Genomic DNA, 57671 nt, shown 5'->3' with positions numbered 1-57671 from the left:
AACCGTCAGGAGGAGCGAAGAATGACTTCACTACTGGTACGCCCCACCGCCCCGGACGCACAAGGCACCGTGATTGACGTTACCCCCGCCTCCGCTGGCTGGACGCATGTCGGCTTTCGGGTGCATAAACTCGCCAAGGGGCAGCGCCTGGAAGCCAGCAGCGATGATCAGGAAGTCTGCCTGGTGCTGCTCACAGGGCGCGCCAATGTGGCCTGCGGTGAGCACCGCTTTGATGATATCGGCAAGCGCATGGATATCTTTGAACAGATTCCACCCTACGCGGTGTACCTACCCAATGGGGTTAGCTACTCGGTGGAAGCGACCACCGACCTTGAGTTGGCCGTATGTGCGGCCCCAGGGCATGGCAATCATGCGCCACGTTTGATTGCACCGGACAACATCAAGCAGAGCACCCGTGGCCAGGGCACGAACACCCGCCATGTGCACGACATTTTGCCGGAGACGGAGCCCGCCGATAGCCTGCTGGTGGTGGAAGTCTTCACCCCCGCGGGTAACTGGTCGAGCTACCCGCCCCATAAACACGATGTGGATAACTTGCCCCACGAGTCGCAATTGGAAGAGACCTACTACCACCGCATCAATCCCGCTCAGGGCTTTGCCTTTCAGCGCGTCTACACCGATGACCGCAACCTTGATGACACCATGGCGGTAGAAAACGGCTGCTGTGTACTGGTACCCAAGGGCTATCACCCTGTTGGTGCTGCCCATGGCTACTCACTTTATTACTTAAACGTGATGGCCGGCCCCAAACGGGTATGGAAATTCCACAACGACCCCGACCACGAGTGGCTAATGAAAACTTGATGGGACGATGCTTCGCCCGCTAACATTTATCTAATGCTATGCTAACGAGCCCCGCTGATGCGGGGCTTTTTATGGTTCAACTTTTAAGCGTATTCAGAGGCCTACATGCTCCCCGACTATTCCCTAATTGCCTGGCTGCTGATCGTATTTTCCGTGTACCTGACCGGCGTTTCCAAAGGCGGCTTTGCGGGTGGTTTCGGCACGCTGTCGGTGCCGCTGATGGCGCTGGCCATCAGCCCGGCTCAGGCAGCGGGCCTTTTATTACCGCTGTTACTGGTGATGGATGTGTTTGCGGTGAAGGCGTGGTGGGGCAGGCAGGCGGTAGCCGAGGTATGGCGTTTTGTGCCGGGGCTGTTCATCGGCGTGGCAGTAGGGACGCTGCTTTTCGACAGCCTGAGCGAACAGGGCTTGCGCCTGACCCTCGGCGTGATCACCTTGATGTTTGCCGCTTACATGCTACTCAAGCCCGTCGCCAAAAAGCCCATTTCCTCCCGATGGGCATTACCGGCGGCGAGCATCTGCGGGTTTACCAGCTTCATGGCTCACGCAGGTGCACCACCGCTCAACGTGTACCTGCTGCCGCGCAAGCTGTCCAAAGAGACCTTTATCGCCACCTGCGCCGTCACCTTTGCCGTGGTCAACGTGATCAAGCTGGCCCCGTACATGTGGCTTGGTGAGATTAACGTGACCAGTGCCTGGGCCTCGCTGGTACTGGTGCCCATTGCCTGGATCGGCGTGCGCAACGGCCTGTGGCTGCAAAGTCGCGTCAACGAAGCACTGTTTTACCGCCTGGTGATTCTGGCCATGTTTTTAGTCGGCTTTAATCTGATCTATCAGGCGGTTTAGCCGTCTAGCCGCTGACGTGCTTGCCTTCCCCTCTATAGCTGGCTGTCAGACGCCGATAGCTCCTCCCGCCAGGCGTGGCGAGGCGCGAAACCGACCAGCCGGCGTGCCTTGTCGATATTGTAGAACGTCTCGAACTCGCCCATCTCGCGGCGAACCGGCACCCCTTTGTAGAAGCGCTCAATGACCTGGGCGCTGGTCAGGCCCACCGACAGGTCGTCATTGGCGACGTTGAACACCTGGTAGCCCAGACCGTCCGTCTTCAGGCAGCAGTCGACCATCTGACCGAGATCGCGGGCATCGATGTAGGCGAAGATGTTGCGCCGACGCAGCGCCGGATCCTCAAGATACGCCGGAAAGTGCTGGCGGTATTCGTGGGGTTCAATGACGTTGTTGATCCGCAGACCGTAGATATCGATGCCCGAACGTGCCTGAAAAGAGCGCGCCGTCACTTCATTGACCACCTTGCTCATGGCATAACTGTCCTGGGGCACGGTGGGGTGCTCTTCATCAATGGGCAGATAGGCCGGTTGTTGCTCGCCGTCGGCAAAACAGATGCCGTAAGTGGTCTCGCTGGACGCGAAGATCACCTTGGGAATGCCCAGTTTGGTGGCCGCGTCCAACACGTTGTAGGTGCTTAACGTATTGATACGGTAGGTCTCGTTGTCCGGACGATGGAGAATCGCCGGAATGGCGGCGAAGTGAACAATCGCGTCGTAACGCGGCACGCCGGTGCCCGGCTCCAGCTCGTCGACCCCAGCGTAGGCGTGGCAGGCGTTGAACACCTGGCCTGCATCGGTGAGGTCGGTTCTCAGGGTGGTGATGCCGGGGACATCCGATATCACCCAATCCAGATTGGTGACGCGATGGCCCTGGTCGCGCAGGTAAGCCGTTGCGTAGCGGCCTGCCTTGCCGCTGCCGCCGGTGAACAGAAGACGCATAGACATACTCCGTTGAAGGTGTTGAACCTGGCAGTCTAGCCCAATAGACCTGGCTTGCAGCCGGGAAGGTGAAAACGCCTCAACGTCTCAGCCACGCCGCCGCAAACGCATCGGCCGGTTTGGGCCGTCCAAACAGAAAGCCCTGGGCGTCGAGGCATCCCATCTCGGCCAGCAGCGCGGCCTGCTCTTGATGTTCGACGCCTTCCGCGAGGGTTTTCATGTCCAGGGCATCGGCCATGGCAATAATGGTTTGCACAATGGCACGGTCATGCTGGTTGTCGAGCATCTCGCGCACGAACGAGATATCGATTTTCAGCGCGTCGGCGGCAAAGTGCCGAAGATAGGCAAGGGATGAGTACCCGGTGCCGAAATCATCGATGTACAAGGCGTATCCGGCGGCCCGCATCGCCTGGGTGATCTCGACCGCCTGGTCGGGGTCACGCATGAAATCGCTCTCGGTTAACTCCAGCGCCAACGCGGAGGCGGGCACGCCTTGGGTCAACTCGGCAATATGCTGCGCTAGTTGCGGATCGGCAAACTGCTGGGCGGCGATATTGATGGACAGCCGTCCCGGCAGGGCGATCCCCCGGGTTTGCCATTCGCGCAGTTGCCGGGCAGCTTCGCCCAGTACCCAGTCGCCCAGCGCGCGAATCAATCCCCGTTCCTCGGCCAGGGGGATAAACTCGCCGGGGCTGACCCACCCCCATTCGGCATCGTGCCAGCGGCATAGCGCCTCAGCACCGGTCAACTGTCCGGTTTCGAGGTTGACCTGGGGCTGAAAATACAGCGCCAGACGGTTATCCACCAGCGCCTGATGCAGCCGCTCGGCCATCTTCTGACGGCGGCGCTGATGATGCATCATGTCGTGGCTAAACGGACAGATGATGCCGTCACGCTTGGCGAAGTGCAGCGCGATACTCGCCGCCTTGAAAAGCTCAGCCGCCACCGTGGCATCGGCAGGGTAGCGGGCAAAGCCCATGCTGACCTGCAGATTGAAGGCGTTATGCTCCAGGTGAATCGTCTTGCCCACCGCACCGCGCAGGTCATCCAGCTTAGCCGACAACTCAGCCTCGCTGGGATTGGCCAGCAATATCGCAAATTCGTCGCCGGACAGACGTGCCAGAAAGCCGCCGTCGGGAATGACGCCCTCCAGGCGCCCGGCGATCGTCGACAGCAGTTGATCCCCCACCTGGTGGCCATGGGTGTCGTTGATCTCTTTAAAGCGACGAATATCGAGCAGGATCAAGCTCAGCGACTGAAGGCGGCGGGCAGCGTCGCGCAACATCTTGGCGTGAATATCCATGAAGCGCACCCGGTTGGAAAGCCCGGTGGTGCCGTCCACATACGCCAGCTGATACATGCGACGCTGGTCGCGACGCCGCTCCAGTTCCGCCGCGGCCCCGGTGGACAGGATACGCAACACCGAGGTTGCAAAGGCGTTGGTACTCAGCGGCTCGCGGTAGAACACCATCATCACGCCGATCGCGTCGCCCTCGGCGTTATCCAGGCGTCGACCTATCCAGGCCTGGGCCTGGATCGCCTTTCCGGGGATCGGGGCGTAGTGGCCGCAATGGGACACCGCTTCGCGTTGAGTGATGACCTGCTCGCAGGGTGAGCCGTTCAACAAGAAGCTCTGGTTGAGCAAGGCCTCCCCGTCGGCGATGACGCTCACCGTGCTGATGGTGGCTGAGGTGTTCTCGTTGGCGTCGTAGAGAGGACGGTCGAGCAGTGCGATAAAGCCGCTATCGGCGTCCAGCAATTCGACCAGGGTGCCGATCAACTGCTGGAAGTAATCATCGCCGACGTGCGACGTGACCGTCGATGCTACCTGCATGACCGCCTGCTGAACCCGCTGGGCTTCCTGGCTCTCGGTCACATCGGTGATAAACCCTTCCAGGCAGAGCACCTCGCCCGCGTCATCAAACACCGCCTGGCCCTGCTCCCACATCCAGCGTAGTTGACCGTCACGATGGCGCAGCCGATAGGTCACCTGGTAAGGGCGCTTGTTATCGATGGCCGCCTGGGTCTCCTCAAGGACGCTTTCGGCATCTTCGGCATGTATCAGCTCGGCAAAGCTGGTTCGGTGGTTATCCACCAGCTCATCGGGATGATACCCGGTAAGCTGATAGGCTCCCTGGCTGACCAGCTCCATGGTCCAATGGTCATCGTTGAGGCAGCGATAGGCCATGCCCGGCAGATGATTGAGCAGCGTATCCAGGCGGCGTTCGCTTTCCCGCGCCACCACCTCGCTGGCCTTGAGAGCCGCCTCGGCCTGCTGGCGCCCTAGCTCGGCGCCGGCCTGGGCCGCCACGATGCTTAGCACTTCCCTGGCGAGACCATTCAGCGACATCGGCGAGTTTTTCAGCACCGCCAACAAGCCAATGGGCGTGCCGTCGCTTGAATACAACGGCAGGCCCATGTAGCTTTCAGCCCCCAGTTCGGCGAGCATATGGTCGTCGGGAAAGCGCTGCTGAACATTGCAGGCATACAGGCAAGGTTCACGACCGACCACGCCCTCGCAGGGGGTGCCGGCCAGCGGATAGGTTACGTTGGGCAGAAAGCGATCGTTGGACCAGACCGCCAGGGTTTCTGCGAGGTTGGTCGGCAAGTCGTCGTGGACGGCATTACCCGCATTGACGCGAGCCACCAGGACGTGATCCACCCCCAGCAGCTTGGCCAGACGCTCCACCAGCGTAGGATAAAAATGCGGGGTACCGGCTTGCCCCATTCCTTCCGCCAACTGCCGAAACGTATCGGCTGCTTTGATGCCCGTCTGCATGGCTTGTCTCGCTGTCCTTTTAACTCAGCTTATCTGGAAGTGCCCCGGCGGTGAAGCACCTACCCATAAACGCTTAGTCGACATCTACAGCTCCACCAAGGGTATTAGCCCCACCTCTAGCAATATAAGATGAAAAAAAGCAACCGGGCTATTAAGCTGGAGGAAGAAAAGGAGCCGACATGACGGGCATTATCATTAGCGATGACACACAGCAATTGGCCACACCGACACTCCCGGACTTTCTGCAGAGCGATTTGACCCAGTGTGCCTCGCTGCCGTCACTGCCGACGGTGGCCATTCGCGTGCTGGAAGTCGCGGGGTACCCGGACGCCACCCTGAATGATTATGCCCATGCCATCGAGCGAGACCCGGCGCTGACGCTGAGGCTTATTTCGCTTGCCAACAGCGCCTTTTATGCGCGCCATCACACCGAAACGCATTCATGCCTGGAAGCCACCTCACGGCTTGGCCTGGATGCTACGCTGGCCGCCGTGATGAGCTTCAGCCTTTGGCGCGACCGTCAGGCGGACGACCAGATTCAACGTATCTGGGGGCGCTCCATCGTCGCCGCGCTGGCAGCACGCTATCTCGCCGAACAGCTCTGCCCCGACCAGTCGAACTTCGTGTTCACCGCAGCGCTGCTGCAGGATATCGGCATGCTGGCCCTTATGGCGGTTTACCCCCGTGATGCCCAGGAGCTCTACACCACCATGCCGCTTTCCCACTCGCAAATCAGCGATGGCGAACACACGCGCTTTGGCTGCGACCATCCATCGGTAGGCGGCTGGCTCGCCGCGAGATGGGGAGTACCGGCCTCCCTGGCCCAGGCCATCAGCGACAGCCACGGCGAGATCAGCACTCGGGACGGTATTCCCCGGTTTTGCCTACGCCTGTCCGGGCTGATTGCCGACGCCTGGCTGTCCTCCACCCCCAGCCAGTTGCTTGCCGTGCTGATCAGCAAGCTGGAACCGGTGGACATCGCCTCTTCGATCTCGCTCAGCGAGCTGCTGAACAGCGTGGAGAGCCAACTGCCGCCACTGGCCGATCTGTTTGACCTTACCATGCCGTTTGCGCACGATCATGAGGCGTTGGTCACCCAGGCACAACACCTGCTTTTCCAGCAGACGCTGTCGCTCAACGCCCGCCTGGACGCCCAGCAGCAGGAAATCGAGAGCCTGCGCCAACGCCAGACCGAGCTCGAAGAGCGCAGCCGTCGGGATCCCCTCACCGGGCTCGCCAACCGCGCCTGGCTCGAAGAGCAGCTCCACCTGCACTTTGCGCTTTGTCGGGAAGAGGAACGCACCATGTCGGTGGTGTTCATCGACCTTGACCACTTCAAAAAACTCAACGACCGCTTCGGTCACCAAACCGGCGACCGGGTGCTTGAGCGCTTCGGTCATGTGTTGGGATCGCTGGCTCGTGAAGGGGATCTCGCCGGCCGTTACGGCGGCGAAGAGTTCCTGATCATTCTGCCCGGCGAGACCGCCAAAGGCGCACAGCGGTTCGCCCAGCGTATCGCCAAGCGCCTGGCGGAAACGCCCATGGAAATGATCGACGGGCGGGAGCTCTTCGTATCGGTGTCGATCGGCATCGCCTGCCTGAGCGACGGCGGGTTTAGTAATGGCCGCGAACTCATCGATGCCGCCGACCAGAGCATGTATTTCATCAAGCGCACTGGCCGCGGTGGCATCTCACTGTACGGGCATTAGGCACTGCCTGAACCCGCAGTGACCATGGACGCCGCCTCCCAAGGCTATCGGTTCATCGCGTAAGGTAAATACAGCGCAATGTTGGGGAACAGGTGCATCAAGGCCACCGCCACCAGCATCAGCAGAAAGAACGGCAGCGTTGCTTTAGTGATGGTCAGGATATCCTTCCCGGTGAGACCTTGTATCACGAAGAGATTAAAGCCCACGGGCGGCGTGATTTGCGACATCTCGACCACAATCACCAGGTAGATGCCAAACCAGATCAGGTCGAAGCCGGCGGCGGACACCAGCGGCATGATAATCGAGGTGACCAGCAGAATCAGCGAAATCCCGTCCAGAAAACAGCCCATCACCAGCAATAGCGCCGTCAACGCGATCAGCAGCATCGTCGGCGACAGGCCCATTTCCCCAATCGCTTGCGCCAGCTTCATCGGGACCTGGGTAAAGCCCATGGCCGAGGTAAGAAATGACGCCCCGGCAATGATGAAGGCGATCATGCACGCCGTGCGCACCGCCGCGAACAGCGAGCTGTGAAATATTTCGCGGTTGAAGTGGCCATTACACCGCGCAATGATCATCGACAGCACCACCCCGACCGCCGCCGCCTCGGTGGGCGACGCCAAGCCGCCGTAGATCGACACGATAATCCCGCCAATCAACAACAGGATGGGGATCAGCGACCAGGTATTACGCAGCTTTTCGGCAAAGCTCATTCCCGACTCGTCATTACCGGTCAGCCCGGCACGGTTGCCCTTGAGCAGCGACCAAAGCACCAGATAGCCCATGAACATCGAAAGAATCATCAGGCCAGGGCCAATGCCTGCCATAAACAGCCGCGAGATGGATTGCTCGGTCACGACGCCATAGACGATCAGCACGATGGAGGGAGGAATCAACAACCCCAGTGTCGAGGCACTCGCCAGAGTGCCAATCGCCATCTGCGGGTCGTAACCCCGGCGTTCCAGCTCCGGTAAGGTCATCTTGCCCACCGTGGCACAGGTGGCCGCCGACGAGCCACACACCGCCGCGAACATGCCACTGCCGATGATATTGGTGTGTAGCAAACGCCCAGGGAACCGGTTTAACCAGGGCGAAAGCCCACGAAACATGTTATCGGCCAGCCCCGAGCGGAACAGGATCTCGCCCATCCAGATGAACATCGGCAGCGCGGTGAGATCCCAACCGTAACTCGCCCCCCAAAAATCAGACGCCAGCACCGGGCCTGGTTCAAACGAACTGAACATGGAGAGCGTTATCCAGGCGGTGCCAATCAACGCAAAGGCAATCCAAACGCCGCTGCCCAACAGCACCAGCAGGGTCAGGATGGTGACGACACTAAGTAGCAGCACAGGGCATCTCCCACAAGGTTCAGGGGTCGTTGTTTTCTTCGCTGGCCATGACTTCGCGAAAACGTGATGGGTCCTTGAATGCCAGGCGCAGCGCCATCACCAGCGCCTCGCCCAGCGCCAAACACAGCAAGGCAACGCCGGTCACCAACACGGCTTGGGGAATCCACAGCGGAATCGACAAAAAGCCTGAGGAAACATCGTTATAGGCGATGCTTTCGCGGATCAACGCAATCAACCCGTAGCAGAGCAGCAGGCTAAGCGTCAGCGCCACCATCAAGCCAAACACCTCGAACCAGACTCGGAGCGTCGAGGGAAGCCGGGTAATCAGCAAGGTTACCCGGATATGGGCGTGGTGGACGAAGGTATACGCCAAGCCTAGAAAGGTGGCACCAACCAGCAGATAAGATGCCATTTCAGAGACGCCGGTGATGCTGATGTTTAGTCGCGCGCTACCGACCATGACCAGTAGCGCATCGACCAACCGAGAAAACACCTGGGTCGAGACCAGCGCGCAAATCGCGATCATGCAAAGCGCAGCGCCCCAGGCACCCAGGCGATAAAGCTTATCGAATTTGAACGTCATCGGTTTGGCCTCTTGCGCGCAAAGCGGCGCAGTATCTGCGCCGCTCAACACAGGTCATCAATCCTCAAGTTGATCACGGTATGACTGCAGCGCTTCCTTGGCTTGATCGTCAGCCCGGGATTCCCAATCGGCAAACAGTTCATCACCCGCTTGTTGCAGCGCCTCCCCCACATCCTCGTTGGGTTCGGAAACGGTGATGCCGTTTTCTTTGAGTATCGCCAGGCTTTCCTGGTTATCTTCACGGCTCATTTCCCAGCCGCGCTCTTCGGCTTTCTCGGCCGCTTCCATCAAGGCATCCTGGGTGTCGTCGTCCAACTGGTCAAAGCTGCGCTGATTGATAAAGACGATATTCTTGGGCAGCCAGAGGTTGGCATCGGTGTAATGCGAGACGTAATCCCAGGCAGCCATCGAATTGCCCGTAGAACTCGAGGTGATCATGGCATCCACGCGGCCGGTGCTGAACGCCGTGGGGATATCGGACTCTTCCGTCTCCGTCGGGCTTCCCCCCAGGTTTTCAATAAACCGCTGGGTATTGATATTGGGCGCCCGCACGCGCAAGCCGTCAAACTGATCCGGGTCAGTCAGTTCTTCAGCGGTGTAAATACCCTGAGCCGGCCAGGGAACGGCGTAAAGCGGGATCAGGCCTTCTTCCTCAAAGAGGTCACTGATGATTGGCTTGGTGGCTTCCCAAAGCGCATAGGCCTCTTCATAGCCTCCGGCCACACCAGGTAGGGTATCCACCTCAAAAATCGGGTTTTCATTGGAGAGTACCGAGAGGAATATCTCCCCCGCGGCAATGGTGCCACGGCGTACCGACGGCTTGATCTCGCCGTGAGACACAAGAGCACCACCGCTTTGCACGTTGATGGTCAGGTCTCCATCCGTTGCCTCGGCAACGTCTTCGGCAAACTGCTTGGTATTCTGGGTATGAAAACTGGCATCGCCATATGGCGTGGCCATGGTCCAATCGGCGGCCTGGGCGGTGGCAGCGACGCTGCACGCTGTCGCCAGAAGCAGTGGCGTGGCAATACGGATACGCATGATAGAAGCCCTCTTGTCAGTATGGTGGTGTCGTGCCGTGTGGTGGCGAGCTTGACGTAGGCGGTGCTTTTTCATCACCTTTAAGCCTATAGCGTAGTGTCGTTGATAATCTTACCTTGCTTAAGCGTCAACCCTTTTTCCACGGCACAACAGCACGATACCCTTGGCGACGCCAAAAACGGCTGGCAGTGACGGCTACCCGTCCATATAGTGAATAAAGATTGGCTGGCACAACGATTCGTCGCTCGACTGGCGCTTGGATAACAAACAGGAGGCCCCATGACCCTTCCGCTGCTCAACTGCGATATGGGCGAGAGCTTTGGCAACTGGTCGATTGGCCTGGACGACGAAGTGATGCCCTTTGTTGACTGCGCCAACATAGCCTGCGGCTACCATGCCTCCGACCCGCACGTCATGCGCCGAACGGTCAGGCTGGCGGCCAAGCACAAGGTGCGCATCGGCGCGCACCCGGGCTACCCGGATTTGATGGGGTTTGGCCGACGCTCCATGGCCTGTTCGCCCGGCGAAGTCGAGGATATGGTGCTCTATCAAATGGGCGCCCTGGCGGGCATCTGCCAGGCAGAGGGCACCCAGCTCAGCTACGTCAAACCCCACGGCGCCATGTACAACGATATGGCCGCCAACCCGGCGCTGCTCGAGGGGGTCATGCGCGCGGTGCGCGCCTTCGATGCCCGCCTGCCGCTGATGGTCATGGCCACTGCCGCTCCCGAACCGCACCGCGAGCTGGCCGACAAGCTGGGCCTGACCCTCTGGTTTGAAACCTTTGCCGACCGGGCCTATGAAGCCAACGGCCATCTGGCGTCGCGGCGACTGCCCGACGCCGTCCATCACGACCAGGCGACCATCGTTGACCAGGCGGTCATGCTGGCTAAAGGCGAGTCACTCACCGCTTTGGATGGCACTGCCCTGTCGCTGCCTTGCGACACGCTTTGCGTTCACGGCGACAACCCCGAATCGGTGGCCGCCGTACGCGCCATTCGCGAAGCATTCAACGCGCTGGAGTCAGCGTGAAGCTGCGTATCGAAACCGCCGGGATGGAAGCCTTGATGGTGCGTTTGTTCGACACCATCGATGTCGCCAACATGGCCTGGGTCTTGGCGGCAGACCAGGCACTTCGCGAGGCCTTTGGCGACGCGCTGATTGACCTGGTGCCGTCCTATACCACCCTGCTGCTGCACTATGATGCCCGCAAGTTGAGCCATGTCGAAGCCCAGGCGCGGATCCACCATGCCCTGACAGACCTCACCCCCGCCGATACCCGGCAAGGCCAGCGCCATGAGATTCCCGTGTGGTACGACGAGAGTGTCGGGCCCGACCTGCCGCGCGTGGCCAAGCGCGCCGGCCTCAGTATTGCCGAGCTTATCGACCGGCACTGCCGGGACGAATACGGCGTGTTTGCCCTGGGATTTGCGCCGGGGTACGGGTTCATGGGGCTGGTCGATGACGCCATCGCCACGCCGCGCCTGACAACCCCGAGACGCCACGTCGCCGCCGGTAGCGTGGGCATCGCGGATCGCCAGACGGCGATTTACCCACTGCCCTCACCCGGTGGCTGGAACCTGCTGGGACGCACGGCGGTGCCGCTGTTTGAGCACGCCAAACGCGGGGAACCGCTATTGCGTCCAGGCGACAGCGTACGCTTCCGGTCTATCTCCCGCGCCGACTTTGAGGCCCAGGGTGGCGATACCACGCCGATGGAGGAACGCTCGTGAGCCAGGCAGGATTAGTGGTAAAAAAGGCAGGGCCGCTGGCATTGGTTCAAGACGCAGGACGCTTTGGCGTGGGTCATCTGGGTGTCACCCAGGGCGGCGCTGCCGACTGGATCGCGTTTTACTGGGCCAACTGGCTACTGAGCAACCCGCTGAACAGCGCGACGCTGGAAATCGTCATGGGCGGTGGTCTGACGCTCGTCGCCCACGGCGACGTTCGGCTGGCCCTCACCGGTGCCGACCTCGCGGCGACGGTGGACGGTCAACCGTTGGCGCCGAACGCCAGCTTTACCCTGCGTTCAGGGCAGCAGCTGGTGTTTCAGCAGCCGCGTCACGGTTTGCGTGCCTATCTGGCGTTTCCCGGCGGGCTCAACGCCCCCGAGGTGCTGGGCAGCCGCGCCTGTACCGCTCGCGAACAGCTGGGCGGCCTCGAGGAGGACGGCCAGCCACTTAAAGCAGGGCAATATTTAACCTGGCAGGGCAACGACCGCTCCTCACGCACGCTGCCTGAGGGGGCTGGGCCAGTAATGCCGACGTCCGGCTGTCGCCTGCCCATGGTCCTTGGATCCCAGGCGTCGAGTTTTTCCGGCCGCAGCCTTTATCAGGCGTTCAACACGCCCTGGCAGGTCGATAACCGCGCCGACCGCATGGGGGTGCGGTTAACCGGCCCGGTGCTCAGCGGCACGCTGAGCGGCATCATTTCGGAAGGCATACCGCTGGGGGCGGTGCAGGTACCCCCGGACGGTCAGCCCATTGTGTTGATGAACGACCGCCAGACCATCGGCGGCTACCCTCGCCTGGGGGCGTTGACGCCGTCCGCCTGTGCGGCGCTGGCCCAGTGCCTGCCCGGTACCGAGGTGTGGCTGACGCCGGTCAGCGTCAGCCACGCCCAGGCCGACTATCGTCGGCAACATGCCAAGTGGGCGACCGCTTAGGCAGCGCTGACCGCGTTGAGGGGCATGGCAGGACCAAAGTGCTCGTAGTGGCGATGCGAATCTGCCACGCCCAGCTGCTTCAGCGACTGCTCGACGGCTTCCATCATGCCATGGGGACCAACGAAGTAGCAGTGCGCACCTTCGGGTAAATAGTCGGCCAGCAGTGCCTGGTTAAGACGCCCTTGATGGTCGCCGGCGTCGCTTTGCTCAAACACGGTCACCAGCGTGAACTGTAACGGATAGGCTTTTTCAAGCGCACGTAGTTCATCGGCAAAGGCCCAGTGCTCGGGGGTTTGTGCCGCGTGCAGATACACCACCCGGCGGCCCTGGCCAAGCGCCTGCTTGGCCATCGGCAGCAGCGGGGTCTGACCCACGCCGCCGCTGATCAACATCAGCGGGGCTTCGCCGGGTACCAGCGTCATCTCGCCCGCCGGGGGGAGTAGCTCGACCACCCCGCCATTGGCCAACTGGTCGTGGAAATAACGACTGACGCGACCGTCGTTCTCGCGCTTGATCGACACCCGGTAAGCGCGGCCATTGGGCGTTGCCGACAGGCTGTAGTGACGATGCACCGGCTCGCCGTCGATGGTCACCTTGACGCCGATGTACTGACCAGGGGCATGCGCCGCCACGGGGCCACCGTCTTCGGGCTCGAGGATGAACGAGCGAATCACCGCGCTTTCCTGCTGACTCGCCGCCACGTGGAAGCGCCGGGTACCGCGCCAGCCGCCCTCGCGCTGCTCAAATTCCTGGTAGCGGTTTTCTTCCAGGTCGATCAGCAGGTCGGCCAGTTCCTGATACAGCGCGCCCCAGGCGTCGGCAATCTCCGGCGTCAGCGCATCACCCAACACCTCGCCAATCGCCATCATCAGGCACTCGCCCACAATCGGATACTGCTCGGGCAGGATACCCAGCGACACGTGCTTGTTGACGACCGTTTCCAGCGTTTCGCGCGCTTTGACCGGATCCTGACGAATCCCCACGTAGGCCAACACCGCCCCCGCCAGCGCCCGCGGCTGGGCGCCGTTTTGCTGGTGAACCTGATTGAAAAGCGGCTTCACGCTGGGGTAGCGCTCGAACATCAGCGGGTAAAAACGCTGGGTAATAGTGTTCAGGTGTTCCGCCACGACGGGGGCGGTGGCGGCGATTAACGCTTCTTGGTCTTGAGTCAGCATGGTGAGCCTCACGGATTGGGTGGTGCGTGCATGGTTTTATTAAAGTAGTATCCATAATACATCTTTAAGTGTGCTCGCCAATCCCCAGCGACAATCTGCCACATCGCCACACTCGACCCGGCGGGGGGGGGCTTGTATAAGCTTCGCCCTGGCACCGATTCACCGTACAATGACGCCTGCCCGATGCTTCTCTTTGACCCTCCCCGGACGGCTTATGCACCTGACCAGTTTTACCGATTACTCCATTCGCGTGCTGCTGTATCTGGCGGTGAAAGGCGAGGCGCGCGCGACGATCGACGAAATCGCCTCGACTTATAACGTCTCGCGCCATCACGTAATGAAGATCGTCCAGGAGCTCAATCAAAAAGGCTATCTCACCGCCCTGCGCGGCAAGCACGGCGGCCTGTGGCTGAAGCGCGACCCGGCCACCATCCGGCTGGGCGCGCTGGTGCGCGACACCGAGCCCGAATTTGGCCTGGTGGAGTGCTTCCGCGATAAAAACGCCTGCGTCATCACCCCCGCCTGCCGCCTGCCGCCGGTGCTCAACGAGGCCCTGGAGGCGTTTTTTGCGGTGCTGGATCGCTACACCCTGGCGGACTTGCTGGACGAGCGACTACCTCAGCTACGCCAGCTGCTGCGCATCCCAGCGCTGGACGTAACCACTTAGCCGACGGGCCATACCTGAACGGCAAAACGTGACAATAAAATATAGCGACAAAAAAAGGGCGCTGCCTAATGGCAGCGCCCTTGTCTATCACGGGATCACTTAGACGATGAGGTCGAAGCGATCCGCGTTCATCACTTTCGTCCAGGCAGCAACGAAGTCGTTCACGAACTTCTCGGCGTTGTCGTCCTGAGCGTAGACTTCCGCGTAGGAGCGCAGCAGCGAGTTCGAACCGAACACCAGATCGACCCGCGAGGCTGTCCACTTCACGGCGTCCGTCCGGCGGTCACGGATTTCGTAAGCGTTGTTGCCCGCAGGCTTCCAGGCGTTACCCATGTCGGTCAGGTTAACGAAGAAGTCGTTGGTCAGCTGGCCTTCGCGGTCGGTGAAGACGCCGTGCTGGGTGCCACCGTGGTTGGTGCCAAGGACGCGCATACCACCGACCAGGACGGTCAATTCCGGGCCGGTCAGCCCCATCAACTGGGCGCGATCAAGCAGCATTTCTTCCGGCTTGACCACATAGTCTTTCTTCATCCAGTTGCGGAAACCATCGGCCAGCGGTTCAAGGGGCGCGAAGGAATCGGCATCGGTCATCTCGTCGGTGGCGTCACCGCGACCCGGCGTGAAGGGGACAAGCACCTCGTAACCCGCTGCTTTAGCCGCTTTCTCGATGCCTACGCTGCCGCCCAGCACGATCACATCGGCAATGCTGGCACCCGAGTCGGCAGAGATTTTTTCGTATACTGACAGCACCTTGGCCAGCCGCTCGGGCTCGTTGCCCGCCCAGTCTTTCTGAGGGGCAAGACGAATACGGGCGCCGTTGGCACCGCCACGCATGTCAGAACCACGATAGGTACGCGCGCTGTCCCAGGCGGTGGTGATCATGTCGCTGATGCTAAGACCACTTTCCGCGATCTGCTTTTTGACTTTCTCGATGGAATAGTCGGTGTTGCCGGCCGGAACGGGATCCTGCCAAATCAGATCTTCGTCGGGCACTTCCGGGCCGATGTAGCGCGACTTGGGCCCCAGATCGCGGTGGGTCAGCTTGAACCACGCCTTGGCGAAGGTCTGCTTGAAGTACTCCGGGTCAGCCATGAATTTTTCACAGTATGCCCGGTAGGTCGGATCCATCTTCATCGCCATGTCCGCGTCGGTCATGATCGGATTGTGACGGATCGACGGGTCGCTGGCGTCGACCGGCTTGTCTTCTTCCTTGATGTCCACCGGCTCCCACTGGTGAGCACCAGCGGGGCTTTTGCGCAGTTCCCACTCGTAGCCAAACAGCAGGTCAAAGTAACCCATGTCGAACTGGGTTGGGTTCGTCGTCCATGCGCCTTCGATACCCGATGTAACGGCATTGCTGGCCTTGCCGTCCATGTGCGGGTTATTCCAGCCAAAGCCCTGATTCTCGACGTCGGACGCTTCCGGCTCGGCGCTCAGCGCAGCCGCATCGCCGTTGCCGTGGCACTTACCTACGGTGTGGCCACCGGCGGTCAGCGCGGCGGTTTCTTCGTCGTTCATCGCCATACGAGCGAAGGTTTCGCGGATCTGCTGGCCGGTTTTCAGCGGATCGGGCTGACCATTGACGCCCTCGGGGTTAACGTAGATAAGCCCCATCTGCACCGCTGCCAGCGGGTTTTCCATGGTTTCGGGCTTGTCGACGTCGTCGTAACGCTCGTCGGAGGGCGCCAGCCACTCTTTCTCGTCACCCCAGTAGATGTCTTTTTCCGGCTCCCAGATATCTTCGCGACCGAAAGAGAAACCGTAGGCCGGCAGCCCCATGGATTCGTAGGCAACGGTGCCCGCGAGAATGAACAGATCCCCCCAGCTGAGCTTGTTGCCGTACTTCTTCTTGATCGGCCACAGCAGACGACGCGCCTTGTCCAGACTGGTGTTGTCCGGCCAGGAGTTCAGCGGCGCAAAGCGCTGGCTACCTGTACCGCCGCCACCACGGCCGTCGGCAATGCGGTAGGTACCCGCCGCGTGCCAGGCTAGACGAATCATCAGGCCGCCGTAATGGCCCCAGTCGGCCGGCCACCAGGGCTGGCTGTCGGTCATCAGCGCGTGAACGTCACGCTTGAGCGCATCGAAGTCGAGCTTTCTGACTTCTTCACGATAGTTGAAATCGACACCCATCGGGTCGGATTTGCGATCTTGCTGATGCAGGATATCCAGATTGATACCTTCCGGCCACCAATCCTTGTTGGAGGTGCCCGCAGAGGTGTTGCCACCGTGCATTACCGGACATTTGCCGCTCATGTTGCTCTCCCCTCAATTACTTTCGTCGCTGGCAAGTGCCAGCATGACCGTCGGTGGGTGCTCGCTAGCCAACGCTGACCCCGCAAACACCGCATTTATGTATCTAACGTTTTAGACCACTATCGCCATAGTCTCAATTTGCATTTAATCACTGATTTAATAGCTTTGACCTATAGACCACGGTAATCCCCGTTCCTAGCGGGTGAGCGTAAACGCTTCGGTGTCGATATCGGCCTGCTGGGCCTCGCTGTAGCGCTCGCCAGCGACTTGCTCGGGCGTCAGCATCGCGGTGAGCTGCTGACAGGTGGCGGCGTCCAGGTAGAGGGTCTCGGCCGAGAGGTTGTCGCGCATGTGGGCCATCGAGGTGGAGCCGGGGATCGGAATGACGTCGGCGCCCTGGGCATTGATCCACGCCAGCGCTAGCTGGGCAGAGGTGACGCCCAGACGCTTGGCAAGCAGGATGACGTCATCGAGCAGCTGCCGGTTATGGCGGAAGTTTTCCGCACTGAAGCGTGGCATCTGGCGGCGCATGTCGCCCTCGGGCAAGCGCGCCGGATCGCTGATTGCCTCGGCCAGGAACCCGCGCCCCAGCGGGCTGAATGCCACCAGGGCCGTGTTCGTCTCCCGGCAGGCCTCGAGCAGGGCAATCTCGGGATTGCGCGTCCACAGCGAGTATTCAGACTGCACGGCGGCAACGGGGTATTCCGTCACCGCACGGCGCAGCGTCGCCGCGGAAATTTCGGAAAGCCCCACCCCGCCGATCTTGCCGGCCTCCACCAGGCGGCCCAGCGCCCCGACGCTTTCCTCGATCGGCACTTGGCGGTCGAGGCGGTGCAGGTAATAGATGTCGATGTGATCGGTTTGCAGACGTTTAAGGCTGGCATCGCACTGGCGACGTAGCGTATCGGGGTGCCCGTCGATCACCCGCTTGCTTGTCGCGGGGTCAATCGCCATGCCGCCCTTGCTGGCCAGTAGCACCTGCTCACGCTTGCCCTTCAGCGCGCGGCCAAGCAGCGTTTCGTTGGCCGTGGCGCCGTAGAGCGTGGCAGTATCAAAGTGGCGGTAGCCCATATCGAACGCCGAATCGAGGGCGCGCAGCGCGTCCGCCTCGGGCACTTGCTGACCGTAGCCGTGGGAAAGGTTCATGCAGCCAAGCCCGATCGAAGGGGCGTGGACGGCGCGGAGGCGTTGAAGAAAACTCGACATGGCAATTCCCGTATTGATCACGCAACTGTTTTATAACGTTTCACCACCAAACTGCAACGCGACCAAATGGCGATAGAGCGCACTGGTCGTGATCAGCTCGCGGTGCGTCCCCGCCGCCACTAATCGGCCACCGTCGAGCACCAGCAGGCGATCCGCGGCGATCACCGTGGCCAGCCGATGGGCAATGACGATGCTGGTGCGCCCGACCATCAGCCGATCCAGCGCCTGCTGGACAAGGCGCTCGCTTTCCGCATCCAGCGCGCTGGTGGCTTCATCCAACAACAGCACGGCAGGATCTTTGAGCAGCGCCCGGGCGATGGCGAGGCGCTGACGTTGACCGCCGGAAAGCTGCACGCCTCCCGGGCCGAGAGGCGTATCGAAACCTTGCGGCAGCGCGTCGATAAAGCCCAGGGCGCTGGCGTCCTGGGCCGCCATGCGCAGTTTTTCGCTGCTCGCCCGAGGATCGCCGTAGCGCAGATTCTCGGCCACCGTGCCGCTGAACAGCACCGGCGCCTGCGCCACCAGCCCCATGACGCCGCGCAAGGCCACCAGGTCCAGGGTGCGAATATCGTAGCCATCCAGGGTGATGTGCCCGTTGTCTGGATCGTAAAAACGCAGCAACAGGGCCAACAAGGTGCTTTTGCCCGCCCCCGAGGGCCCCACAATGGCCACCCGTTCGCCCGGCTGGATATGCAGATCAACATCGACCAGCGCCGGGGTTTCCCGGCCAGGGTAGGTGAAGCTTAAGTTTTCCAGCGCAATATCGCCCTGCGATGGCCTCGGAAGGGCTTGCGGCTGCGTGGGCGACTGGATAGTGGGCTGGGTATCGAGCAGTTCCAGCAGGCGTTCCGCCGCCCCCGCCGCACGCTGCACGTCGCCCGCCACTTCGGCCAGGGTGGCAATCGCCCCTGCCGCCAGCACGGCGTAGAAAATAAACGCCGACAGCTCACCGGGACTCATGGTGCCGGCCAACACCGCCTGACCGCCCTGCCAGAGCATCAAGCCCACGGCGGTGAACACCACCAGCATGGCGATGCCGGTCAGCCAGGCGCGCTGCTGAGTGCGCTCCACGGCGCTGCCGAACGCCTGCTCCACGCGCTGGCCGTAGTGGGCTTTATCCACCGGCTCGTGGGTAAACGCTTGAAGTGTCTGGAGGCCACTCAAAGCTTCTTCGGCATAGCGACCAAGCTCGGCGACCCGATCCTGGCTGGTACGCGAAAGTCGCCTGACCCGGCGGCCGTACCACACGATAGGCAATAGCGTCGCCGGAATGCCGATCAGCACCATCGCCGACAGCCACGGCTGGGTCACCAGCATGAGCACCACGGCACCCACCAGCATGACCAGGTTACGCAGCGCCAACGACACCGACGAGCCGAACAGGCTTTGCAGGACGCTGGTATCCGCCGTCAGCCGTGAGGCGATCTCGCCGGCGGCGCGGCCGTCGCTGGCGCTCTCGAAAAAGCTCGGCTCGAGAGTCAATAAATGGTCAAACACGCGCTGACGCAGGTCGGCCGCCAGCCGCTCGCCGATCCAGGTCACCTGGTAATAGCGCAGCGCGGACGCCAGCGCCAGCACCGTCACCACGACCAGCATCAGCGCCAGCGATTGGGCCAGCGCCTGCTGATTTGCGGCCAGAAACCCACGATCGATCACCAGACGCAGTCCGTTGCCCAGCAGCAGAACGCTCCCCGAGGCCAACAAAAGCGCCAGGCCTGCCAGGGCCAGCCGCACCCGATAGGGGCGAAGCAGCCCCAGCAGGCGCAGCAGCACGCGGGGGTCAGGGCGTTGGTTCATGATGGCAAGTACTCGAAAAAGAAGGCGGTCAATGACCATAGCAGGCGTATCGAGGGCATGCACAGCATAAAAAAAGCCCGCGATGGCTCGCGGGCTTCTTGCTTGGTCGCTATCTCACTGGCTCGAACCTATTCAACCAGCGGCAGTAGCGAGTTGATGCTGTCGCGGGCGTCGCCGTAGAACATCCGGCTGTTTTCCTTGAAGAACAGCGGGTTCTCGATGCCCGAGTAGCCAGTGCCCTGGCCGCGCTTGCAGATGAACACCTGCTTGGCTTCCCAGACCTTCAATACCGGCATGCCAGCGATCGGGCTGTTGGGATCTTCCTCGGCCGCCGGATTGACGATGTCGTTGGAGCCAATCACGATCACCACGTCGGTCGAGGCGAAATCGTCGTTGATTTCGTCCATTTCCAGCACGATGTCATAGGGCACCTTGGCCTCGGCGAGCAGCACGTTCATATGGCCTGGCAGGCGTCCCGCCACGGGGTGGATACCGAAGCGTACTTCCTTGCCCGCCGCACGCAGCTTGCGCACCAGGTCGCTGACCGCGGTTTGCGCCTGCGCCACTGCCATGCCGTAACCCGGCACGATGATGACGCTGTCGGCGTCGTTCAAGGCGCTGGCTACCCCGTTTGCATCAATCGCCACCTGCTCGCCTTCAATCTCGGCGGCCGGCCCTTGGGTGCCGCCAAAGCCGCCCAGGATGACGCTCACAAAGTTACGGTTCATCGCCTTGCACATGATGTAGGAGAGAATCGCACCGGAGGAGCCAACCAGCGCACCGGTGACGATCAGCAGGTCGTTGGATAGCGTGAAGCCGATGGCAGCCGCCGCCCAGCCCGAGTAGCTGTTGAGCATGGAGACCACGACCGGCATGTCCGCCCCGCCGATGCCCATGATCAGGTGGTAGCCGATAAAGAACGCCAGCGCCGCCAGCAGGATCAGCGTCCAGAAGCCCGCGCCGTTGAGGTACATGATCGCCAGCAGAAGCGACAGCGCCGCTGCCCCGGCGTTGAGCATATGCCCGCCCGGCAGCTGCTTCGGCTTACCGTCGACCTTGCCGGCCAGCTTGCCAAAGGCGATGACCGAGCCGGTAAAGGTCACCGCGCCGATGAAGATCCCCAGCACCACCTCGACCTGCAGGAACATCAGCTCGTCCGGTGCCTTGGTGGCCACCAGCGCCGCAAAGGCAGAGAACGCTTCCGTCGAGGCGTCCGCCGCTTGCGCCGCCATCACTCGACGGCGCTCCAGATCCGCGCTCCAGGCAACGAAGACCGCCGCCAGACCCACAAAGCTGTGCAGCGCGGCGACCAGCTGGGGCATTTCGGTCATCTCGACCTTTTTAGCCAGATAGATGCCGATGGCCGCCCCGATCAGCATCATGGGAATCAGCCACCAGTAGCCGCCGATGCCCGGGCCAAAGGCGGTAAAAAACACCGCCACTGCCATGCCGACGATGCCGTACCACACCGCCCGCTTGGCTTTTTCCTGATTGCTCAACCCCCCAAGCGAGAGGATGAATAACACGCTCGCCGCGATGGACGCAGCGGATACGAATTCTTGACCTAACATAGTCTGTCTCCGCCGCTTAAGATTTTTGGAACATCGCGAGCATCCGGCGTGTCACCAGGAAGCCGCCCACGATATTGATGGTCGCGATCAACACCGAGATCGCCGCGAGAATACCGACGATCACACTGCCGGTGCCAATCTGCAGAATGGCGCCGAGAATGATGATGCCCGAAATCGCGTTGGTGACCGCCATCAGCGGCGTGTGCAACGAGTGGCTGACGTTCCAGATCACCTGGAAGCCGATAAAGCAGCCCAGCACGAACACGATGAAGTGCTGCATGAATGACGCGGGGGCGACCTGCCCAAGCAGCAGCATCAGCGCGCCACCCACGGCCAGCAAGCCGATCTGGCGCTTGGACTGCGCCTTGAACGCAGCGTGCTCGGCGGCCTTTTTCTCCTCCGGCGTAGGCTCCTTTTCTTTCTTCTTGGGCTTGGCCGCACCGATCGCTTTCACCTTGGGCGGCGGCGGCGGGAAGGTAACTTCACCCTGGTGCGTCACGGTGGCACCACGGATCACGTCATCGTCCATGTTGTGATTGATCACGCCGTCTTTTTCGGGCGTCAGATCGGTCAGCATGTGACGAATATTGGTGGCGTAGAGCAGCGACGACTGGGTGGCCATGCGCGAGGGGAAGTCAGTGTAACCCACCACGACCACGCCGTTATCACTTACCACACGCTCGTCGGGCTTGGTCAGGTCGCAGTTGCCGCCCTTCTCGGCGGCCAGGTCGATGATCACCGAGCCGGGCTTCATTTCGGCGACCATGTCCTCGAGCCACAGCTTGGGCGCGGGCTTACCGGGGATCAGCGCGGTGGTAATAACGATGTCCACGTCCGGCGCCTGCTCGCGGAAACAGGCCAGCTGCTTCTCGCGGAACTCGGGGCTGGAAGGCGCCGCATAACCACCGCTTTCGGAACCGTCCTGGCTTTCGTCAAACTCGAGAAACAGGAACTCGGCGCCCATGGACTCGATCTGCTCGGAGACTTCGGGGCGCACGTCGAAGGCGCGCACGACCGCCCCCAGACTGGTGGCCGTACCGATCGCCGCCAGACCCGCCACGCCGGCACCGACCACCAGCACCTTGGCAGGCGGCACCTTGCCGGCGGCGGTGACCTGACCGGTGAAGAAGCGGCCAAAGTTGTTGCCTGCCTCGATGACCGCACGGTAACCCGCGATATTGGCCATGGACGATAGCGCGTCCATCTTCTGTGCCCGGGAGATACGCGGCACCATGTCCATGGCCACCACGGTGGCGCCCTGCGCCTTGCAGGCTTCCAGCAGCGCCTCGTTCTGCGCTGGCCAGAAGAAGGTAATCAGGGTCTGGCCTTCACGCAGCAGCGTCACTTCCGCGTCGGACGGTTCGCGGACTTTAATGACCACCTCGGCATCGCGCCAGAGCGCATCGGCGCTGTCCAGCACGCTGACACCCGCATTGCGATAGGCGTCGTCATTGAAGCCCGCCGCCTCACCGGCGCCGGTTTCAATCAGACACTCGTGGCCCAATTTCTGGATATGTTGGGCGCTCTCGGGCGTGAGCGCGACGCGCGCTTCACCCCGGGCGCTTTCCTTCGGTGCGCCTATTTTCACTCGCATTCTCCTTTATTTTAGGCCTTAAGCTTTACCTTCCTGCAGTGCCGCCGGTCAGACATTGGACACTGCCCATTTTCGACGTTAGTCAAAGCGCTTCTCAGTCGCCTAGGATCTAACGCGATCATCGATAGATACTATTCAACCTTTGATTCAACTGCGTTGTTTAATTACAACATGGGGCTAAGCCAGTGTGCATGATGGGCTCACCAACGTCTAAATTCGTTAGCCAGCTCAAAAAAAGCCTGATAAAACCACCTACCAGCATAACGCTTAGGGTACCGTCATTTGGCGTGGGAGCGTCATGCTCGCTTCCGTGAGCGCCATTACGTTTGAGAGGCCGCCAGCGCTTGATCAATATCCGCCAGCAGGTCGTCGATATGCTCAATACCGATCGATAGGCGTACCATATCCGGCGTGACGCCAGCGGTTTTGAGCTCTTCCTCATTCAGTTGGCGGTGCGTGGTCGACGCCGGAATGGAAGAACAGCTCTTGGCATCGCCGATATTGACTAGCCGCAGGATGAGCGCCAGGGCATCGTAGAAGCGCTCACCGGCGGCCTGGCCCCCTTCAATACCAAAGCTGAGAATCCCCGAGGCGTGGCCGTTCATGTACTGCTTGGCCAGCGCGTGATCGGGGTGATTTTCCAAGCCGGCATAGTGTACCCAGGTGACCAACGGGTGGCTCTCCAGGTGTTTGGCAACGGCCAGGGCGTTAGCACAAATACGCTCAATGCGCAGCGAAAGCGTTTCCAGCCCCTGCAATAGATTCCAGGCCGCCTGAGCAGACAGCGCTGCGCCCATATTGCGTAGCGGCACCACCCGGGCGCGGGCAATGAAGGCTGCATCGCCCACATCGCGGGTATAGCTCACGCCGTGATAGGAAACATCGGGTTCCGTCAGCAGTGGAAAGCGATGGGCGTTCGCGGCCCAGGGGAAGGCACCCGAATCCACGATCACGCCGCCCACGGTGGTGCCGTGGCCACCGATATATTTGGTGGCGGAATGGATGACGATATCCGCCCCGTGTTCAATGGGCCGACACAGAAACGGCGTCGCGGTGGTGTTATCGACCATCACCGGCACCCCGTGACGATGGGCCGCCTCGGCGAGCTTCATCAGGTCGACCACTCCCCCGGAGGGGTTACCAATACTTTCGCAGAAAACCGCTTTGGTTCGCTCGTCGATCAGTGCTTCGATACCGTCAATATCGTCCTTGTCGGCAAAGCGTACCTGGATACCCTGGCGTGGCAAGGTGTGGGCAAACAGATTGTAGGTACCGCCATACAGCTCGCTGATCGAGACAATGTTATCGCCCGCTTCGGCGATGGTCTGGATCGCATAGGTGATCGCCGCCATCCCCGACGCCACCGCCAGCCCGGCGATACCGCCTTCCAGCGCAGCGACCCGCTGCTCCAGCACCGCGCAGGTGGGGTTCATGATGCGCGAGTAAATGTTGCCTTCCACTTTAAGATCAAACAGATCCGCCGCGTGCTGCGCACTGTCGAAGGAAAACGACGTGGTTTGATGAATCGGCACCGCGACGGCATTTTGTGAATCCGGCGCGTAGCCATGGTGAAGGGCAATGGTGTCTGGTTTCATGAGGACGGCTCGCTATTTTTTGTTGAGTTCCGCTAATGATCCTAAACAAGCGCCGCACGGAAGGCCAATAATGCAGTAAGACTCAGGAGGGCTTTTTAATCTCTGGATGGGTAGACATCACCATGCTTAACCGTGAAAGCATTCATCAACAACCGCATCAGGGGATAGATACGGAATATCACAACGACCACTTGTCTATGTTCTGACGCATATCTTGAAAGGCGACGTTCCTATTCACGCGCTGCAAATGCAGGCTTAGGCGCATTGACGTTGCGCATGCTTGGTGGCCTAAGCCCGGCTGACATAACGACACCCCGAAAGCGGCGAAACCGGCAACGTCGGGAGGGGTGCTATCGACACCTCCCAGAGCTGAGCGGCTTAGCACTCGATGGCATTGACGGCGAGGCCACCCTTGGAGGTCTCCTTATACTTGTCCAGCATGTCTCGACCGGTATCGCGCATGGTACGGATGACCTTATCCAGCGAGATGAAATGCGTGCCATCGCCGTGCAGGGCCATCTGAGCGGCATTGATGGCCTTGATGGTGGCAATGGCGTTGCGCTCGATACAGGGCACCTGCACCAGTCCGCCAACGGGGTCGCAGGTCAAGCCCAGGTTATGCTCCAGGCCGATTTCGGCGGCATGCTCCACCTGCTCAGGGGTTCCTCCCATGACATCCGCCAGGCCGGCGGCTGCCATGGCGCACGCCGAGCCCACCTCTCCCTGGCAGCCGACTTCGGCGCCGGAGATCGAGGCATTTTTCTTGCAGAGAATGCCGATGGCGCCTGCCGCCAGCAAGAAGTCCACCACGTTTTTCTCACAGGCGTTGGCCTGGAATTTCATGTAGTAGTGCAGGACGGCGGGGATGATGCCCGCAGCGCCGTTGGTGGGCGCGGTGACCATGCGACCGCCTGCGGCGTTTTCTTCGTTGACGGCAAGGGCAAAGATGTTTACCCACTCCATGGCGGAAAACGTCGAGGCGATCAGGCACTCATTCTGTTCCGCCGCCTCAAGCCGCTGGTGAAGCAGCTTGGCACGCCGCTTGACGTTCAAGCCCCCCGGCAGAATCCCCTCATGCGTCAGTCCATTGTCGACGCATTCGCACATGACCTGCCAGATACGCCACAGCTCGTCTCTGACCTCTTCTTCCGTGCGCCAGACTTTTTCGTTTTCCAGCATCAACCGGCTGACGCTCAGCTGGTTGTCTTTACACAGCGCCAGGAGTTCTTCCGCAGTGTCGAAGTTGTACGGCAGGGTGACGCCCCCCAGATCGTCCAGCGGCATATCCACCTGGGCCTGTTCGACGACAAAGCCCCCCCCCACCGAATAGTAGGTGTTTTCATAGACCAATTGGCCCTGATGCGTAAAAGCGGCCAGCTTCATGGCATTAGGGTGGTGAGGTAGGCTCTCTTCATGAAAATAAAGATCCTGCTTCCAGTCGAACTGGACGTCTTTTTCTCGACCCAACGGCAGGATCTGGCTTTCTTTCAGTGCCTGGATGGCTGGATTGATGATCGAGGGATCGATCCTATCGGGGCGCTCCCCCATCAGCCCCATGATGATCGCATGATCGGTGGCGTGCCCAACCCCCGTCGCGGACAGCGACCCGTAAAGATGCACTTCCAGACGCGCCACCTGATCCATCAGACGGTGTTCGCGCAGCGTGGCGACATAGTTGAACGCCGCCTGCATGGGCCCGACGGTATGGGAACTGGAGGGGCCTACACCAATCTTGAAAAGGTCGAAGACACTGATAGGCATTGGAACACCTCTTATCGTAGAAACAGGTAACCTCAGGCATGGCCTGAAACGTTTTATAAGTTATTGAGTGTTTGACATGACCATAACGACAACGACGTTATGGGCAGTTACCGCCCAGTGACGTCTATCGTTGCTGATCCGTCTTTTTAGCCAAGCAAAGGGGTAGTTAACGCTAGCCAGCGTCTGTTAGCGGTTGCCGTCACCCGATCATGAAACGCGCTTTTTTGACAGCGCTTATTCGTTATTTAATTGCTGAATACGACGGTACGCCCGGCGTAAAAGAAGACCCGGCGTTCCAGATGATAGCTGACCGCCCTGGCCAGGGTGAGACATTCGATATCACGTCCCTTGGCGACCAGATCCTCGGGATAATGGGTATGGTCCACGGGCTCGACGCCCTGTGCAATAATCGGCCCTTCGTCGAGGTCGTTATTGATGTAGTGCGCCGTGGCGCCGACCAGCTTGACCCCTTTCTCGTAGGCCTGATGATAGGGCTTGGCGCCCTTGAAGCCTGGCAGCAGCGAATGGTGGATATTGATCGCCCGACCGGCCAGCAGCTCGCACATGCCAGGCGACAGCACCTGCATGTACCTTGCCAGCACCACCAGCTCGGCGTCGGTTTCCGCGATAATGTCGCGCACCTGAGCCTCTTGCTGCAGTTTCGTCTCGGGGCTGATGGGTAGATAGTGATAAGGCAGGCCGTGCCATGTGGCCAGCGGCTCAAGATCCGGATGATTGGAAATGATGGCCCGGATATCGATGGGCAACTGCCCGGTACGATAGCGGTAGAGCAGATCATTCAGGCAGTGATCCGCCTTCGAGACAAGAATCACGGTACCCGTACGCTTGCCGGGCGGTGTCAGCTCGAACTGCATGCCGAATTCGTCCGCCCGCGCGGCAAAATCCGCATGGAAGAGCGATTCGTCGAACGCGTCACGTTCTGGGCGGAACTCGGCGCGAATGAAGAAGCGCCCGCCGAGCCGATCGTCGAAAGAGTTGAGTTCGGTGATGTAGCACGCCTGCTCTTTGAGAAAGCGTGTAACGACGTCCACCGTGCCCAGACGGCTCGGGCATTGGGCGGCAAGTATCCAGGTATCACTCATTCGGCTCATGGTGCATGCATCTCGGTTAGCGGCAGGTAATAACGGCCGGAACACAGTCCGGCCGACCCGCTTATTGTTGTACGTTGATGTTGTATTCTGCCCCGGCATCCAGCAACCAGCGGTAGCAGTAATCGGCAAAGCTGCGCCGGATCACCAGCTCCCAACGGTCTTCGCTGGGACGGCGAATAATGGTGGTCGCCTTGGCGAAGACCGTCGTGACCCCCTTGCCCACCGGGAAGTGGCTGGGATGGACGTCGTAGATCACCGTTTTCATCAGCAGCTCGCGGGCCGCCTCACCGGAAAGTTCGACCAGAGTCTGGCCGCCGCTGACGTCGCTGATCGCGAAGTGAGCGCTGCCCAGGTGCTCGCGCAGCTTGGTCTCCAGCGGAAACTCCTCGCCGCCGGGCACGATCACCAGCCATTCGTCCGGGGAAAGCCACTGAATGGAGCGCTCGCCGCTTGCGTCCTGCACCAGCGTCTGGGGCTGGCCGGGCAGGTTGAGGCCCAGCACGTCGCGCACCGCCTCATCGAGCACGATGGCGCCGCCACGCAGGATCAAATGCCCCTGCATTGCCCGCTCGCGCAGCTGGAGCCGGCTTGCGCCGCCGGCCCGTGGAGCGCCGCTGTTCCGATAGCTGTAGGCCAGCGGAGATTCTACCGGGATAGCGGTATCGGTACGGGTATCGAAGGTGGCCGCGTTAGACATTCTGGCGCTCTCCCTTGGGATCGTAGAAAATGGTACTGACGATTTCGGCCTCGAAGGTCTGGCCGTCCGCCATGGGCAGGTAGACCGTCTCGCCCAGTTTCTGATGGCCACCCTTGACCACCGCCAGCGCAAACCCAGAGTCCAGGATCGGACTGTAGTAGCTGGAGGTCACGTGCCCCACCATGGGCATGGGAATGGCGTGCTTGGGATCGAGGACGATCTGGGCCCCCTCTTCAAGGACTACCTTGGGATCCTTGGGCTTGAGGCCCACCAACTGCTTGCGATTCTCGCGCTTGGTGTCGGAACGCGTCAGGGCGCGCTTGCCGATCCATGAGTAGGGCTTGTCGTAGCCGACACACCAGTGCATCCCCAAATCTTCCGGGGTGACCGAGCCGTCGGTTTCCTGACCCACGATGATGAAGCCCTTTTCAGCGCGCAGGACGTGCATGGTCTCGGTGCCGTAGGGCGTCAGGTCGTACTTCTCGCCGTGCTTGAACAGGGTCTGCCACACGTGCATCGCGTAGTTGGCCTGGACGTTGATCTCGAAGGTCAGCTCGCCGGTAAAGGAAATGCGAAAGACCCGTGCAGGCACCCCCGCCACTTTCCCGGAACGCCAGTCCATGAACTTGAAGCTGTCGCGATCCAGGTCGATATCCGTGATCTCGCCAAGCAGCTTGCGCGCGTCGGGTCCGGTGACCGTCATGGTCGCCCAGTGGTCGGTCACCGAGGAAAAATACACGTCCAGTTCCGGCCATTCGGTCTGATGCCACAACTCCAGCCACTCGAGGATCGCCGCAGCGCCGCCGGTGGTAGTGGTCATCAAGAAGTGGTTGTCGGCGAGACAGCTGGTTACACCGTCATCGGTGACCATGCCGTCGTCCTTGCACATCAGGCCGTAACGACACCGGCCAACCGCCAGTTTTTCCCACTTGTTGGTATAGACCCGCGCCAGGAACTCACGCGCATCAGGCCCCTGGATATCGATCTTGCCAAGCGTCGAGGCATCGAGGATACCGACTTTCTCGCGCACCGCCAGGCACTCGCGGGCCACCGCTTCGTGCATGGTTTCGGTCTTGCCGCTCACCTTCTGCGGGTAGTACCAGGGGCGCTTCCACTGGCCGACGTCCTCGAACTCGGCGCCGCGCTCCACGTGCCACTGGTGCAGCGCGGTGTAGCGCTCAGGGTCGAACAGGTCACGGCAGTGGCGACCAACGATGGCGCCGAAGGTGATCGGGGTGTAGTTAGGGCGGAACACCGTGGTGCCCACCTCGGGAATCGAGCGATTCAGACAACGAGCGGCAATCGCCATGCCGTTGATGTTGCCAAGCTTGCCCTGATCCGTACCAAAGCCCATCGCGGTGTAGCGCTTGATGTGCTCGATGGACTCGAAGCCTTCCCGGGTCGCAAGCTCGATGCCCGCGGCGGTGACGTCGTTCTGCAGGTCGACGAACTGCTTGGGGCCGCGCAGCGTGGGCTTCTCGTGGGGCACCTGGAAAAGGGCTACCGCAGGCCCTTGCTGAAGGTGCTCAGCGCTCGGCAGGCTGACCGTCTGGGCGGCATGCCCCATGGCGGCGGCCGCCTTGATGCCCGCTTCGACGCCTTCGGCAAGCACGTCAGCCAGCGCGTAGCAGCCGTTGGCACCGCCACACGCCTGCACGCCCTTCACCAGCCCCGGTACGAAGCCGAGAATATCGTCGCGCCAGGTTGGCCGCGCACCGGTGTGGGACGCCAGGTGGATCACCGGGCTGTAACCGCCGGAGCTGGCAATGGTGTCGCAGGCCAGTTCCTGAACCGGACCGCTGACATTGAACGCGTCAATATCGATCTTGGCGACCCGTGCGCCGGTCACCCGATTGCTGCCCTTCGCTTCGATAACGGCACTGCCGGCAATGATCTTGATACCCTGGGCGCGGGCGGCATCGACCCAGTCGCCCGTCGGCGCCTCGCGGGCGTCCACGATAGCGACGACCTCACAGCCGGCCTCTTTCCAGTCCAGGGCAGCGCGGTAGCCATAGTCGTTGCTGGTGGAGAGCACCAGCTTACGGCCCGGCGCTACGCCGTAGCGGCGAATATAGGTCGACACGGCGCCGGCCAGCAGGTTGCCCGGCACATCATTGCCCGCGTAAACCAGCGGCCGCTCGTGGGCGCCCGTGGACAGGATCACCTGGCCGGCACGCACCCGGTGCAGGCGCGCGCGTACCTGACGGTGGCCGTTTTCCACCGGCGCCGTATCGCCCAGGTGCTCGGTGCGCCGCTCATGCAGGGTGACGAAATTGTGATCGTGGTAGCCGTTGGCCGTGGTACGCGGCAGCAGCGTGACGTTGTCGTAGCCGGCCAACTCGTCCAGCACCCGGGCCACCCACTGATCCGCCGGCTTGCCTTCCAGGGTTTCGCGGCTGGCCAGCAGCGAGCCGCCCATTTCTTCCTGCTCGTCGGCCACCATCACCCGGGCGCCGCTGCGCGCGGCGGCCAGCGCCGCCGCCAGGCCTGCAGCGCCTGCGCCGACGACCAGCACGTCGCAGTGCTGATTGAAGTGATCGTAGCTGTCCGGATCGGTTTCCATGGGGCTGCGACCCAGCCCCGCCGCCTTGCGGATGTACTTCTCGTAGGTCAGCCACATCGAGGCCGGCGCCATGAAGGTCTTGTAGTAAAAGCCCGGCGGCATGAACTGCCCGCCCAGCTTGCCGACCAAGCCCATCAGGTCGCGCTGGACGTTCGGCCAGCCGTTGGTGCTGCTGGCGGCCAGGCCGTCATACAGCGCCTGCTGGGTGGCGCGTACGTTGGGCACCTGGCCAGCTTCACTGCTGCCCAGCTGTACGATGGCATTGGGTTCTTCGGCACCGGCGGCGACGATGCCGCGGGGGCGCGAGTATTTAAAGCTGCGGTTGACGATATCCACGCCGTTGGCCAGCAGCGCCGAGGCCAGGGTGTCCCCCGGATGCCCTTGGTAACGCTCGCCGTTGAAGGTGAAGCTCAACGTGCGGGAGCGGTCGATACGGCCGCCCGTGTTAAGGCGGTACACTTGTTGCTTGGACTGGCTCATGCCCGCACTCCTTCTTTGTGGCTTACCGCGGCGGCCTCGCGAGGCTGGTTCTGGCTGTCGGCGGTAATCGACGGCTGCTCGCCCATTTTGTAGGTCTCGAGAATCTCGTAGCTCACGGTGTGACGCGTCATGTTGAAAAACTTGCGGCAACCCACCGCGTGCACCCACATCTCATGGTGCACGCCACGGGGGTTATCGCGGAAAAACAGGTAGTCGCCCCATTCCTCGTCACTGCACGCCTCGGGCTCCTTGGGTCGCTCGAGATGCGCCTGGCCCTTGGGGTGAAATTCCTCTTCCTCACGGTGTTCGCCGCAGTAGGGGCAATAGATATAAAACATGCGGATACTCCTTAGTGGGCCACGCCGGCAGCGCCGTGCTCGTCGATCAGCGCACCGCTGTGGAAGCGGAACATGGAGAACGGCTCGGCGATGGGGTGCATTTCCCCCTTGGCCAGGCTGGCGGCAAACACGTGCCCCGATCCCGGCGTCGCCTTGAAGCCGCCGGTGCCCCAACCGCAGTTGAAGTACAGACCTTTCACCGGTGTCTTGGAGATGATCGGACAGGCATCCGGGCAGGTGTCGACGATACCGCCCCACTGGCGGTTCATGCGCACCCGCGAGAAGATCGGGAACATCTCGACGATCGCCTGGAGCGTGTGCTCCACGGTGGGGTAGCTACCGCGCTGGCCATAGCCGTTGTAGCCGTCGATGCCTGCGCCGATGACCAGGTCGCCCTTGTCGGACTGACTGATATAGCCATGCACCTGGTTGGACATCACCACCGTATCGAGTACCGGCTTGATCGGTTCGGACACCAGCGCCTGCAGCGGGTGGGATTCCACCGGCAGATTGAAGCCTCCCATCTTGGCGAGCACGCTTGAGTTGCCGGCGGTCACGCAGCCCACGGTCTTGGCCTCAATATCGCCACGGTTGGTGTGTACGCCGTAGATCTGGCCGTCACGAATCTTGAAGCCAGTGACTTCGGTCTGCTGCAGAATGTCCACGCCGTGGGCATCGGCGCCGCGGGCATAGCCCCAGGCCACCGCATCGTGGCGCGCCACGCCGGCACGTGGCTGCCAGGAGGCGCCCATCACCGGGTAGCGAGCGTTCTTGGAACAGTCCATGATCGGCACCAGCGACTGAACACCCTGGGCATCCAGCACTTCGCCGTCGATACCGTTCAGGCGGTTGGCGTTGACGCGGCGCTGAATATCGCGCATGTCCTGCAGGGTATGCCCCAGGTTGAGCACCCCCCGCTGGGAGAACATGACGTTGTAGTTCAGGTCCTGGGAAAGCCCTTCCCACAGCTTCATGGCGTGTTCGTAAAGCGCGGCCGATTCGTCCCACAGATAGTTGGAACGTACGATGGTGGTATTACGGGCGGTGTTGCCGCCGCCCAGCCAGCCTTTCTCGATCACCGCCACGTTCTTGACGCCGAACTCCTTGGCAAGATAGTAGGCCGTGGCCAGGCCATGGCCACCACCGCCGACGATGATCACATCGTACTGCTTCTTCGGCGTGGGATTACGCCACTGGCGCTCCCAATTCTCGTGGTGGCTCAGCGCGTGCTTGACCAGGCCGAAGCCGGAATAGCGTTGCATAGATGTCTCCTCAGTTCAGCCGCGCCGGGCCCTGCCGGCAAGCCAATTCAAGCAATGGATTCGACGGTTTCAGCGACGGCGGCGCCGTAGACCGGATGGCGGGCACACACCTCGGACACCTTGGCGCGCACCTCGGCTTCAATGGCATCGGTATCGTGCCCGATTGCCAGCTCGTCCAGGATGTCGCAGATCCACCCAGCCAGCTCGCCACACTCCTCGGCATCAAAGCCGCGCGTGGTCACCGCCGGGGTGCCGAGACGCAGACCGGAGGTCACGAAGGGGCTCTGGGGATCGTTGGGCACCGTGTTCTTGTTGACGGTGATATGCGCACGCCCCAGGGCCGCATCCGCATTTTTACCCGTGACGCCCTGGCGAATCAGCGAGACCAGGAAGAGGTGGTCGTCGGTACCGCCGGATACCACGTCGTAGCCACGCTCCATGAACACCGTGGCCATGGCCTGGGCGTTGTCGATCACCTGCTGCTGGTAGCGCACGAACTCCTGGTTCATGGCCTCCTTGAAGGCCACCGCCTTGGCGGCGATGACATGCATCAGCGGGCCGCCCTGCTGGCCCGGGAAGACCGCGCCGTTCAACTTCTTGTACAGCGCTTCGTCGCCATCGGCGGAGAGGATCAGACCACCCCGCGGACCACGCAGCGTCTTGTGGGTGGTGGTCGTCACCACATGGGCATAGGGAAGCGGGCTTGGATAGAGACCAGCAGCCACCAGACCGGCAATGTGCGCCATATCGACCAGCAGGTAAGCCCCCACCTCGTCGGCGATGGTGCGGAAACGCCGCCAGTCCACCACGCGCGAATAGGCCGAGAACCCGGCAATGATCATCTTCGGCTGATGCTCGCGCGCCAGGCGCTCCATTTCTTTGTAGTCGATCTCGCCGGTTTCCGGCTTGAGGCCGTACTGCACGGCGTTGTAGTGCTTGCCCGAGAAGTTGGGCGCGGCACCGTGGGTCAAGTGCCCGCCGTGGGCGAGGCTCATGCCCAGCACTGTGTCGCCGGGCGAGACCAGCGCCATGAACACCGCCGCATTGGCCTGGGCGCCGGAATGCGGCTGCACGTTGGCGTAATTGGCGCTGAACAGGTCACAGGCGCGCTCGATAGCCAGGGCTTCGACCTTGTCAACGAACTCGCACCCGCCGTAATAACGGCGACCAGGGTAACCTTCCGCATACTTGTTGGTCAGCTGGGTGCCCTGTGCTTCCATGACAAGCTTGCTGGTATAGTTTTCGGAGGCGATCAACTCGATATGCGCTTCCTGGCGATCCGTTTCTTCAGCGATTGCCTCGGCGAGCAAGCTGTCGTAATGGGCCAGGCGAGCATTGGGGGAAAAATTATCTTGAAGCATTAGCGCCTCCTGATGAGTCACTTTTTGTTAAGTGCTGAATATACTCTTGATGCTGATGAACCCCGGTCGCGATCAACCCAAGTCCCTATCAACGCGTTATTACCGCGATACTATCGTTGGTGTCCGGCCCCAAGATGCTTGCCGACGTCACCACTCGATGCATTTGCGACATCGGCAAGATTTAGCCAGCGGCATGGCAAAGAGCGCTCCAGAAGCCGCCGCTCAGGCACCGCCAGCAGCGCGGACACACCCGGCATTCCGGCGGATGCCGCACCGCCCGAAAAGCAAAGCGCCCTAGACGGACAGTAGCCGTTTAGGGCGCTTGAACCTGGCTCGCCATATCCCTGCAGGGCTAGAAATCCACCACCAGATTGCCCTTAGGCCGACTGCAGCACGACAGAATGTAGCCTTCTTCGATATCTTCTTCCGTGATGCCGCCGTTATGCTCCATCTCCACTTCACCGGACTTGAGGGCTACCCGGCACGTGCCGCAAATCCCCATACCGCAGGCCTTGGGAATATGCAGGCCAAGCTTCGCTGCCGCCGAGTGAACCGTCTCTTCGGGCTGGATGCGGACACTTTTGCCCGTGGACGCAAACTCGATGCTGTGCAGGTCGCGGGTATCGACGTTTTCGGCTTCGACCTCGGCCTGTTCGGCCAACTCGCGCACATCCTCGCGCACCTCGACCGGCGTGGCGCCAAACGACTCTTCATGGTAGTGATCCATGTCGAAGTTGTTGCTGCGCAGAATATTCTTGATGGCGTTCATGTAAGGGGTCGGGCCGCAGCAGAAGATCTCCCGCTCCATGAAGTCCGGCACCATCAGCTCGAACAGCGGCTGGGTGAGGTAGCCCCGGTAGCCGGCCCAGGCTTCGCCGATATCTTCCTTGCTCTCGCAGATGATATGCAGCTTGAACTCGGGGATGCGCGAGAACATATGCACCAGCTCGCGGTGATAAATCACATCCCGGGGCGCACGGGCGCTGTGAATGAACTCGACGTCGACCGCAGCGTTGGTATCGAAAAGCCAGCGCGTCATGGACATCAAGGGCGTAATGCCCACGCCGCCCGAGAGGAACAGCACTTTCTCGGCGGGGTAATCGATGGAGTTGAAGTTACCCACCGGCCCGTGCACGACCAGTTCGTCACCCACCTTCAGGTTGGCGTGCAGCCAGTTGGAGACCTTGCCGCCCGGCACCTGCTTGACGGTAATGGAAAAGCTGTAGGGAATCGAAGGCGAGCTGGAAATCGTGTAGGAGCGCATGATCGGCTGGTTATCGATCTCAAGCTCCAGGGTCACGAACTGACCGGGCTTGAAGAAGAACAGCACGGGCTGCTCGGCCATGAAGCAGAATGTGCGCACATCCTGGGTTTCCTGGATGATCTTGACGCACCGCACCTGGTGGCGGCCGTTGGTCCAGGTTTGGGTCGTGACCGGGTTGAAGAAATTAGTTGTCATTGTCGCCTCTGCCTGAACAGCCTTCATCACCATGCATCACCGAACCGTCTCTGCGATACGGTCGGCACCTTTGAGCTGCATTTTGGGGACGCGCCTGCCGACCGACTTGCCTCACAGCGACTCGCACTTACCTCGTGCCCCTCTTTATCGTTTAGAAACCTCTGTTTTAGTCGCCACGACGCCACCTGATGTCGCGGGTAGATAACTGGCAGGGAGGCACCTGCAACACAATCGGTTCCTGTCGTCGGGCCACATTTGCATCAAGCGCCAGGTTACGGAACAGAACAACAAGATACGCAATCTTGACTATCGGCCGATTCGCAGCCCTTTGAGGGGGGAGCGGAGGTTTACGAGGATACTGGTAATGGAAAAAAGTGTTTCTAATCGGATGGACGACCCACTCGCTGCGGCGCGTGAGTCCACGGCTCAGATGCTGCAGGAAAGAGCGCGTACCTTTTCGCTTCCGCAGCCGTTTTACAATGATGCCCGTCTGTTCGCGCTTGATATGCAGGAGGTCTTCGAGAAAGAGTGGCTGTTTGCCGGCATGACGTGCGAAATCCCGGCCAAGGGCAATTTCATGACATTGGATATCGGTGACAATCCCATTGTCATCGTGCGTGGCAATGAAGGCGCCATCCATGCGTTTCACAATGTCTGCCGCCACCGCGGGTCGCGTCTTTGCGTCAAAGATAAAGGCAAGGTGGCAAAGCTCGTCTGCCCCTACCACCAGTGGACCTACGAACTTGATGGTCGATTGCTGTTTGCCGGCAGCGACATGGGCACTGACTTCGACCTCAAGCAGTTTGGCCTCAAGCCGGTCAACGTGCGTACCGCCGGCGGCTTCATCTTTATCAACCTGAGCGATGAACCGCCCGCGATTGACGACTTTCTGACAACGCTCGAGCATTACCTCGAGCCTTACCAGATGGACAACGTCAAGGTCGCCACCGAGTCCAGTATCGTCGAGCAGGCCAACTGGAAGCTGGTCATCGAAAACAACCGCGAGTGCTATCACTGCAACGGCGCCCACCCCGAGCTGCTGAACTCGCTGCAGGAATTCGATGACACTGACGACCCGCGCGCCACGCCCGCCTACAAGGCGCTGGTGGCCCGCAAGCAGGCGGACTGGGATGAGGAGCAGGTGCCCTACCAGCTGACGCGGCATGGTCAGCAGAACCGTCTGACCCGCACGCCGCTGCTGGATGGCATCGTATCCATGACCATGGACGGCCAGCCCGGTTGCAAGAAGCTGATGGGCCGCCTGAAAAGCCCCGACATGGGCTCCCTGCGCATCCTGCACCTGCCCAACTCATGGAACCATTTCATGGGCGACCACGCCGTCGTGTTCCGCGTGTTGCCGCTTGGCCCGCAGCAAACCCTGGTGACCACCAAATGGCTGGTGCGCAAGGACGCCGAAGAGGGTGTCGACTACGACCCCGAAGAGCTTCGCCGCGTATGGGATGCCACCAACGACCAGGATCGCCAACTGGCCGAGGAGAACCAGCGCGGTATCAACTCCAAGGCTTACCAGCCCGGCCCCTACTCCGAGACCTACGAGTTTGGCGTTATTGACTTTGTCGACTGGTACGCCAAGCGCATGCTCGAGAATCTGCAGCATGACGCCCCCTCGCTGAAGCTGGCTCAAGGCTAGCCAGGTACTGCGATCAACCACGCGCTAGATAGACAGGGGAGGCTTGGCCTCCCCTTTTTTTGTTTTTGCTTACCCCGGGGTGACGCCCCGAAGCCGCTCGCCGCGACGGCGTAACAGCTCCAGAGTGGTGAGCAGCAGCATCGACAGCAGCACCAGTAGCGTGGCCACCGCAAGGATCGTCGGGCTGATCTGCTCGCGAATGCCCGACCACATCTGGATCGGCATGGTGCGCTGCTCAGGCCCTGCAATGAACAGCACCACCACTACCTCGTCGAAGGACGTAATGAAGGCGAACAGCGCCCCCGACACCACCCCTGGCGTGACCAGCGGCAGCACCACCTTGAAGAAGGTCCGCGTGGGATTGGCGCCGAGGCTATGCGCGGCGCGGATCAGCGTGGTGTCGAAGCTCGATAGCGTGGCCGTCACGGTGATGACCACGAAGGGAATGCCCAGCGCCGTGTGGGCCAGGATCACGCCTACGTAGGTCTGGGCGAGATTGACCTTGGAAAAGAAGAAGAACATCGCCGCCGCGGAAATGATCAACGGCACGATCATCGGCGAAATCAACAGCGCCATGATCGCGCCACGCGCCGGCATGTGCCGACTCGTCAGCCCCAGCGCCGCCACCGTCCCCAGCACCGTGGCCAGCAACGTCGATGCGATACCGATAATGAAGCTGTTCTTGATGGCATTGAGCCACTCGCTCGAGGTAAAGAAATCCTGATACCAGCGCAACGAATAACCGGCCGGGTCGAAGGTCAGCATTTCCTTGCTGAAGGTAAAGTAGGGCTCCGCATTGAAGGACAGCGGTATGATCACCAGTAGCGGCCCGATCAGGAACAGAAAGACCAGGCCGCAGATAACCAGAAAGACATAGTGCCAGATGCGCTCGCCACGGGTGGCGTAGGAAGGAATGGCCATGATTTACCCCAGCTTGACCTTGTCGACGCCGATCAGACGATTGAACACCAGGTAACAGATAATCACCACGAACAGCAGGATGGAGGCAATCGCGGCCGCCAGTCCCCAATTGAGCGATGTCTGCATATGGTAGGCGATGTAATTGGTGATGAAGCGCCCCGACTGCCCGCCCACCAACGCTGGCGTGATGTAGTAACCGATCGACAGGATGAACACCAGAATACCGCCGGCGGCAATACCCGGAATCGTCAGCGGTAAATAGACCCGGCGGAAGCTCAGAAACGGCTTGCCCCCCAACGAGCGGGCGGCCCGCATGTAGCTGGGCGGGATGGTCTTCATCACCGAGTAGAGCGGCAGAATCATGAACGGCAGCAAGATATGCGTCATGGCAATGATCGTGCCCGTCTTGTTGTGAATCATCTGCCAGCGCGCCTCATCGGCGACCACGCCGAGGGCCACCATGACGTCATTGAGCACGCCCTGGGACTGCAGGATGGCGATCCAGGTGGTGGTGCGCACCAGCAGCGAGGTCCAGAACGGCAGCAGTACCAGAATCATCAGCAGGTTGGAGTGACGCATCGGCAGATTCGCCAGCAGGAAGGCCACCGGAAAACCGAGCACCAGCGTCAGCCCCGTGATGACCGCGCTCATCCACAGCGTTCGCCAAAACAGCGTGGCGTGGATTTGCATGTACTCCGGAACCTTGACGATCTCACCGTCCGGACTCAACTGGCGATCAACCGCTGCCAGATAATACGACATCGTGTATGGAGACGCCTCGCGCTGGATCAGCTTCCAGGTATCGAGCTCTCCCCAGGTATCGTTGACCTCGATGAGCGACTCGCGGTAGGGGGGTTCCAGAGTACCGACACGGCGCGCCGTGCGGCTGATGGTCGATCGCATGCCCGACTTTTCGTAGTTCAGTCGGCTGGACAGAAGCCCCAGATTGCGTTCCTGCTGGCCTTCGCGGAGATCCTCGGCCAAAGCGGCAAAGGCAGCTTCATCGGGTAACGACTCACCGTTCCAGCCTTCCAGGGCGGAAACGGTGCGGGATAAATGGGTAGACACTTCCGGGTTATCGACACTGCGCCAGAGCATTTCGACCAAGGGCATCAGAAAGGCGATGAACAGGAATGTCAGGAGCGGCGCCACCAGCAACAGCGCCTTGATTTTCGAGCGTCGCACGGCACGACGCAGACTGACCTTGAGCGGCACACCATCGGCCGTTGTCAGAGGAGCTGCAGGCGGTTCGGACACGTGGGTATCTCCGTCAGGCGAAAGAAGCGATCAGCAACGATCGGCTATCGGCAGGCCGCCGCCCGATGATCACCGGGCGGCGGCAGCGCCTTACTGGGACAGCCAGGCGTTGAAGCGCTGGGTCAGCTCATCGTTGTAGTCGGCCCAGAACAGGTCGTCTTTTTGCAGCGCCGTTGCGAAGTTCGGGCCGTAGGTCGGCATGTGCGGCGTCATCTCGATGCCGGTGTCGGCATGGGTGGAGACCAGTTCAGAGGAAGACTTGCGCGCCGGGCCATAGGAGATGTACTGGGCCTGATCGGCGAGGCGCTGGGTATCGGTGGCGAAATGGAGGTAATCACTCACCTTGTCGAGCTTGCCGGTGGGTACCACCCAGCCATCCAGCTCGAACACCTGCGCATCCCAGATGATTTCGAAGGGCTGGTCTTCCGTCACCATGGCATTGAAGATACGGCCATTGTAGGCAGAGGCAAAGGCGACTTCCTGATCGGCCAGCAGCTGAGGCGGCTGGGCGCCCTCTTCCCACCAGATGACTTCATCCTTGATGGTATCCAGCTTGGCGAAGGCACGCTGCACGCCTTCTTCGGTCTCGAGCATGGCGTAGACGTCATCACGATCGACGCCGTCGGCGATCAAGGCCCATTCCATGTTGTTGATCGGTTTGCGCAGCAGCGCCCGCTTGCCGGGATAGTTTTCCAGGTCGAAGACATCTTCGATGGTGCTGGGCTGGTCGTCCTCGGGGAACATCTCGCTGTTGAAGGCGACGATATTGGAATAGACGATGGAAGCCACGAAACAGTCACCCAAGGCACCGTCGACGAAGTCCTCGCTGGGCGGCGTGCCATCCGGCGCGTCGGCCAGAAGTTCATCGTGGTCGAGCCGCTCGATAAGCCCTTCGGCACAGGCGATCATGGCATCGGCGGGGAGCATGTCGACCAGATCCCAGGTCACGTTGCCGGCTTGTGACTGCGCGCGCAGTCCGGCCAGGGCATTACCGCTGCGGTCGATATTGACGATCTCGTCGCCGGTCTTCTCCATCCACGGCTTATCGTAGGCCTCGTGCTGGCTCATGCTATAGGCACCGCCCCAGGACACAATGTTCAGCGTCTGCTGGGCATGGGCGCTGACCGCCACGGCCAGTGCCGAGACCCCCAGGGCAGCGACACCGGTCTTGACAATGCGATTGTTGATGCTGGTTTTCATGATTATTCTCCGTTAATTGTTGCCATCGCCGCCGACACCATGGGGTGCCGATAAACGGCGCACTTGACTGCCGTCCGGCTCATGCATCCAGCGCGCGGCAATCGGCGCTCGACCAGCCGACCTGGATCTGCTGGCCGGGGCGCATCACCCCACACCCTTGGGCGTTGGGCGTCTTCAAGATGAAGTCATCGTTACCGCACACCGACACCCGCGTGCGCAGATGGTCGCCAAGGTAGATAACTTCCTGCACCGTGGCGGTAAACTGATTGTCGAACTGTGCGCCGTCGGCATCGTCCGCCAGGATGCTGACCCGCTCGGGGCGAAGCGACAGCGTCGTCCGCGAGCCCGCGCCGCTCACCGCCACCGCTTTGGCAACCACCGTGTCGCCGCTATCCAGGCGCACCTTGCAGTTATCACCAAGGCGCTCACTGATCTCGCCAACCAGCCGGTTGTTTTCGCCAATAAAATAGGCAACGAAAGCGTTCTCCGGCCGTTCGTAGAGCTCATCCGGCGAGGCCAGCTGCTGCACAATGCCGTCGTTGAAGACCGCTATGCGGTCGGACATGGTCAGTGCCTCGGTCTGGTCGTGGGTGACGTAGATCATGGTCACCCCGAGGCGGGCGTGAATGCGCTTGATCTCGTACTGCATCTCTTCGCGAAGATTCTTGTCCAGCGCGCCCAGCGGCTCGTCCATCAGCACCAGCTCAGGCTCGAAGACCAGCGCACGAGCCAAGGCCACGCGCTGCTGCTGGCCGCCAGAGAGCTGCGCCGGGCGGCGGTCGCCAAACTCTTCCAGGCGCACCATAGCCAGTGCCTTGGCGACTTTTTCGTTGATCTCCGCCTTGCTGAGATGGCGCACCTCGAGCGGGAAGGCAAGGTTCTCGGCCACCGTCATGTGCGGAAACAGCGCATAGTTCTGAAAGACCATGCCGATGCCGCGCTTGTGCGGGGGCAAGCCATTGATCGGCTCGTCTTTGAGGAGAATCTCACCGTGGGTGGGGGTTTCGAAGCCCGCCATCATCATCAGGCAGGTGGTCTTTCCGGAGCCCGAAGGCCCCAGCAGGGTGACGAATTCACCCTTGCGGATATCAAGATTGAAGTCCTTGACGACCAGTTCGACACCGTCATAGCTCTTCTGGACATTGACGAAGCGGGCAAAAATCGACGGCGCTTCCGTCGTTGCCGCCGCCTCCCCAGCGTCTGCAAGGGTTTCGTTCATGCACATTCCCCGTTAAACGTTCCGTTGCGCCAGGGTCAGTGCACGACGCCACACACCTGACCCCACGCACCCTCTGGAACCCTGTTGATTTATATTTTTTTGCTAATGCTGGGTAACGACCATAAAGCTGGATTACATCGCATTACAATTTTCCAGGGGACAATTAGCGTTGAATATCAACCTGTCACAGGCGCAGCAACGTCAACTAAGGAAGCGGGGTAATGATGCCTGGAAATGAAAACGCCCATGGAGGCTTCCTCCATGGGCGGGGGGTGGGAGCGGTAACCGATCAGGCCACGTTCGAACGGCTCAAGCGGCAGGCGGCGTACTTGAACTCGGGAATTTTCCCGAACGGATCCAGCGCCGGGTTGGTGAGTAGATTCGCCGCTGCTTCACCGTAACAGAAAGGCACGAACACCATACCCTCGGGCATGCCCGGGTCGGTTCTCGCCTTGAGGGTGATGGATCCTCGCCGGGTGGCGATGGTCAAATCATCGCCCGGGGCAATACCCAGGCGGATAAACTCAGCGGGCGCCAGGCTGGCCACGGCTTCCGGCTCCAGGTCGTCGAGCACCTTGGCACGCCGGGTCATGGAACCGGTATGCCAGTGCTCCAACTGACGCCCGGTGGTCAATACTGTCGGGTAGTCGTTGTCCACCGGCTCATCCGGGGGCAGTGGGCGTGTGGGTGCGAACGTCGCCCGACCGCTGGCGGTGGGGAAGGCATCGCTGAAGACCACGTCGTGCCCCGGCGCGTCCTCCGCTGGGCAGGGATAGGTCACCGACTGCTCACGCTCCAAACGCTCCCAGGAAATATGGTCGAGAGAGGTCATGCCTTGTTTCATCTCGGCGAAGACGTCCCGTGGATGCTGGTAATTCCAGTCCAGACCAAAGCGTTTGGCGATTTCCTGGATAATCCACCAATCCGGCTTGGCCTGGCCCGGTAGCGGCAACGCCGCACGCCCCATCTGCACCTGTCGATTGGTGTTGGTAACGGTGCCGTCCTTCTCGGGCCAGGCGGAGGCCGGCAGGATGACATCGGCAAACTGGGCGGTCTCGGTGACGAAGAGGTCCTGCACCACCAGGTGCTCCAGCTTGGCCAGGGCGGCCCGCGCGTGGTCGAGGTCCGGGTCGGACATCGCCGGGTTTTCGCCCTGGATATACATGCCGCGAATGGTGCCTGCGGCGATGGCGTCCATGATTTCCACCACGGTGAGCCCCGGCTCCGGGTCGAGCTTGGTATTCCACAGCTCCTCGAAGGCGGCGCGTACCTGGGCATCGCTGACCGGCTGATAGTCGGGCATCACCATGGGGATCAGCCCGGCATCAGACGCCCCCTGAACGTTGTTCTGCCCACGTAATGGGTGCAGGCCGGTGCCGGGGCGCCCGGTCTGACCACAGGCCAGAGCCAGCGAAATCAGACAGCGGGCGTTGTCGGTACCATGGGTATGTTGGGAAATGCCCATGCCCCAGAAGATCATCGCCCGCTCGGCGTTGGCGTAGAGCCTGGCCACCTCGCGGATGGTCTCGGGTTCGACACCGCACAGCCCGCTCATCGCTTCCGGGGTCATGTCCACGGTGTGCGTTTTAAGCGCCTCGAAGCCTTCGGTATGCTCGGCGATATAGGCCGCGTCATACAGCCCTTCGCTGATCACCACATTGAGCATGGCGTTGAACAGGGCCACGTCGGCGCCCGGCGAGAAGCGCACGCTCAGGTGGGCATAGGCATCCAGTGACTGACCGCGAGGGTCAAGGATCACGATCTTGGTGCCGCGCTTGGCAGCCTGCTTGAAGAAAGTGGCCGCCACCGGGTGGTTCACCGCCGGGTTGCAGCCGGTAAGGATCACCACGTCGGCCTGCTCGGCCTGCATGAAGGAGGCGGTGACCGAGCCTGAACCGATGCACTCCATCAATGCCGCCACCGAGCTTGCGTGACACAAACGAGTACAGTGATCGACGTGGTTGGAGCCAAAGCCGGTGCGCACCAGCTTCTGGAACAGCCACGCCTCTTCGTTGGAGCACTTGGCGCTGCCGAAACCGGCCAGAGCGCCAGGGCCATGGGCCGCTTTAAGGTCCACAAGCCCGCCGGCGGCGATTTCCAGCGCTTCGTCCCAGCTCGCCTCGCGGAAATGCGTTAGCGGCTTGGCCGGATCAAAGTCCGGGTCGATGCCCTTGGCCACGCCCTCACGACGAATCAGCGGGGTAATCAGCCGCGACGGATGGCGTGGATAGTCATAGCCGAAGCGCCCTTTGACACATAGCCGGTTCTGGTTGGAGGGGCCTTCGCGACCTTCCACATACAGGATCTCGTCGTCCTTGATATGGTAGGTGAGCTGGCAGCCCACCCCGCAGTAGGGGCACACCGAATCGACCTTGTGGTCGGCGGCGGTAGAATCACCGCGGCCCGCCTCATCGACCACGGTGGCGGGCATCAGCGCACCGGTGGGGCAGGCCTGAACGCACTCGCCGCAGGCCACGCAGGTGCTATCCCCCATGGGGTCGTCGAAGTCGAAAACGATCTTGGACGCCGCGCCGCGGTTCGCCAAGCCGATCACGTCGTTGACCTGAACCTCCCGGCAGGCGCGCACGCACAGGTTGCACTCGATGCAGGCGTCAAGGTTGACGCGCATGGCGGAGTGACTGCTGTCCTGCACCAGGCTGCCCGCCCGGGACGCCACATGGTGCACGGTGGGCGCCTCGCGCTCGTCTCGCCTGGGCAGCTTGCGGCGCACCTCGGTGGCATCGATGGCCAGCTGGTTCGCCATGTCCCAGAAATGGCTGGCCCGGTCGGGGCTTTCTTCCCGCTCGGGCTGGTCGACCACCAGCATTTCCATGACCATCTTGCGGGCGGTATGCGCACGCTCGGAGTGGGCGCTATTGACCACCATGCCGGGCGCTGCTTCGCGCAGACAGCTGGCGGCCAACGCCCGCTCGCCCTCGATTTCCACCATGCAGGCGCGGCAGTTACCGTCGGCGCGGTAGCCGCTGGCGTCCTTGAAACACAGGTGGGGAATGGTTTCGCCGGCGCGCTTGGCGACCTGCCAGAGGCTTTCGCCGGGATAGGCGCTGACGTCAACACCGTCCAGCGTCAGCGTGAAGCTTGTACCTAGCGTCTGTTCGCTCATGCTCATGTTCATCTCCCCTACCCCTTGACGATGACGTTCTGGGCGGCAAGCTCGCCGCGAAAATCCTTGAGCAGCCCCAGCACCGGATTGGGCGCCGCCTGGCCAAGCCCGCAGATGGAGGCGTCCACCATCACCTGTGAGAGCTGCGTCATCAGCCCGGCGTCCCACTCGTTGCGTTCGAGCAGGGTGAGCATCTTTTCCGTGCCCACCCGGCAGGGCGTGCACTGACCACAGGATTCGTCGGCAAAGAACGCCAGCAGATTGGTCGCGACCCCGCGCAGATCGTCCTGGTCGGAAAGCACGATCACCGCGGCGGAGCCAATAAAGCAGCCGTGCTCCTGGAGGGTGTCAAAGTCGAGGGGGATATCGGCCTTGGCTGCGGGCAGAATGCCGCCCGATGCGCCGCCGGGTAGATAGGCGACCAGTCGATGGCCGTCGGCCATGCCGCCGCAGTACTCGTCAATCAGCTCGTTTAAGGTGATCCCCGCCGGTGCCAGATACACGCCGGGGTGCTTGACCCGACCCGAGACCGAGAAGCTGCGCACCCCCACCCGGCCATGGCGACCCTGGCTTGCAAAGGCCTCCGCGCCGCGCTGCCAGATCATCGGGATCCAGTAGACGGTCTCGACGTTATTGACCAGCGTCGGCTGATCGAAGAGCCCCCGCTGGGCGACGAACGGCGGGCGATGGCGGGGCTTGCCCGGCTTGCCTTCCAGGGACTCGATCATCGCCGACTCTTCACCGCAGATGTAAGCCCCCGCACCGCGCCGCAGCACGATATAGCCAGGCGCCACCAGGCCCGCCGCCTCGAGCTCGCCAATGGCCTCGCGCAGCACGCCATGCAAGGCCGGATACTCATCGCGCAGGTAGATATACAGTGCCTCGGCGTCGACCGCCCAAGCGCTGACCAGCGCCCCTTCCAGAAACTGGTGGGGCGAGCGCTCCAGGTAATAGCGGTCCTTGAAGGTGCCAGGCTCGCCCTCGTCGGCGTTGATGGCGCAGTAGCGGGGACCGGCCTCCTGGCGCACGAAGTACCACTTCTTGAAGGTCGGGAACCCCGCACCGCCCAGACCGCGCAGATTGGCCTGCTGCATTGCGTCCATCAGCGCCTCCACCGTGACCTCGCCCTCGCGACAGGCTTGCAGCAGGGCGAAACCGTCTTCGCGGCGATAGTCGTCCAGTCGCTGCCAGACGACGGGATCCGGGTGAAAGTGTGCTTCCTCGATCACCGACGCGACGCGTGCCTGGGTGGCGAACGGCACATGATAGTGCCCCACCTCGGCCACCGGTGCCGTGTCGCAGCGGCCCATGCAGGGCGCCCGCAGCACCCGCACCTGCTCGACATCCACGTCGGCTTCAAGCTGTGCCTTGAGCGCCTCGGCACCGGCCAGCTGGCAGGACAGGGAATCGCAGACGCGAATGGTCACCGCAGGCGGCACCTGCTGGTCGTCATGGATGACGTCGAAGTGGGCGTAGAAGGTAGCGGTCTCGTAGACGGCGGCCATGGGCAGGTTCATGTAGGTCGCCAGGGCGCGCAGATCCGCCAGCAGCAGATGGCCCCGAACATCCTGAATGACGTGAAGGTGTTCGATCAGCAGGTCGCGGCGGCGCAGCGTGGCGTCCTGGCGCTCGTCGCCCAGCAGGTCGCGCAAGCCCTCAAGGCGGATGGGATCGAGGTCACGGCCGCGAGGCTTGCCGCGGAAGGGGCGCTTGGGGGTCACGGTCTGGACGGTCATGGGTCACTCATTATTAGCTATACGGCTTTTTTTAACGGAGGAACGAAGACGGCACCCCGCGGGGCGCCGTCTAGGGTCTCACTAACCTGTCCTCAGGCGGAAACAGGCGATACTAATCGGTTGCTCAGTTATCAGGCCACGCTGCCATGGGGATCGATGACGAATTTCTTGGCCGCACCGCCGTCGAAGTCGGCATAGCCCTGAGGCGCCTGATCCAGGTTGATCATCTGGACATTGACCGCATCGGCGATGTTGACCTTGCCAAACAGAATAGCCTGCATCAGCGGGCGATGGTACTTCATTACCGGACACTGACCGGTATGGAAACTGTGGGATTTGGCCCAGCCGAGACCAAAGCGCATGCTCAGGGCACCCTGCTTGGCCGCCTCGTCTTCCGAACCGGGGTCTTCGGTCACGTAGAGGCCGGGAATACCGATCTGGCCGCCCGCGCGGGTCAGCGACATCGCCGAGTTGAGCACCGTGGCAGGCGCTTCCTTGCCGTGGTTGCAGCCGCAAGCGTGAGCTTCAAAGCCGACGCAGTCGACAAAGGCATCGACCTCGCGCTCGCCGAGAATCACCTCGATCTTGTCGGCCATGTCGCCGTCCTGGGTCAGGTCGATCGTCTCGCAGCCGAAGCTCCGGGCCTGGGCCAGGCGCTCTTCGATCATGTCGCCGACGATCACACAGGCCGCGCCCAGCAGCTGGGCGGACACCGCCGCCGCCAACCCGACGGGCCCGGCACCGGCGATATAGACGGTGCTGCCCGGACCGACACCGGCGGTCACGCAGCCGTGGAAGCCGGTGGGGAAGATATCGGAAAGCAGGGTCAGGTCCTTGATCTTCTCCATGGCCTGATCGGCGTCCGGGAATTTCAGCAGGTTAAAGTCGGCGTAGGGCACCATGACGTATTCGGTCTGACCGCCGACCCAGCCGCCCATGTCCACGTAGCCGTAGGCGGCGCCCGGGCGGGACGGGTTGACGTTGAGGCAGATCCCGGTCTGGCCGGACTTGCAGTTGCGGCAGCGGCCGCAGGCAATATTGAACGGCACCGAGACCAGGTCGCCCGGCTTGATGAACTCGACGTCGCGCCCGGTCTCGACCACCATACCGGTGATCTCGTGGCCGAGTACCAGGCCAGGTTGGGCAGTGGTACGGCCGCGCACCATATGCTGGTCGCTGCCGCAGATATTGGTGGTGACGACCTTGAGGATGACGCCGTGCTCGCATTTGCGATTGCCTAGAGCAAGCTCAGGATAGGCGATGGACTCGACGGCGACTTCACCCGGCCCTTTGTAGACCACTCCGCGATTGGCTGCATTCATGGCTGGCTCCTGTGGTTTGTTATTCTGCTCGAATGGTGGATTGCGCTTTTCCACCCTAGCCCGTCCGTGGCGCTGGACTTACTCCAAAAAGGCACTCACATATCTATTCGAGACATCCCTGTCAGGACGAATAGCTAGGGGTCGCTTTCACGACACTGTTGTTCTGAAACAGGCTCAACAATTTGCAGGGTCGGCGACGCTGACACCTCGCCGATGTCTAACAAGAGCCACCAAGGAAACCCAATGAACAACAATGACGACCCGGTCCTGTCGCCAGGACAGGACAACACTCAGATAATGGGGCTGGATTTTCATAATCCCGTTTTCCCGCTGTCGGCGCTGGCCATTCTGGCCTTCATTCTTTACGCGCTCATCTACCCGGATGCTGCCAACAGTCATCTGGGCTTTGCCAAGAACTGGTCGATCGAGCACTTCGACTGGCTGTTCATGATCGCGGGCAACATCTTTGTCGTGTTCTGCCTCGTGTTGATCTGCCTGCCGCTGGGGCGGATTCGCCTGGGCGGCAAGGATGCCAAGCCGGAATACTCGCTCGCCTCCTGGTTCGCCATGCTGTTTGCGGCGGGCATGGGCATCGGCCTGATGTTCTGGAGCGTGGCCGAGCCCGTGGCCTACTACACCGACTGGTACGGCACGCCCCTGAATACGCCGGCGGGAACGCCGGAAGGCGCCAGCGCCGCCATGGGCGCGACCATGTTCCACTGGGGCCTGCACCCCTGGGCGATCTACGGCGTGGTCGCCCTGTCCCTGGCCTTCTTTGCCTATAACAAGGGCATGCCGCTGACGCTGCGCTCCGCTTTCTACCCGATCCTGGGCGAGCGGACCCGTGGCTGGGCGGGGCATATCATCGATATCTTTGCCGTGCTGGCCACTATCTTTGGCCTGGCCACCTCGCTTGGCTTTGGCGCCACCCAGGCTGCGGGCGGGCTTGCCTATCTGTTCGGCATTCCCAACACCATCGGCACCCAATTGGCGATTATCGTGGCCGTGACGGTGATCGCGCTGTTCTCGGTATGGCGGGGCATCGACGGCGGCGTCAAGCTGTTCTCGAACATCAACATGGTCATCGCCGCACTGCTATTGCTGTTTGTGGTGATCGCGGGCCCGACGCTGATGATCGTGACCGGGTTCGGCACCACGGCGCTGGACTACGTGGGCCACTTGCTGCCGCTGTCCAACTGGATTGGCCGCGAGGACGATACCTGGTACCACGGCTGGACGATCTTCTACTGGGCGTGGTGGATTTCCTGGTCTCCGTTCGTCGGCATGTTCATTGCCCGCGTTTCCCGGGGCCGCACGGTGCGTGAGTTCCTGATCGCGGTACTGCTGGTGCCCACAGTGGTGACGCTGGTGTGGATGAGCGCCTTTGGCGGCACGGCACTCTTCCAGGCCTCCAACGGCGTGGGCGAGCTGGCCAACGGCATTGGCGACGTCTCGCTGGCCATGTTCCACATGCTCGAGCAGCTTCCACTGACCGGCATCACCTCGACGCTGGCGATTATTCTGGTGCTGGTGTTCTTCATCACCTCGTCGGACTCCGGCTCACTGGTCATCGACAACATCACCGCCGGCGGCAAGACCGATGCGCCCAAGGGCCAGCGGGTATTCTGGGCCGCACTTGAAGGCGTGATCGCCGGCGTGCTGCTGTACGGCGGCGGCAACACGGCACTCAGCGCGCTGCAAGCCGGCGCCGTCGCCACCGGTCTGCCCTTCACACTGGTGCTGCTGGTGATGTGCTTCAGCCTTTACATGGGGCTTCACAAGGAGTGGCGCGAGCTCAACGCCGTGCCCACCCCTGCCCGCTGATCAGCGCAGCGGCTGTTATCGGGGCGCCATTATCATGGCGCCCTTTTTTCGTGTCGTAATTGCTGCATTGGGTGCCGCTGGCAACAATGAGCGCGCCGATAAAGCGCTGCACCATGACGTCACAATGTTAACAACCCCATGGTTATGCTCATGATTTATACCATCGCAATACTGTTGAGTCTGGTCGGCTATTTTGTCATCGGCCATCTGGCCGGGCGACGCGTCAAAGGGCTGGATGACTATCTGGTCGCCGGTCGTAATGCGCCTACCTTCTTTATTCTGGGCACGCTGGTGGCCAGTTACCTGAGCACCAGCGCCTTTCTCGGCGAAACGGGCTTTGCCTACCAGGGCTACCCCTTTGTCATGCTGATTTTTGCGGCGGTGAGCACCTCGGGCTGCCTGCTGGGCGCCTTGGTATTTGGCCGCTATCTGCGCCGCAGCGGCGCCAAGACCGTGCCGGAGTTTTTTGGCAAACGTTTTGCCTCACGCCGTGTTCAGGTCATTGCCGGGCTCACCACGGTGTTCGGCCTGGGTGCCTATCTACTGGGCGTGATGCAGGGCGCGGGCATCATGTTCGCCGAGCTGACCGGCATGCCCTATTGGGTGGGCCTGGTGCTGGTGTGGGCCACCTACACTGGCTTTATTCTGTATTCGGGCTCGCCCGGCGTGATGCTCACCGATACCATCATGTTCGTGATTTTCTCGCTGGCGGCGGTGGGCGGGTCGCTCTACGTGATCCAGGACCTGGGTGGCTGGAGCGGCGTTGTCGAGGGTCTACTGACCCAGACCGACAAGCCCGGTATTGCCCTGTGGCACGGGGTGATCGACGGGCCCGATGCCAGCTTCTCCTCCCCCGGCGAAGCGCTTGTCTGGGGTCTGACCCTGGGCCTCGTCTGGGCGGCGGTGCTGGCGGCCAGCCCCTGGCAGTCGAGCCGCTACCTGATGGCGCGTAACGAGCACGTGGTGATGCGCTCGGCCATGCTCACGGCAGTGGCCCTGGGTGTCTTCTATGCGCTGATGATGATGACCGGTGCGGCGATCAATCTCTACGACCCGACCCTCGACCCCGAACGTTCCATGGTCTGGGTGGCGCTCAATATCCTGCCCGCCTGGCTTGGGGTGGTCATTCTCACCGGGGTGTTCGCGGCCGGGCTGTCATCCTGCTCGACGTTCCTGTCGATCATCGGCTTTAGCCTGTCCAACGACATTCTCCCCGCCTCGCTGGACGAAAAGTCGGCCCTGCGCAAGAGCCGCATCGCCGTGCTTGCAGCGGGACTGATCGCGCTGGTGCTGGCGCTCTTCCAGCCACCGGCGGTGATGGCGGTGGTCTGGTTTGCCGCCACGCTGTTTGCCTCCTCCTGGGGGCCGGTGGCCCTGATGAGCATCTGGAGCCGGCGGATTACCGCTGCGGGCGCCAGCTGGGGCCTGGCGGTGGGGTTTGTCGGCAACCTGATCCTGTCGCTGATGGTACAGGCCGAGTGGGTCAGCCTGCCGGTATACCTGCACCCGGTGCTGCTGAGCACGCTGATGGCGCTGGCAGCTATCGTGCTGGCATCCGCCCTGACCCGCGTCAGCCCGTCCGAGGCCGACTATCGAGCCTTCCTGCATGAGTTCGATGCCAAGGCGCTAAGCGGCTGGGTGTCCGGCACCCGCTGGATTGCGCTGTGCACCATGCTGTCCGGGGTCGCCATCGGGGTATTTTTATGGCAACAATACGCGGTCACCCTGGCAGGCTACGCCGAGCGCTTCGGGCTCTCATCCGGCGCGGTGCAGGGCGGCTACCTGCTGGCGGTCGGCTGCGGCGGTATGCTGCTGCTTGCCGGTGCCGTCGGCTACCGGGTGGTGCGCCCCCGCCCCCAGAACGCCGCTGCGGCGCCTGCGGCCAAGGTCGACACCCCCTAGTCACAGGGAAGTCTGGCGAGCCAATGACCCTTGGCCCGCCATGAATGCCCCAACCGCCCACCTGATCGGTGGGCGGTTATCTTTTTATTCACGGCAGGGAATCCGACAATGCAGGCAAGTCATTATCAACGCGGCCTCGTCATGGTGGTGCTGGGCGTGGTGTGCCTCAGCTTCGACGGCTTGCTGATACGCCTGGCGCGCACCGACGGCTGGACCATCGTGTTCTGGCGCGGGTTATTGATGTTCTGCGTGCTGGGGCTATTGTGCTGGGCAGGCAAGCGGCTGGCGACACTCTGCAGCAATCCGTTTTCCTCACTGGCCTCGGCCCTGCTGCTGGGGCTGATATCCAGCCTGTTCGTGCTGGCGGTCATGAACGCCAACGTCGCCAATGTGGTGGTGATCCTGAGTACCGCGCCGCTGTTTGCCGCGCTGTTTTCACGGATCTTCCTGGGCGAAAACGTCGCGCGGCGAACCCTGGTGGCCATTGCCGTCTGCATGCTGGGCATGGGCCTGGTGTTCATGGGCGACGGGGCCATGGGGATGCTGGCCGGCAACCTGTATGCCTTGGCGGCGGCGGCGGCCATCGGCGGCAACCTGACGCTGCTGCGCCGCTATCCAGCGATTGACCCCATGACGGTGATTGCCGGTGGCGGGCTGCTCTCGGCGGCGATTGCCCTGCCCATGGCCTCGCCGCTGACCCTGGACGCTGAGCGCTATGGCGTACTGGCAGTGATGGGACTGATACAGATGCCCTTGGCAACGGTGCTGATCAACAGCGCCACCCGCTACCTTCCGTCGACTGAGGTGGCGCTATTCTATCTGGTCGAAACCGCACTGGGCACGCTCTGGGTCTGGTGGTTGCTGGGCGAGACACCTACGACCTCCACGCTGATTGGCGGTGGCGTGGTGATTCTGGTGCTGGTCTTGCACGCCTGGCGCGGCTTGCACCTGGAGCGACAGCGCCTGCAGCTTTACCCGGAGGTTCCGGTTCATAAGTAAAAAGCCCGCCGGAAAAGGCGGGCTTGAATAGCGGTCACCTGCTTGATAATCCAACAGCGTCAGCGCAGCACATCTTCTTCCTTGAGCAGCTTGTAGATCGCCTCGGCGCCTTCCTCGGGGGACACGTCGGTGAGCACCTGTCCGCCCTTGCCCTCCGACTTGGAGGCCGCCGCCTTGAAGCGATCCCTGGCTGAAGCGGATTTGACGATCTTCAGACGCTTGGGCCGTTTACGCGCGGGGGCCAGATGCCATTGAGCCAGCTCGCTGTCGGCTTCAGGGTGGGTGGCTGCCATCGAGAAGGTGGCCCGACGCGCCGGGCCGAAGGCGCTCTGGCGTGCCGCCGGCGCCGCTTCGTCCACGCTGATGATGGCGGGCAGGCGCACCTTGAGACGGCGACGCTGCCCTCGGGGCAACGCCTGAAGCAGCGTCACCACGCCGTTTTCCACCGACTCGACCGCCGCCAGACCGTTCACCAGCGGCCAGCCCAGCCGCTCGGCCAGGGCATAGGGCAAAAGCCCCGACCCCTCGCCGCGCTCGGCCCGGGCGCCAGTGATCACCAACTGGGGTGCGGCGGTCGCCAGGTGCGTTGCCAGCGCGGGAATGGCATCGCTGCCTTCGGGCTGTTCGAGCAGGGTCATGGACTCCAGCCCCATGCCCAGGTAGCCGCGCAGGGCGGCTTCACTGCCATCGTCCTGGGGACCCGCGTGCAGCATGCTGATCCGGGTGCCCGGCAGTTCGGCCTCCATGGCCAGCGCAAGCTCCAGGCCCCGGGCGTCCTGTTCGGCGCGCCGGGGGCGGCCGGTGGTGGGGTGGCGGCCGATGGAGACCAGCACTGCCACGTCGATTCCCTGCTGTTCAGGCTGCATCGCGCTGCCCTCCCCGCTGCTGTTCTACCATGGCCACCAGGGCGGCCAGGATCTGGGTACTGTCGCCAATCACCGCCAGGTCGGCGCGCTTGATGATGTCGCACCCCGGATCGAGGTTGATCGCCACCACCTTGTCGCAGCGCTGAATGCCCTGCAGGTGCTGGATAGCGCCCGAGATACCCACTGCCACATAGACCCGGGCGGTGACCCAAGTGCCGGTCGCGCCTACCTGCCGGTCGCGGGCCATATAGCCATCGTCCACCGCGACGCGCGAGGCGCCTTCGGTAGCGCCGAGGACTTTCGCGGCGTGATGGAAGGCGTCCCATTCCTTGACGCCGTTGCCGCCGGAGAGAATGAACTCGGCCTCGTCCAGCGCCACACCGGCAGGGTCCACCGCCACCTGCCCCAAGTCTTCGATGCGTGACAGGTTGGTGGGAATTGAGGCCGAAAGTGTCAGGTGTTCGGCCGCGTGCCGGGTCTCGTCCACCGGCTCGGCGCACTCGGCCAGCGCCAGCGCCACTCGCGGTAGAGGACGCTGAATATCCAGGCTTCCGGCGCCGCCCCGGGCCGTACATTGCCAGCCGAGCGGTGCGTCATGGTCGGCCTCGACCTGCCACACCCCGGTGGCGGCCCGTTCGCCCAGACGCAGGGACAGCCGCCGCCCCAGATCGGCACCGCCCAGCGGAGAGTCCGGCAACAGCCAGAAGCGCGGCGCCATCTCCCGCTCGACGGCGCTTAACACCGCCAGGCGTGCCTCTGGCGCAAAGCCCGAGTAGCGCTCGTCCTCAAGATGCACGACGCGATCGATGCCGGCTTCGCCCAGGGCGTCTTCCTTATGCTCGCCGAACAGGATCGCCACCACGGCGCCAGGCTGGTCGGCGTCGGCATCCGCCACGCGCCGGGCCAGCCCCAGCAGATCCTTGTCCTGACTGGAGAGACGCCCACCGGTCATGTCGGGCACCACGGCCACCAGGAAAGCGGGGGCATCAATGGTCACCGTGCGCCGGCTATCCCGCGCCGCCGCGGCAGCGCCGGGGGACTGCCCGCCCTGCTGAAGGCCGCTTCGGTCAATCCGCCTGACGCCATGGGGGCCGATAAAGCCGATGGCACGCGGGTTCTTGCGCACCACGCCGTTAGGGCCGAGCCATTCGCTGACTGCGCCGCCGCTCATTTCGGCGAGCACGGTGGCGTTGTCAGGATGCAGACGGTTCCGGGCGATCCACTCACGCCGTGGATCGCGGCGAATAATCTCACTCATACGATCACCTCTTCAGCCGTCGTCGTTGCCGCAGGCCGGTGGGACGTGCCGGACGTATCGGCGGCGGGACGCTCAACCAGCGCATCCGCCACCAGCTCGGCGATATCGCGCACCTCGGCGTTGGCATCCACCACGCCTTCCAGCATGGCAGTACACTGCGGGCAGCCCACCGCGACCAGCTCGGCGCCGGTCTCCTGAACATCGTTCATGCGCATGTCGGGTATCCGCTGCTTGCCGGGAATATCGGTGATCGGTGCCCCGCCACCGCCGCCGCAGCAGCGCGAGCGGAAGCCGGAGCGCTCCATCTCCTTGACCTCGATACCCAGCGCCTTGAGCACGTTGCGAGGCGCCTCGAACTCGCCGTTATAACGCCCCAGGTAGCACGGGTCGTGATAGGTGACGCTGCCGCCCCTCCAGGGAGCAAAGCTCAATCGGCCGGCTTCAAACAGCTCGGCGATAAAGGTGCTGTGGTGACGCACCTGGTAATGGCCGCCCAGCTCGCCGTACTCGTTGCCCAGCACATGGAAACTGTGGGGGTCGCAGGTCACGATCTGCAAGAACTGATACTGGGACAGGGTGGCAATATTGCGTTTCGCCAGGGATTGGAAGGTCGCCTCATCGCCCAGGCGCCGGGCCACATCGCCGCTGTCGCGTTCTTCATTGCCCAACACGGCGAAGTCTACCTCGGCGGCTTTCAACACCTTGATCAGCGCCCGCAGGGTTCGCTGGTTGCGCATATCAAAAGCGCCATCACCCAGCCATAGCAGCACGTCGACCTGCTTGAGATCAGCCATAAGCGGCAGCTCGAGATCCGCCGCCCAGTTGAGCCGCGAGCCGGGGTCGAAACCGCCGGGATTGTCGGTGGCGATCAGGTTGTCGAGCACCTCGGCGCCTTTATTAGGCGTCTTGCCCCGCTCCAGAGTCAGGTGGCGGCGCATGTCGACGATCGCATCCACGTGTTCGATCATCATCGGGCACTCTTCCACGCAGGCGCGGCAGGTGGTGCACGACCAGAGCGTATCGGCGTCGACCAGCGCCTTGCCTTCCAGCGCCACGATAGGCCCGTGGGGCGAGCCAGCGTGCTCGCCCACCGGCTTACCAGGATAGGGAGAACCGGCATAGGCGGCATCGCTGCCCCCGGCCATGCCCACGACCATGTCCTGGATCAGCTTCTTGGGGTTGAGCGGCTGACCGGCGGCAAACGCCGGGCACACCGCTTCGCAGCGCCCGCACTGCACGCAGGCGTCGAACCCCAGCAGCTGGTTCCAGGTGAAGTCGGCGGGCTTTTCCACGCCCAGGGGCGCCGCTTCATTCTCCAGGTTGAGCGCCTTGAGGCCCGTTGACCGGCCGCCACCAAAGCGCTCGGCGCGACGGTGGAAGGCCAGGTGCAGGGCGCCAGCGAAGGCATGCTTCATGGGGCCGCCCCAGGTCATGCCGAAAAACATTTCGCCCAGGCCCCAGGCCACGACGCCCGCCAGAATCAGTGCCAGCAGCCAGCTACCGCTCCCTTCGAGCAGACCTTCGGGCAGCAGTCCCACCGTGGGCAGCGTGATCAGGAAGACGCCCAGCGAGAACGCCATCAGGCTCTTGGGCAGGCGCATCCAGGGGCCCTTGGAAAGCCGGGCGGGGGGATTGATGCGCCGCCTCGCCACAAACAGACTGCCAATGAACATGGACGTACTCGCCAGCAGCAGCAGCCCACCCAGAACCGGGTTGGCAAGCCCCAGCCCGTGCACCAGAATCATCAGTACGGCGGCCGCCACGAAGCCACCGGCGGTAGCCACGTGGGTGTTGGAAATCATCTTGTCGCGCCCCACCACATGGTGCAGATCCACCAGATAGCGGCGCGGCACGGCCGCCAATCCCTTGAGAAGATTGACCGGCGAGGGGCGCCCCTGACGCCACAGACGTATACGGCGTACAGCGCCGATCGCCGCCAGGGTCAGGGCAGTGAAAATCAGTATCGGCAAGAGCGTATCGAGCATTGTGCTCACCTCATCTTTGGTGCCATTGGCTTTGGCGGCGGCGCTGCTCCGGGGGTAGACCTACGCGAGGGCGCTGTAAACCCATCCTTGGGCGCTACTTTTGCCATCTGACCGCCATGGATGGCGGAAATGCCGTAAACGTATGGAACTGTTTTACGGCCATGGCAAAAGACCCTCGCTACGGCCTACCCCCGGCGCGCTGGCTCTCGCTCAGGTCAAAAGTCCTTGCAGATCCGCAGGGCGTCGTAGATAGCCGCATGCGTATTTCGCGGTGCCGTGCAGTCGCCCAGACGGAACAGCAGGAAGCCATCGCCCTCCTCGCTCAGGCAAGGCTGCGGCTTGATGGCATAGAGCGCCTCCAGGTCCACCTGCCCTTTGTTGCGGGACTGCGCCTTCAGGGCGTAGTAGAGCGCTTCATCGGGACGCACGCCGTTCTCGACCACCACCTGATCCACCACGCGCTCTTCCAGGGCACCGGTGTACTCGTTTTCGAGCACCGCCACCAGGCCATCGCCCTCGCGGTAGACCTTGTGCAGCATCAGGTCGGAGGACATGATCACCTCTTTCTCGTAGAGGCTGCGATAGTAGGTGGGGAAGGTGGTGCCGCCCACCGCCGCGCCGGGCTTGATATCGTCGGTGACGATCTCGACCTTGGCGCCCTTGTCGGCCAGGTAGTCCGCCGCCGAGACGCCGGAGAACTCGCAGATGGCGTCGTAGATCAGCACGTTCTTGCCCGGCGCGACCTTGCCGCTGAGTATGTCCCAGGTACTGACGACCA

42 protein-coding genes (1 of these 42 cut by a window edge) are annotated in these 57671 nt (G+C 62.0%); 11 read left to right on the top strand and 31 right to left on the bottom strand.

The features are described 5' to 3' along the window. Positions 1 to 21 precede the first annotated feature (21 nt). Complete coding sequence (gene iolB, locus QC815_RS12860) at positions 22 to 825, top strand: 5-deoxy-glucuronate isomerase (protein WP_310540137.1); 804 nt, start codon at positions 22 to 24, stop codon at positions 823 to 825. Between the two features lie 105 nt (positions 826 to 930). Further along, positions 931 to 1671, top strand: a complete 741-nt coding sequence (locus tag QC815_RS12855; RefSeq protein WP_230445765.1) for a sulfite exporter TauE/SafE family protein — start codon at positions 931 to 933, stop codon at positions 1669 to 1671. Between the two features lie 32 nt (positions 1672 to 1703). On the opposite strand, the gene QC815_RS12850 is transcribed toward QC815_RS12855, so the two are convergent. Then, positions 1704 to 2609, bottom strand: a complete 906-nt coding sequence (locus tag QC815_RS12850) for an NAD-dependent epimerase/dehydratase family protein (RefSeq protein WP_230445764.1) — start codon at positions 2607 to 2609, stop codon at positions 1704 to 1706. 79 nt (positions 2610 to 2688) lie between these two features. After that, positions 2689 to 5388, bottom strand: a complete 2700-nt coding sequence (locus QC815_RS12845) for an EAL domain-containing protein (protein WP_310540134.1) — start codon at positions 5386 to 5388, stop codon at positions 2689 to 2691. Between the two features lie 179 nt (positions 5389 to 5567). On the opposite strand from QC815_RS12845, the gene QC815_RS12840 reads away from it, so the two are divergent. Then, the gene (locus QC815_RS12840) at positions 5568 to 7097 is read left to right on the top strand and encodes a sensor domain-containing diguanylate cyclase (RefSeq protein ID WP_310540132.1); all 1530 of its coding nucleotides are present in this window, start codon (positions 5568 to 5570) and stop codon (positions 7095 to 7097) included. 44 nt (positions 7098 to 7141) lie between these two features. Here QC815_RS12840 and QC815_RS12835 read toward each other — a convergent pair whose 3' ends face one another. The 3 genes from QC815_RS12835 to QC815_RS12825 are packed head-to-tail and all read right to left on the bottom strand — an operon-like array spanning position 7142 to position 10070. Then, positions 7142 to 8446, bottom strand: coding sequence for a TRAP transporter large permease (locus tag QC815_RS12835; RefSeq protein WP_230445761.1), 1305 nt, complete (start codon positions 8444 to 8446; stop codon positions 7142 to 7144). A 19-nt stretch (positions 8447 to 8465) separates the two neighbouring features. Next, positions 8466 to 9029: a TRAP transporter small permease gene (locus QC815_RS12830; RefSeq protein ID WP_310540130.1), complete on the bottom strand. Its 564-nt coding sequence runs from the start codon at positions 9027 to 9029 to the stop codon at positions 8466 to 8468. Between the two features lie 57 nt (positions 9030 to 9086). Further along, entirely contained in the window at positions 9087 to 10070 is a 984-nt protein-coding gene (locus QC815_RS12825; protein ID WP_310540128.1) for a TRAP transporter substrate-binding protein, read from the bottom strand. Positions 10071 to 10349: 279 nt separating this feature from the next. Here QC815_RS12825 and QC815_RS12820 point away from each other — a divergent pair, with 279 nt between their 5' ends. The 3 genes from QC815_RS12820 to QC815_RS12810 are packed head-to-tail and all read left to right on the top strand — an operon-like array spanning position 10350 to position 12735. Continuing rightward, a complete protein-coding gene (locus QC815_RS12820) occupies positions 10350 to 11102 on the top strand; it encodes a 5-oxoprolinase subunit PxpA (protein WP_310540126.1) in 753 nt (250 codons plus the stop codon). Further along, positions 11099 to 11803, top strand: a complete 705-nt coding sequence (pxpB, locus tag QC815_RS12815) for a 5-oxoprolinase subunit PxpB (protein WP_310540124.1) — start codon at positions 11099 to 11101, stop codon at positions 11801 to 11803. Before QC815_RS12820 ends, pxpB begins: the two co-directional genes overlap by 4 nt. Then, a complete protein-coding gene (locus QC815_RS12810) occupies positions 11800 to 12735 on the top strand; it encodes a 5-oxoprolinase subunit C family protein (protein WP_310540122.1) in 936 nt (311 codons plus the stop codon). The genes pxpB and QC815_RS12810 overlap by 4 nt, the downstream gene beginning before the upstream one ends. Here the strand turns inward: QC815_RS12810 and hmpA are convergent. Then, positions 12732 to 13910, bottom strand: coding sequence for an NO-inducible flavohemoprotein (gene hmpA, locus QC815_RS12805; RefSeq protein ID WP_230445755.1), 1179 nt, complete (start codon positions 13908 to 13910; stop codon positions 12732 to 12734). The two genes, QC815_RS12810 and hmpA, sit on opposite strands and share 4 nt — an antisense overlap. Before the next feature lie 214 nt (positions 13911 to 14124). On the opposite strand from hmpA, the gene QC815_RS12800 reads away from it, so the two are divergent. Then, positions 14125 to 14577, top strand: coding sequence for an Rrf2 family transcriptional regulator (locus QC815_RS12800; RefSeq protein ID WP_230445754.1), 453 nt, complete (start codon positions 14125 to 14127; stop codon positions 14575 to 14577). A gap of 99 nt (positions 14578 to 14676) precedes the next feature. Here QC815_RS12800 and katG read toward each other — a convergent pair whose 3' ends face one another. From katG to QC815_RS12730, 14 genes are all read right to left on the bottom strand, one after another. Beyond that, positions 14677 to 16833, bottom strand: a complete 2157-nt coding sequence (gene katG, locus QC815_RS12795; protein WP_230445753.1) for a catalase/peroxidase HPI — start codon at positions 16831 to 16833, stop codon at positions 14677 to 14679. A 195-nt stretch (positions 16834 to 17028) separates the two neighbouring features. Next, the gene (locus tag QC815_RS12790; protein ID WP_230445752.1) at positions 17029 to 18039 is read right to left on the bottom strand and encodes an aldo/keto reductase; all 1011 of its coding nucleotides are present in this window, start codon (positions 18037 to 18039) and stop codon (positions 17029 to 17031) included. A 30-nt stretch (positions 18040 to 18069) separates the two neighbouring features. Then, positions 18070 to 19836 carry an ABC transporter transmembrane domain-containing protein gene (locus QC815_RS12785; protein WP_310540117.1) on the bottom strand — a complete coding sequence of 589 codons (1767 nt, stop codon included), beginning with the start codon at positions 19834 to 19836 and terminating at the stop codon, positions 18070 to 18072. A gap of 128 nt (positions 19837 to 19964) precedes the next feature. Next, entirely contained in the window at positions 19965 to 21407 is a 1443-nt protein-coding gene (locus QC815_RS12780) for an NAD(P)(+) transhydrogenase (Re/Si-specific) subunit beta (protein WP_310540116.1), read from the bottom strand. 16 nt (positions 21408 to 21423) lie between these two features. Beyond that, positions 21424 to 22995: a Re/Si-specific NAD(P)(+) transhydrogenase subunit alpha gene (locus tag QC815_RS12775; protein WP_310540114.1), complete on the bottom strand. Its 1572-nt coding sequence runs from the start codon at positions 22993 to 22995 to the stop codon at positions 21424 to 21426. Positions 22996 to 23321: 326 nt separating this feature from the next. Beyond that, complete coding sequence (locus QC815_RS12770) at positions 23322 to 24596, bottom strand: O-acetylhomoserine aminocarboxypropyltransferase/cysteine synthase family protein (RefSeq protein ID WP_310540111.1); 1275 nt, start codon at positions 24594 to 24596, stop codon at positions 23322 to 23324. Between the two features lie 378 nt (positions 24597 to 24974). Beyond that, on the bottom strand, positions 24975 to 26357 hold the full coding sequence (locus tag QC815_RS12765) for an L-serine ammonia-lyase (protein ID WP_230445747.1): 1383 nt from the start codon (positions 26355 to 26357) through the stop codon (positions 24975 to 24977). Positions 26358 to 26602: 245 nt separating this feature from the next. After that, positions 26603 to 27469, bottom strand: coding sequence for a formyltetrahydrofolate deformylase (purU, locus tag QC815_RS12760; RefSeq protein WP_230445746.1), 867 nt, complete (start codon positions 27467 to 27469; stop codon positions 26603 to 26605). 61 nt (positions 27470 to 27530) lie between these two features. Continuing rightward, positions 27531 to 28166, bottom strand: coding sequence for a sarcosine oxidase subunit gamma (locus QC815_RS12755; RefSeq protein WP_230445745.1), 636 nt, complete (start codon positions 28164 to 28166; stop codon positions 27531 to 27533). Continuing rightward, positions 28159 to 31209, bottom strand: a complete 3051-nt coding sequence (locus QC815_RS12750; RefSeq protein ID WP_310540107.1) for a sarcosine oxidase subunit alpha family protein — start codon at positions 31207 to 31209, stop codon at positions 28159 to 28161. Before QC815_RS12750 ends, QC815_RS12755 begins: the two co-directional genes overlap by 8 nt. After that, positions 31206 to 31547 (bottom strand): sarcosine oxidase subunit delta, encoded by a 342-nt coding sequence (locus QC815_RS12745; protein WP_230445743.1) that lies wholly within the window; start codon positions 31545 to 31547, stop codon positions 31206 to 31208. Before QC815_RS12745 ends, QC815_RS12750 begins: the two co-directional genes overlap by 4 nt. 11 nt (positions 31548 to 31558) lie before the next feature. Next, positions 31559 to 32809: a sarcosine oxidase subunit beta family protein gene (locus QC815_RS12740; protein ID WP_230445742.1), complete on the bottom strand. Its 1251-nt coding sequence runs from the start codon at positions 32807 to 32809 to the stop codon at positions 31559 to 31561. Positions 32810 to 32856: 47 nt separating this feature from the next. After that, positions 32857 to 34170, bottom strand: a complete 1314-nt coding sequence (gene glyA, locus QC815_RS12735) for a serine hydroxymethyltransferase (protein WP_310540104.1) — start codon at positions 34168 to 34170, stop codon at positions 32857 to 32859. A gap of 352 nt (positions 34171 to 34522) precedes the next feature. Continuing rightward, positions 34523 to 35629, bottom strand: coding sequence for an FAD-binding oxidoreductase (locus QC815_RS12730; RefSeq protein WP_230445740.1), 1107 nt, complete (start codon positions 35627 to 35629; stop codon positions 34523 to 34525). A gap of 364 nt (positions 35630 to 35993) precedes the next feature. Here QC815_RS12730 and QC815_RS12725 point away from each other — a divergent pair, with 364 nt between their 5' ends. Then, complete coding sequence (locus tag QC815_RS12725) at positions 35994 to 37280, top strand: aromatic ring-hydroxylating oxygenase subunit alpha (protein WP_310540102.1); 1287 nt, start codon at positions 35994 to 35996, stop codon at positions 37278 to 37280. Positions 37281 to 37349: 69 nt separating this feature from the next. Here the strand turns inward: QC815_RS12725 and QC815_RS12720 are convergent, their stop codons facing one another. The 7 genes from QC815_RS12720 to fdhA form a co-directional block, all read right to left on the bottom strand. Further along, entirely contained in the window at positions 37350 to 38201 is an 852-nt protein-coding gene (locus QC815_RS12720; protein ID WP_230445738.1) for an ABC transporter permease, read from the bottom strand. Positions 38202 to 38204: 3 nt separating this feature from the next. Then, positions 38205 to 39458 carry an ABC transporter permease gene (locus tag QC815_RS12715; protein ID WP_230445737.1) on the bottom strand — a complete coding sequence of 418 codons (1254 nt, stop codon included), beginning with the start codon at positions 39456 to 39458 and terminating at the stop codon, positions 38205 to 38207. Positions 39459 to 39548: 90 nt separating this feature from the next. Next, the gene (locus QC815_RS12710; RefSeq protein ID WP_310540099.1) at positions 39549 to 40658 is read right to left on the bottom strand and encodes an extracellular solute-binding protein; all 1110 of its coding nucleotides are present in this window, start codon (positions 40656 to 40658) and stop codon (positions 39549 to 39551) included. Positions 40659 to 40737: 79 nt separating this feature from the next. After that, on the bottom strand, positions 40738 to 41877 hold the full coding sequence (locus QC815_RS12705; protein WP_230445735.1) for an ABC transporter ATP-binding protein: 1140 nt from the start codon (positions 41875 to 41877) through the stop codon (positions 40738 to 40740). Between the two features lie 289 nt (positions 41878 to 42166). Further along, entirely contained in the window at positions 42167 to 45001 is a 2835-nt protein-coding gene (gene fdhF / locus QC815_RS12700; protein ID WP_422828722.1) for a formate dehydrogenase subunit alpha, read from the bottom strand. Between the two features lie 17 nt (positions 45002 to 45018). Then, entirely contained in the window at positions 45019 to 46737 is a 1719-nt protein-coding gene (locus QC815_RS12695; protein WP_310540096.1) for an NADH-ubiquinone oxidoreductase-F iron-sulfur binding region domain-containing protein, read from the bottom strand. A 131-nt stretch (positions 46738 to 46868) separates the two neighbouring features. After that, positions 46869 to 48059 carry a formaldehyde dehydrogenase, glutathione-independent gene (gene fdhA, locus QC815_RS12690; RefSeq protein WP_230445732.1) on the bottom strand — a complete coding sequence of 397 codons (1191 nt, stop codon included), beginning with the start codon at positions 48057 to 48059 and terminating at the stop codon, positions 46869 to 46871. 243 nt (positions 48060 to 48302) lie between these two features. On the opposite strand from fdhA, the gene QC815_RS12685 reads away from it, so the two are divergent. The 3 genes from QC815_RS12685 (at position 48303) to QC815_RS12675 (ending at position 52784) form a co-directional block, all read left to right on the top strand. After that, positions 48303 to 49883, top strand: coding sequence for a BCCT family transporter (locus QC815_RS12685; protein ID WP_230445731.1), 1581 nt, complete (start codon positions 48303 to 48305; stop codon positions 49881 to 49883). Positions 49884 to 50033: 150 nt separating this feature from the next. Next, positions 50034 to 51785 carry a sodium:solute symporter family protein gene (locus QC815_RS12680; protein WP_310540092.1) on the top strand — a complete coding sequence of 584 codons (1752 nt, stop codon included), beginning with the start codon at positions 50034 to 50036 and terminating at the stop codon, positions 51783 to 51785. A 108-nt stretch (positions 51786 to 51893) separates the two neighbouring features. Further along, entirely contained in the window at positions 51894 to 52784 is an 891-nt protein-coding gene (locus QC815_RS12675; RefSeq protein WP_310540090.1) for a DMT family transporter, read from the top strand. A 59-nt stretch (positions 52785 to 52843) separates the two neighbouring features. On the opposite strand, the gene etfB is transcribed toward QC815_RS12675, so the two are convergent. The 4 genes from etfB to dgcA form a co-directional block, all read right to left on the bottom strand. Beyond that, on the bottom strand, positions 52844 to 53650 hold the full coding sequence (gene etfB, locus QC815_RS12670; protein ID WP_230445728.1) for an electron transfer flavoprotein subunit beta: 807 nt from the start codon (positions 53648 to 53650) through the stop codon (positions 52844 to 52846). Next, positions 53640 to 54908: an electron transfer flavoprotein subunit alpha gene (etfA, locus tag QC815_RS12665; RefSeq protein WP_310540088.1), complete on the bottom strand. Its 1269-nt coding sequence runs from the start codon at positions 54906 to 54908 to the stop codon at positions 53640 to 53642. The genes etfB and etfA overlap by 11 nt, the downstream gene beginning before the upstream one ends. Continuing rightward, positions 54905 to 56893: a (Fe-S)-binding protein gene (locus QC815_RS12660; protein WP_310540086.1), complete on the bottom strand. Its 1989-nt coding sequence runs from the start codon at positions 56891 to 56893 to the stop codon at positions 54905 to 54907. Before QC815_RS12660 ends, etfA begins: the two co-directional genes overlap by 4 nt. Positions 56894 to 57108: 215 nt before the next feature. Beyond that, on the bottom strand, positions 57109 to 57671 hold the end of the coding sequence (gene dgcA / locus QC815_RS12655) for a dimethylglycine demethylation protein DgcA (RefSeq protein WP_310540084.1). It continues 1510 nt past the right edge of the window; only the last 563 of its 2073 coding nucleotides appear in the window; its start codon lies off the right edge, out of view; its stop codon occupies positions 57109 to 57111.

This window comes from Vreelandella gomseomensis (assembly GCF_031451645.1).
In the GTDB taxonomy this organism is placed as follows: Bacteria; Pseudomonadota; Gammaproteobacteria; order Pseudomonadales; family Halomonadaceae; genus Vreelandella; species Vreelandella gomseomensis.
Note: the sequence above shows the minus strand (reverse complement) of the source record. Positions and strands in the feature narration are given on the sequence as shown.

What these genes read in the sequence shown, in the direction of transcription:
- iolB (WP_310540137.1), top strand. Translation starts at nt 22, where the DNA reads ATGACTTCACTACTGGTACGCCCCACCGCCCCGGACGCACAAGGCACC.
- QC815_RS12855 (WP_230445765.1), top strand. Translation starts at nt 931, where the DNA reads ATGCTCCCCGACTATTCCCTAATTGCCTGGCTGCTGATCGTATTTTCC.
- QC815_RS12850 (WP_230445764.1), bottom strand. Translation starts at nt 2,609, where the DNA reads ATGCGTCTTCTGTTCACCGGCGGCAGCGGCAAGGCAGGCCGCTACGCA.
- QC815_RS12845 (WP_310540134.1), bottom strand. Translation starts at nt 5,388, where the DNA reads ATGCAGACGGGCATCAAAGCAGCCGATACGTTTCGGCAGTTGGCGGAA.
- QC815_RS12840 (WP_310540132.1), top strand. Translation starts at nt 5,568, where the DNA reads ATGACGGGCATTATCATTAGCGATGACACACAGCAATTGGCCACACCG.
- QC815_RS12830 (WP_310540130.1), bottom strand. Translation starts at nt 9,029, where the DNA reads ATGACGTTCAAATTCGATAAGCTTTATCGCCTGGGTGCCTGGGGCGCT.
- QC815_RS12825 (WP_310540128.1), bottom strand. Translation starts at nt 10,070, where the DNA reads ATGCGTATCCGTATTGCCACGCCACTGCTTCTGGCGACAGCGTGCAGC.
- QC815_RS12820 (WP_310540126.1), top strand. Translation starts at nt 10,350, where the DNA reads ATGACCCTTCCGCTGCTCAACTGCGATATGGGCGAGAGCTTTGGCAAC.
- hmpA (WP_230445755.1), bottom strand. Translation starts at nt 13,910, where the DNA reads ATGCTGACTCAAGACCAAGAAGCGTTAATCGCCGCCACCGCCCCCGTC.
- QC815_RS12800 (WP_230445754.1), top strand. Translation starts at nt 14,125, where the DNA reads ATGCACCTGACCAGTTTTACCGATTACTCCATTCGCGTGCTGCTGTAT.
- katG (WP_230445753.1), bottom strand. Translation starts at nt 16,833, where the DNA reads ATGAGCGGCAAATGTCCGGTAATGCACGGTGGCAACACCTCTGCGGGC.
- QC815_RS12790 (WP_230445752.1), bottom strand. Translation starts at nt 18,039, where the DNA reads ATGTCGAGTTTTCTTCAACGCCTCCGCGCCGTCCACGCCCCTTCGATC.
- QC815_RS12785 (WP_310540117.1), bottom strand. Translation starts at nt 19,836, where the DNA reads ATGAACCAACGCCCTGACCCCCGCGTGCTGCTGCGCCTGCTGGGGCTG.
- QC815_RS12780 (WP_310540116.1), bottom strand. Translation starts at nt 21,407, where the DNA reads ATGTTAGGTCAAGAATTCGTATCCGCTGCGTCCATCGCGGCGAGCGTG.
- QC815_RS12770 (WP_310540111.1), bottom strand. Translation starts at nt 24,596, where the DNA reads ATGAAACCAGACACCATTGCCCTTCACCATGGCTACGCGCCGGATTCA.
- QC815_RS12765 (WP_230445747.1), bottom strand. Translation starts at nt 26,357, where the DNA reads ATGCCTATCAGTGTCTTCGACCTTTTCAAGATTGGTGTAGGCCCCTCC.
- purU (WP_230445746.1), bottom strand. Translation starts at nt 27,469, where the DNA reads ATGAGCCGAATGAGTGATACCTGGATACTTGCCGCCCAATGCCCGAGC.
- QC815_RS12755 (WP_230445745.1), bottom strand. Translation starts at nt 28,166, where the DNA reads ATGTCTAACGCGGCCACCTTCGATACCCGTACCGATACCGCTATCCCG.
- QC815_RS12750 (WP_310540107.1), bottom strand. Translation starts at nt 31,209, where the DNA reads ATGAGCCAGTCCAAGCAACAAGTGTACCGCCTTAACACGGGCGGCCGT.
- QC815_RS12745 (WP_230445743.1), bottom strand. Translation starts at nt 31,547, where the DNA reads ATGTTTTATATCTATTGCCCCTACTGCGGCGAACACCGTGAGGAAGAG.
- QC815_RS12740 (WP_230445742.1), bottom strand. Translation starts at nt 32,809, where the DNA reads ATGCAACGCTATTCCGGCTTCGGCCTGGTCAAGCACGCGCTGAGCCAC.
- glyA (WP_310540104.1), bottom strand. Translation starts at nt 34,170, where the DNA reads ATGCTTCAAGATAATTTTTCCCCCAATGCTCGCCTGGCCCATTACGAC.
- QC815_RS12730 (WP_230445740.1), bottom strand. Translation starts at nt 35,629, where the DNA reads ATGACAACTAATTTCTTCAACCCGGTCACGACCCAAACCTGGACCAAC.
- QC815_RS12725 (WP_310540102.1), top strand. Translation starts at nt 35,994, where the DNA reads ATGGAAAAAAGTGTTTCTAATCGGATGGACGACCCACTCGCTGCGGCG.
- QC815_RS12720 (WP_230445738.1), bottom strand. Translation starts at nt 38,201, where the DNA reads ATGGCCATTCCTTCCTACGCCACCCGTGGCGAGCGCATCTGGCACTAT.
- QC815_RS12710 (WP_310540099.1), bottom strand. Translation starts at nt 40,658, where the DNA reads ATGAAAACCAGCATCAACAATCGCATTGTCAAGACCGGTGTCGCTGCC.
- QC815_RS12705 (WP_230445735.1), bottom strand. Translation starts at nt 41,877, where the DNA reads ATGAACGAAACCCTTGCAGACGCTGGGGAGGCGGCGGCAACGACGGAA.
- fdhF (WP_422828722.1), bottom strand. Translation starts at nt 45,001, where the DNA reads ATGAGCGAACAGACGCTAGGTACAAGCTTCACGCTGACGCTGGACGGT.
- QC815_RS12695 (WP_310540096.1), bottom strand. Translation starts at nt 46,737, where the DNA reads ATGACCGTCCAGACCGTGACCCCCAAGCGCCCCTTCCGCGGCAAGCCT.
- fdhA (WP_230445732.1), bottom strand. Translation starts at nt 48,059, where the DNA reads ATGAATGCAGCCAATCGCGGAGTGGTCTACAAAGGGCCGGGTGAAGTC.
- QC815_RS12685 (WP_230445731.1), top strand. Translation starts at nt 48,303, where the DNA reads ATGAACAACAATGACGACCCGGTCCTGTCGCCAGGACAGGACAACACT.
- QC815_RS12680 (WP_310540092.1), top strand. Translation starts at nt 50,034, where the DNA reads ATGATTTATACCATCGCAATACTGTTGAGTCTGGTCGGCTATTTTGTC.
- QC815_RS12675 (WP_310540090.1), top strand. Translation starts at nt 51,894, where the DNA reads ATGCAGGCAAGTCATTATCAACGCGGCCTCGTCATGGTGGTGCTGGGC.
- etfB (WP_230445728.1), bottom strand. Translation starts at nt 53,650, where the DNA reads ATGCAGCCTGAACAGCAGGGAATCGACGTGGCAGTGCTGGTCTCCATC.
- etfA (WP_310540088.1), bottom strand. Translation starts at nt 54,908, where the DNA reads ATGAGTGAGATTATTCGCCGCGATCCACGGCGTGAGTGGATCGCCCGG.
- QC815_RS12660 (WP_310540086.1), bottom strand. Translation starts at nt 56,893, where the DNA reads ATGCTCGATACGCTCTTGCCGATACTGATTTTCACTGCCCTGACCCTG.